Source organism: Streptacidiphilus pinicola, assembly GCF_003258295.1.
GTDB lineage: Bacteria > Actinomycetota > Actinomycetes > Streptomycetales > Streptomycetaceae > Streptacidiphilus > Streptacidiphilus pinicola.
Genome location: NZ_QKYN01000012.1, coordinates 1 through 43,115, shown reverse-complemented (window position 1 = coordinate 43,115; position 43,115 = coordinate 1). Strand labels below are relative to the sequence as shown.

Below are 43,115 nucleotides of genomic sequence, written 5' to 3'. Positions count from 1 at the left end.
CCGGTGCTGAGGTTCCTGCGGATCACCGGCCCGACGTCGGTGCCGACAACCGAGCCCGCCGTCGCACCCGTGCGCGAGGTCCAGACCGTCTGAGCGGCACGCGTCGCCCACCCCCTTCCAGGTCCCAGGCGAAAGAAGGCAGTCAGCGATGAACCGTCCACCGTACTTCGGTTACCAACGGCACTCCGAGGAGAACGTCGTGCTCATCACCTACCGCTGCCGACGGGTCTGCAGCGTGCGCGGGGCGGACCAGGTCGCCGCGCTGCTGCGGGACCTCGCCGAGGGCGACCCGCAGCTGGTGCTCGCCCGCTGGTCCGGCCTGGCGCCGACCGCCGAGCACGGCCACGCGGCCTGAAGGGACGACGACCACCGTGACCACCACCCCGACCACCCCGACCACCCTGGTCTGCCTGCCGTTCGCCGGCGCCGGCGCCGGCTTCTTCCGCAAGTGGCGCACGCTCACGCCGCAGGGGCTGACCCTGCTGCCCGTGCAGCTCCCCGGACGTGAGGAGCGGTACTTCGAGACGCCGCACACCGACGTCGACACCGCCATGGACGACGCCCTGCCCTGGGTGCTCGACCAGCTCGACGCCCTCGGCGAGGCCGCCTCGCGGGTGGCGCTCTTCGGCCACAGCCTCGGCGCGGAGCTCTCCTACGAGCTGACCCGCCGGCTGACCGCCAAGGGGCGCCCCGTCGCCCGGCTGCTGGTCAGCGGTGCCCCCGGGCCGCGGCTGCGGCAGGTGGAGCGGGTCAGCCACCTCGACGACGAGGCCTTCCTGGAGGGCCTGCGCCGGGTGGCCGGCTACCGCCACCCGGCCATGGACCACCCCGAGCTGCTCCAGGTGATGATGCCGTTCCTGCGTGCCGACAACACCATGCACGAGGACTACCGCTCGGCCCACGACGTGCTGTTGGACGTGCCGGTCACTTCGTTGCGCGGCCGTGACGACCAGCTGGTCAGCGCCGCCGAGGCGGCCCAGTGGGCCGCCGAGACGACCGCGGGGTTCCGCTGCGTCGAGGTCGAGGGCAGCCACATGTACCTGACCGAGACGGAGCGCGCGGCCACCCTGCTGCGCACCGTCGTCGACGAACTCGAAGGAGGCGGGGAGCGATGACCGTCACCGAGGCGCCCGCGACCCGGGAGCCGGCCGGCCGGTGCCCGTTCGCCCCGGCCGGGCCCGACCTGGTCGATCCGCGGCTGTACAGCCACGGCGACGCGCCGCGGCTCTGGCGCGAGCTGCGCGAGCGCGACGGCCTGCACTGGCAGCAGGTGGACGCGGACCGCGGCTTCTGGTCCGTGGTGCACTACCGCGAGGCGGACCTGGTGCTGCGGGACACCGACACCTACACCTCCGAGCGCGGCACCCTGCTGGACCTGCTGGGCACCGACGACCCGGCCGGCGGCCAGCAGTTGGCCGTCACCGACCCGCCGCTGCACACCGCCCGGCAGGCCCGGCTCAAGCGCGCGCTGACCAGCAAGGCCGTGGCCAAGGAGCGGGAGCAGATCCGCGCGCTCGTGGTGGAGCTGCTGGAACCGCTGGGCGACGGCGGGGTCTTCGACTTCGCCAGCGCGATGATGGCGATGCCGATGTGGGTCACCGGCACGATGATGGCACTGCCGCGCACCGACTGGGAGTGGCTCACCCGGGCCACCACCATGTGCATCGCCGCCGACGACCCGGAGTTCCAGGAGCCCGGCGGCCGCGCCGCCACCTTGATGACGGCCCGTCTGGAGCTGTTCGGCTACTTCCAGGACCTGATAGCGCACCGCTCCGAGCACCTCGGCACGGACCTGCTGAGCGCCCTGCTGTCGACCCGTTTCGAGGGCCGCCTGATGTCGCCCGGCGAGGTCATCTCCAACTGCTACAGCCTGCTGCTGGGCGCCAATGTCACCACGCCCCACGCACCCACCTTCGTGCTGGCCGAGTTCGCCGGCTCCGAGGTGCTCGCCGACTGGGCGGCGCACCCGGAGCTGAACGAGTCCGGCTACGCCGAGGCGCTGCGCTGGGCCTCCCCGGTCAACCACGTGATGCGCTACGCCACCAGGGACACCGTCCTGCGCGGCACGCCCGTCGCGGCGGGCGACGCCGTGGTGGTCTGGCTCGGCGGGGCCAACCGGGACGGGTCGGTCTTCGCCGAGCCGGAGCGCTTCGACCTGCGCCGCCGCCCCAACAAGCACCTGGCCTTCGGCATCGGCCCGCACTACTGCGTGGGCCACAGCGTCGCCCGCACCACGCTGGGCGTGCTCTTCGACGAACTCTTCACCCGCTACCACGACTTCCGCCCGGCCGGCCGGCCGGAGCGGCTGATCTCCAACTTCGCCTCGGGCTACAAGCACGTCCCGATCACCGCACGTCGCCGTTCCCACTCACCCGCATCGCTGGAGGTTCGATCATGACGCAGCCCCTTCTGGCCGGCATCGCCACCGCCGACGACCGGATCGCCCTGGTCCGCTCGTTGTGGGCGGAGGTCCTCGAGACCGCCGACACCGAGTCGGTACCGCAGGACACCAACTTCTTCGACGCCGGCGGCGACTCGCTGCTGCTGGTGGCCCTGGTGGAGCGGATCCGCCAGGCCACCGGCGTGCCGGTGCGCACCATGGACGTGCTGCGGGCCGGCACGGTGCGCGGCCAGGCCGCGTTGCTGGAGGGATGAACCATGGCGGAAGACCGTATGGACTTCCCCACCGACCTTCAGGGCCAGGCCTCCTCGGGAGGCCCGGCCCTGAGGGCTTTGGTGGACCCGGACGCGCGGCTGCGGGCGGAGATCGCCACCCGCTGCGCCAAGCTCGGCGTCGGGCCCGACGCCCTGCTGCTCGCCGCGTACGCGGTGACGCTCACCCGCTGGACCGGGTGCCGGATCGTGCCGGTGCGCTGCGGCACGGGCACCCTCGACGTCGAGATCCAGGAGGAGCGCGGCACCGACGACCTGCTGGCCGCCACCGAACGCCTGCTGCGCGACCCGGCCGTTGAGGCTGCGGGCGACGCGGGCGAGGCCCGTGCCGCCTTCGGTCCGGACGCGGAGCCCGGGGACGGCGTCGAGGTCGCGCTGCGCGCCGACTGGCGCGGCACGGACCGCTCCGGCTCGCTGGCCTGCCGCGCGGGCGTCTGGACCGAGGCAGAGCTCACCGGATTCGCCGCCGACCTGCTCGCGGCCGCCGCCGAACTGGCCGGCGCCTCGGGGCCGGTGGAGGACGTCCGGGCCGTCTCCGCGGACCGGCGCGCACGGCTGGCCGCGGTCAACGACACCGGCCGGCACTTCCCCGACGCCCCGCTGGAGCAGCTGTTCCGGCAGGTCGCCGACCGGCTGCCGGACACCGTCGCGGTCCGCCACGGCGACACCGAACTGACCTACCGTCAACTGGAGCGGGCGGCGACGGCCCAGGCCCGCCTGCTGGCCGAGGCCGGGGTCCGGCCCGGCGACACCGTGCTGGTCGGACTGGACCGGTCCGTGGCGGAGGCGGTGGCCGTGCTGGGCATCGCCCTGGCCGGCGCCGCCTACGTCGGCGTCGATCTCGGCGCGCCGGCCGCGCACCTGGCCCGCATCGTCGCCAAGTGCCGTCCCACGGCCGTGCTGCACGGCCCGCGGGACGAGGCCCCGGCGGGCGTTCCGGCGGTTCCGGTATGGGTCCCGGGCTGGGAGGAGTGCGTCGAGGAGGTGCCCGCGCTGCCGTCCGGGGCGGGCGACCGCCTCGCCTACGTGGCCTTCACCTCCGGCTCCACCGGGGAGCCCAAGGGCGTCTGCGTGCCGCACCGCGGCGTGGTCCGGCTGGTCCACGGCGCCGACTACGTCCGGCTCGGGCCGGGCGACCGGGTGCTGCGGCTGTCGCCGCTGGCCTTCGACGCCTCCACGCTGGAGCTGTGGGGCGCGCTGCTCACCGGCGCGACCCTGGAGGTCTACGACGAGCCGCTGCCCTCCCCGACCGAGCTGGGCGACTTCCTCGTCGAACGCGGCGTCACCGTCGCCTGGTTCACCGCCGGACTGTTCCGGCTGCTCGCCGAGTTCGCGCCGCGCTCGCTCGCCGGGCTGCGGCAGGTGCTCTCCGGCGGCGACGTCGTCCCGCACCAGCACGTGGCCCGGCTGCTCGAGGAGCACCCGGGCCTGGTCGTCACCAACGGCTACGGACCCACCGAGAACACCACCTTCACCACCACCCACTCGGTCGCCGACCCGGCGGACGTGGACGGCCCGCTCCCCATCGGCGTGCCCGTGCCGGGTACCCGCGTGTACGTGCTCGACGACCGGTGCCGACTGCTGCCGCCCGGCGCCGTGGGCGAGTTGTACACCTCCGGCGACGGGCTGGCCACCGGCTACCTGGGCGATCCGGAGGAGACGGCGCGGCGGTTCGGCCGCTTCTCGCCGGACGTTCCGGAGCGGCTCTACCGGACCGGGGACCTGGTCCGGCTGGACGGGCGCGGCCGGCTGCGGTTCCTCGGCCGCGCGGACGACCAGGTGAAGCTGCGCGGCTACCGCGTCGAGCCGGCCGCCATCGCGGCGGTGCTCGCCCGGGTGCCGGGCGTGCAGGACGCGCTGGTCTTCGCCGTCGGCGCGGACAGCGCGAGCAAGCGTCTGGTCGCCGCGGTCGTCCCCGCGACGGAGGCGGGTGCCGACCCGGTGGCGCTGCGGCTCGCGCTGGAGCGGCAATTGCCGTCGTACATGGTGCCCGCGCTGTGGACGGTGGTGGAGAGCTTCCCGCTCACCCGCAACGGCAAGGTCGACCGCAAGGCGCTCGCCGCGACGGCGCGCGCCGCGCGCTGAACCACCAGAGGCCCCCGCACCGCTGCACGCGGTGCGGGGGCCTCCTGCGGTGCGCCGACAGGGTCGGGGCACGCCGAAGGGGCGGCCGCTCGTGTGACGAGCGGCCGCCCCTTCCGGTGCGACTGATGCCGGGTCAGGCCTTCTTCGAGAGCAGGACACCGAACTGCAGGCCGGTGGAGTCGGCGCGCGGGTCGGGGTTGGCGGAGGCCTCGACGGTCAGGCCGAGGCGCTCGAAGAGCTCCTCCCACCAGCCGCGGGTCTGCAGCCGCTGCTCGGTGATGTGGTGGATCAGGAAGTACGGGTTGTAGAAGGTCTGGGCCAGGCCGTGGCTGCCCATGACCGGGGAGAGCGGCTGGTGGTCCATCTCGACGACCAGCCAACGGGCCTCGGGGTAGCGCTCGAAGGTCTGCTTGAGCAGGTTCTCGACGAACTCCTCGCCCTCCTGCTGCAGCACCTCCTGGAGCACGAACGCGGTCATGAAGCAGATGCCGCGGCCGTTCTCCGGCAGGTCGAGGGTGAGCGCGTCGGCGGCGCCGCCCTGGACCAGGTCGACCCGGCCCTCGAGGCCGAGCTCGGCGCGGCGGCGCTCGCCGAGCACCACGGAGCCCTCGTTCGGCTCGAGACCGAGACCGCGCAGGTCGGGCTGGGCCACCAGCAGGTCCATCAGGAAGCTGCCGTCGCCGCAGCCGAGGTCGACGATGGTCTCCGGACGGTTCACCGCGGCCGGGTCGAGGATCTGCTCGACCAGCGGCAGCGCGTCGTGCGCGCCGATGCCGCAGCTGCCCTCGCCGACCTTGGTGGTGTTGCGGGTGGCGTAGCGGGTGCCATCCGCGAGGATGTCGCCGAGCTGGTCCATGGAGGGCGCGTAGCCGCCGACCATCATCTCGTACCAGGGGGCGAACGGGAGCACCTCCAGCGCCTTGCCGCTGATGGTCCAGCCGCCGTCCTCGAACACCGCGTAGCCCTCGTTGCGCAGGTAGCGCAGGAGGCCGCCGGTGCGGTAGGCGTCGAGGCCGAGCTGCTCGGCCAGCGTCTCCGCGGTGGCGCCCGGCTCCTTCTTCAGGGCCTCGAACAGGCCGACGTGCATCGCGTGATGCAGGGCCTGGGCCAGGAAGAAGAAGCGGACGGGCTGGGTGTTGTCGATCAGACGGCGCTCGAGGTCGTCGGTGAGAATGGCCATGACGGATTCACCTCTCGGGTGTGGGATACGTGCGGATTGCCGTGCGTGGTCGGGATGGCGGTGCATGGTGCGGGTGCTGTCTCAGGCGGCCGCGCGCTCGGCGTGCGAGCGGGCGAGCCGGTCCAGGCTGTGGCCGAGGCGGTCGTGGTCCTCGGGGGTGCCGACGCTGATGCGGAGCCAGCCGGCCAGGCCGACGCCGGAGCAGTCGCGGACCCTGACCCCGTCCTCGGCGAGCACCGCGGCGAGCGCCGCGTGCACGGAGGCGTCCGGGCGGGCCAGGACGAAGTTGGTCTCCGACTCGCGGACCTCGGCGAACAGGCCGCTGCCACGCAGCAGCCCGCACAGCTCGGCGCGGCCCTCGCGGACGTAGTGCGCCAGCCGGGTCATGAACGCGGGCTCCTCCAGCAGGCCGGCCGCCGCGTGCAGGCTGACCGCGTCGATCGGCATGAAGCGGCGCAGCGGCTCCAGTCGGGCGATCACGCGCGCCTCGGCGACCAGGCAGCCCAGGCGGATCCCGGCCAGGCCGGCGGCCTTGGAGAAGCTGCGGTAGACCAGCAGTCCGGGCTGCGGTCCGCCGGTGCGGGCGAGGATGCCCGGCTGGGAGGAGAACTCCTGGTAGGTCTCGTCGACGAAGACGTACCCCGCGGTCTCCCGCAGCGTGTCGATCCACGCGGGTGACAACAGGTTGCCGGTGGGGTTGCCGGGCTGGGCCAGGTAGACGATGTCGTCGGAGCCGAGACCCGCCGGTACCCCGACGCGCGGCTGCCAGTCGGCGTCGAGCGGGATCGGGTGGAAGGCCTTGCCGTTGGCGGCGGCGCGGTCCGGGTAGCCGTCGAAGCCGGGCACCAGGCCGAAGGCCCGGTCGGCCAGCGAGAGGGTCATGTCGATGGCCTCGTCCACGCCGGCCATCAGCAGCACCTGGTCGGTGGCGACGCCGTGGTGGGCGGCGGCGAGGGCGGTCACCTCCTCCAGCAGGCCGCGCGGGTAGCGGTGCAGGCGGTCCGCCGCGTCCACGACGCGCTTGACGGCCAGCGGCGGCGGGCCGATCGGGCTCTCGTTCCAGTCGAGCAGGGCATCACCGTCAGCGGACGGATGGGCTGCGACCACGTTCTGCCTCCTTGGTTCGTCGTGGACGGGCTTCGTGCGCCTCGGCGATTCTGCTGTCGCGTCACCCCCTGCTCCCAGGCAACGAACAGGCAACTCGGCCGCGGCGCCCGGCGGTACGGGCTGCCGGTCGGTCGGCGGACCGGCAGGTCAGCGGACCGGCAGGGCGGCGTCGGCGGGCACGGCGGAGTGCAGCGCGGCGACCAGCGCGTCCTGGACGGCCTCCCGGTTGGCCGGGTCGAGCAGGTAGAAGTGGGCGCCCGGCAGGACCACCACCCGGCAGTCGCCGGTGGTGCGCCGCTCCCAGGCGGAGAGCTCGGCCGCCGGCACGTACGGGTCGTCGGCGCCGCCGAGGGCGAGCACCGGCAGGTGCAGCGGGGCGTCCTCGATCACGGTGGACACCTCCTCGTCGAGGGCGATGTCGCTACGGAAGAGCTCGATCAGCCGGGCCCGCCAGAAGGGGTCCTCCAGCAGCTTGGGCGCGGTGTTGCCGACGGAGCCGAAGAAGCCGACGATCGCCTCGTCGTCCAGGCCGCGCAGCGACTCCAGGGCGAGGCCGCCGGGCTTGCGGGCGCTGGTGACCACGCCATGGCACAGCTCCGGCGCGGCGAGCGCGCAGGCCAGGGCCAGGCTGGCGCCCATGCTGTGGCCGAACAGCCAGGTCGGCAGCGGTTCACGGGCAGCCAGCTCGCGGGTGACGGCGGCGACGATCTCGTCGTGGCCGGTGACCGGCGGCTCGGAGAAACGGCGCTCCCGGCCGGGGAGGGAGACTCCCAGCACCTCGATCTCGGGCGGCAGTCCGGCCACCAGCGGCCGCAGCGACGCGGCCCCGGCGGCGGCGTACGGGAGGACGAGCAGCCGCGCCTCTGCGGGCGGCGCGTCCCCCCGCTGCTTGCGCATCGGGAAGAGCCACTGCGGGGCGGGATCGGTCGTCACGGGTCACTGCCTCTCGGTCGGCGGTTCTTGGGGCGGCGGCAGCGGCGTGCGGAAGCCGATGGTCACGACCTCCACGGCCGCGGTGCCGCGCCGCGCCAGGCTGTCCAGCAGCCGGCGGGCCTGTCCGGCCCCGTAGACCAGGAGGCTGTTGCCGTGCAGCCGCCGCTGCTCCAGCTGACGGCGGGTCACCTGCAGCAGCGGGGAGTCGTGGGCGGTCACGGTCACGTCGGTGACGTCGGCACCGGCCAGCCAGTCGCGCACGGTCTCGGCGGCGTCGACCCGGTCCGCGGGCACCTCGACGATGCCGAGGATGTGCGCGCCGCCACCGGGACGCAGCACCCGGGGGGCCATGGCGACCGCGGCGTGCAGCAGCCACTCCATGGTGGACTGGCCGAACTCGCCGTCGCCCTCCTCGTCGTCGATCCTGGGCAGGGTGGGGGCGTTGAAGACCAGGTGGTCGAAGCGCCGGTCGGGGGTGAGCGTGTGGTCGGCGAAGTCGCCGGCGGTGAAGGCCACCTCGTCGCGGCGGTTCAGGACGGCGTTGGCCGTGGCGTAGGCGACGCAGCGCGGGTTGAGGTCGAGTCCGGCGCTGCGGTCGGTCCCGGCGCCGGTGTTGAGGGCCAGGAAACCGGTGCCGCAGCCGACGTCGAGCACGGAGCCGCGCAGCGCCTGGAGCGTGTCGAGCACCAGCAGGCTGGACGCGTGCGGCGGCATCACCAGGTCACGCTCGGTCGCGGCCACCAGTTGCTGCGGGGCGGGGCTGTGGAAGAGCCGGTCGGCGAGGAACCAGCGGCCCTGCCAGGGGGTCAGCGAGACCCGGCCGCGGGCGAGCTCGCCCGCGTCGTCGAGCAGCTCCAGTTCCCGTAGCAGGTCCAGCAGTTCGGGTCGCAGGGCGCCGCCCAGCCAGTCGGCGGGGAGGCTGCGGTTGAGCACGAAGAGCGAGGTGAGCAGCGCCACCTCGGCGTGCGGCCCCTCGGGGCGGGAACGGTCCGCGAAGAAGGCGTACCGCGCCGAGTTGCTCAGCAGCAGGTCGGGCGCGGGGGCCGCGACGGCACGGGCGGCGCCGTGCTCGTCGAAGCCCACCTCGCGGAGCAGTGCGCCCAGCGCGCGCAGCGCGGGCGCGGACGCGGGGGCGGCGAGCCCGGCGGGGTCGAAGGTGCGTTCCAGGACGGCCACCGGGCGTCCTCCCTCTCGTGTGTGTCGTCGTGCGTGTCTTCGTGTGTGTCGTAGCCGGTCAGGACTCGCCGGAGCTGTTGCGGACGATCAGGGCGGCGACCGCCTCGACCGAGCTGCCCTCGAAGAAGTCCTCGGGCGGGAGCACGTCCTCGCCGAAGAGCTCCTCCGCGCCGGCCAGGAAGCGCGCGGCGGCGAGCGAGGTTCCGCCGACGGAGAAGAAGTCCGTCGCCGGACCCGCCACGGTCAGTCCGAGGGCGCGCCAGCTGTCGGCCACCCACTGCTCCATCTCCTGCTGGGTCGCCGGACGGCTCCCCGTCGTCTGCACGGTCATGCGGACCTCCGAATCTCACGGACCGGGAACTCGTAGCCGTTCACGGTCTGCTGGACGAACGTGTTGTGGTGGAAGGTGTCCTCGCCGGAGGTGAGGACGGCCCCGTAGCGGGCGAGGCTGACGGTCGAGCCGAACTCGTTCAGCTCGGTGAGCCCCGGGTAGACCCGGGCGGCGGTGGGCAGGTAGCGCACCGAGTAGCCCAGGCGGGCCTGGTCCTGGCTGGTGTTGGGGTGCGAGGCGTGCATCAGCGTGGACCAGAAGATGATGAACTGACCCTGCTTCATGACCGCGGAGATGGCCTTGGACTCGTCCGGGGCCCAGTTCGGGTCCTTCTGCAGCTGGCGGTAGTCGTAGCCGAAGAAGCCGCGGTTGGTGCCCTGCTTCTCCAGGTTGTTGATGACGTCGGGGTCGTAGCTCAGGCCCTTGGTCTCGTCGTAGTTCATCTCCTTGTGGGTGCCGGGGATGAACTGCAGCGCCCCGGTCTCGACGCTGGCCTCGGTGAACGCGGTCCAGACGGTGATGGTGCCGCGGCGGTCGGAGTCGGCCGGCCACTGGATCTGCGGCGTGTGCTCGTCGGTGAGGCTGGAGAAGTCCTCGGCCTGGTGCCAGTCGGTGCCCTCGTCGCCGGGGTACTTGGCCAGGAACTCGGAGCGCCAGCACAGGGTGTCCGGGCCGAGGAGGGAGGAGACGCGGTCGACGATCTCCGGGCGGGTGACGTGGGAGGCCAGGAAGTCGATGTCGAAGTGGCGGTCGTAGTTGGAGATCGCCGAGGCCTGCTTCTCGTCGCTGTAGATCGACTTCTTGGTGCTGATCAGCTTGGGGCGCAGCGCCCGCAGGTGCTGCTCCATCTCGGCCGGGTCGTACAGGTCGAACGGGCCGATGTAGCCGTCGCGCTCGAACTGGGCGATCTGCTCGGGGCTGAGCGAGAACTCGTTGCTGGACATGTGCTTCCTCTCTGCGGGTCGGGTCGGGTCTGTCGGTTCGGTTCAGGTCGGTCAGGCGGCGGTGCGCCGGGCGTCGGCCCGGAGCTTGGCGGCGAGGTCCTCGATGGCGCTGCAGGCGTACAGGTCGCCCACGGTGACCTCGTGGTCGGGCAGGGCCTCGGTGAGGATCGAGTGGACGCGGATCAGCAGCAGCGAGTCGCCGCCCACGTCGAAGAACCAGTCGGCCGGGGTGAAGTCGCGGTGGCCGAGGACCTCGGCCCAGGCGTCCGCGATCGCGGCCTCCAGTCCGTCGCCGGCCTGCCCGGGTACGGGCTGCTGCGGGGCGGGCTGCGGCGGTGCGGCGACCGGCGCGGGGACGGGCTCCGGTTCGGCGGCGAGCAGGCGCAGTCGCTGGTGGTCGAGCTTCCCGTTCGCGGTGACCGGGAACTGCTCGACCTCCACCCACAGGCCGGGCACGGCGTGGCCGGGCAACCGCCCGGCGGCGTGGGCGCGCAGGGTGTCCAGCAGGCCGGGACGGGCGCCGACGACGGCGGCGAGCAGCTGGTGGTCGCCGTTGCCGAGCGGCACCACCACCACGGCGGCGTCGCGGACCTCGGGATGGGCTCGGAGCACCGCGGTCACCTGGTCCGGCTCGACGCGGAAGCCGCGGATCTTGACCTGGCGGTCGCGGCGCCCGAGGAACCTCAGGTTGCCCTCGGCGTCCCAGCGCACCAGGTCTCCGGTGCGGTAGAGCCTGCAGCCGGCGGCCGCGCCGCCGAACTCCCCGAAGACGAGCGCGGTCTCGTCGGGTGCCCGGGTGTAGCCGGCCGCGAGTCCCGCGCCGTAGGCGTAGAGCTCGCCGACGCCGCCGGGTGGCACCGGGCGTCCCGCGTGGTCGAGCACCACGACGCCGGTGCCCTGGATCGGGCGGCCGATCGGCAGCGCGGAGGCGGTGGCGCCGACCGGGTCGTCGACGTGGTGCACCGTGGTGAACGTGGTGTTCTCGGTGGGTCCGTAGCCGTTGCTGACGCGCAGCCCGGGGCAGGTCCGCAGCACGGCGGCGACCTGCGCGGGCGGGACCACGTCGCCGCCGGTCAGCAGCTGGCGCACCGAGCGGAAGGCCTCCGGGCGGAAGTCGGCCACCAGGCGGAACAGCCCGGCCGAGAGCCACAGCCCGGTCACCCCGCGCTGCTCCAGGCACTTGGCCAGCGCCGAGGCGGTGACGTGGCGTCCGGTGAAGACCTCGACGGTGCCACCGGCCAGCAGTGGGGCGAAGATCTCCAGGGTGGAGGCGTCGAAGGCGAGCGGGGCCAGGCGCAGGAAGCGGTCGGTCGCCCCGGGCCGCAGGAAGCGCGGCTCACGGGCCAGCCGGACCACACCGCGGCAGGGGATCATGGCGCCCTTGGGCGCGCCGGTGGTGCCGGAGGTGAAGGCCAGGTAGGCGATCCGGTCCGGATCGGCCGGGGCCGGCTCGGGGACCGCACCGACCGGCCCGCCGGCGGCCCGCACGTCGAGCAGGGTCCGTCCGGCCGCGGCGGGGCCCAGTGCCGCCAGGCTGTCGGCGTCGCCGAGCACCACCGTGGCCTGCGCGCCGGTAAGGACGGCGGCGGTGGCCGCCGAGGGGTTGTCCGGGTCCAGGCCCACGTAGGCGGCGCCGATCCGCAGCACCGCGGCGATGGCGACGATCTCCGCGGCCGAGCGGCGCACCGCGAGGCCCACCCGGTCGCCCGCGCCGATCCCGGCGGCGGAGAGCCGGGCGGACAGGACGGCGGCCGCCTCCAGCAGCTGCCGGTACGTCAGCGTCTGGTCCGCGCCGTCGCCCTCGCGCACGGCGGGCGCGTCGGGGGTGCGGGCCGCGGCCTGCTCGATCAGCTGCCACAGGCCCGCCTCGGCGTCGGCCTCGGGGCCGTGCTCCAGCGCGTCCAGACGACGGCGCTGACGGGGCGTCACCGTGGTGACGGCGGCCAGCGGCCCGTCCGGTGCGGCGGCCATCTCGACGAGCGCCTGCTCGAAGGAGGCGGCCAGGTCGGCGGCCTCCCCGGCGGTCAGCACCGAGGTGGCGTACTCGAGTTCCAGTCCGGGGCGCTCGTCCCAGACCAGGGCGTGCAGCATCGCGTCGTAGGCGGTGCCGCCGGTGTGACCGACGTGCAGGTCGAAGGTGACCTCGCCGGCGGGCAGGCCGGTCGGTACCAGTTCGCTGTGGGCGCCGAAGGCGATCTGCGCCAGCGGGTTGCGGGCCCGGTCGCCGCCGCGGGTCAGCGCGGTCGCCAGGTCCTCGAACGGCACCCGTCCGTACCGCAGGGACGCCTGGAGCGACTTCGCGGTGGCCCGCACGTAGTCGGCGACGGTCCCCTCCTCCGGCACGGAGCAGGCGACGGGGCCGAGTCCGGTGGCGCCGCCGACCACGCGCATCGCGGCCCGGGAGTGGCGTCCCACGGTGGGGATGCCGACCAGCAGCCGGTCCCGGCCGGTGCGCCGGGCCACGGCCAGCACCCAGGCACCCATCAGCACCGCGTTGCGGCTCACCCCCAGGGAGGCGGCCAGCCGGACGCAGCCCTCGCGGGCGGCGTCGGTCAGCGTGAACGGCAGCCGGACGCCGGCGCAGTCGCGGACCGCGGGCCGGTCCAGGTCGGAGGGCAGTTCGAGGACGGTGGGCCAGTCGGCGAGCATCGCGGCGCGTTCCACGGTCAGGGCGGCGACGGCGTCGCTGCGTTCGGCCTCGGCCAGCAGCTCCATCCCCGGCACCTCGTCGGTGTCGGTGGCGCCCGCGTATCCGGCGGCGACGTCCTCGAAGATCAGGCCGATGCTCCAGCCGTCCAGCACGACGTGGTGGCCGAGCAGGGTGAGCACGGCGCGCCCGGGACCGGCGAGGCTCAGCACGAAGCGGACCGGCGGCGCCTCGTAGGGGCGCAGCACCGCGGGGGCGGTCGGGGTCAGCAGCCGGTGCACCACGCGCACCGGGTCGGCGTCCGCCGGCAGCGTGGGCAGCTCCTGCTCGACGACCGTCGGCCGCCACTCCGTCAGCACCCGGCTGCCCAGCTCGCCGGTCGCGGCGTCGCGGGTGAACACGGTGCGCAGGGCGGCGTGCCGCCGCGTGACGCGGTCCAGCGCGGCGTGGAGCCGGTCGCGGTCCAGCGGTCCGGTGATCAGGGCGCTGACCATCACGTGGAACGGCGAGGCCTGTCCGGCCAGCGGTCCCTCGGCGGAGAGGATCCCCTCCTGGGCGCGGGTGACGTTCACTTCGGGCTTCCTCCGGTCGTCGTTGTCGAGGGGGCGGTCAGGCGGCGCGGTCGGCGCGCAGCTCGGCGGCGAAGGCCGACAGCTGGGCCTTGTCGCGGGTGAACCTGACCGGGAGGCGGCTGAACCCCGCCAGGAAGTTCGAGTGGAACCTGGCGGGTTCGCCCACCACCTCGATCTCGCTGGTGAACCGCCGCAGCGCCTCCAGCAGTGCGGTGATCTCCACCCGCGCCAGGTGCGCGCCGAGGCAGAAGTGCGGGCCGTAGCCGAAGGCGACGTGCCGGTTGGGGGTGCGGGCCAGGTCGAAGCGGTCGGGGTCGGCGAAGACGGTCTCGTCGCGGTTGGCCGCGGAGTGCCAGACGGTGACGATGTCCCCGGCCCGGATCAGCCGGCCGTGCAACTCCGCGTCCACCAGGGCCCGGCGGCCGAAGTGCATGGCGGGTGTCGCCCAGCGCAGCGCCTCCTCGCAGGCGGTGTCCAGGCCGACGGCGCCCTCGCGCAGCAGGCGCCACTGCTCGCGCTCACCGGCGAGCGTGTGCACCACGTCGTTCATGGTGAGCCGGCTGGTCTCGTCGCCGCCCAGGATCAGGCTGTAGCAGTTGAGCACGATCTCGTCCCGGCTGAGCGGGACGCCGTTGATCCGGGCGTTGGCCAGGACGCTGATCACGTCGTCGGCCTCGTGGCCGCGGCGCTCCTCCATGAGGTCCGCGAAGTACAGCAGGATGTCGCTGCGGGCGCTCCAGCCGTCCTCCTCGCTCTGGCCCGCGGTGTGCGAGCTGAGCGCGCGCTGGGCCCGGTCGACCAGGAACGGCCGGTCCGACTCGGGCACCCCGAGCAGGTCGGAGATGGTGGTCATCGGAATGTGCTCGGAGACCTCGGCGGCGAAGTCGCACTCGCTCAGCAGCACCGCGCGGGCAACCCGGCGCAGCGTGTTGTGCCGCACCCGCTCGGCGATCGGCGCCAGCACCCGCGGGGAGAACGACTTGAGCAGCAGGTTGCGCACCTCGCGGTGGCGCGCGCCGTCGGTGACGGCGCACATCTTGCCGCCGGCCGCGTCGCCGCCCGCGAGCAGCGTCACCAGGACGTTGCCCTGCTCGGAGGTGAACCGGGCCTCGTCCCGGTAGACGGCCATCAGGTCCGCGTGCCGGCTGATCACCCAGAAACCCGGGCGGTCCGGCGCGGCCGGGTGCCAGTGCACCGGGTCCTCCTGGCGCAGTCGACGCCAGTACGCCCCGAGGTCGCCCCTCGTGAACGTCTCCGGGTCGGCCAGGTCGACACCGAGGTCCAGCACCTGGGCAACCATCCCTCTCACCTCCGCTTGGCGGCGCTCCCCTGCTGTGAGCGATGAGGAGATTCCAGCCCGCCCGACGGTCCGTCACCAGGCAGTGGCACCGGCAAGAACGATGCCGCCGCAACGACCGGCACCCGGCCGGGTCGTGCCTGGTCCGGGGCTCCGGTGGGACCCCAGGGTGGTGGGCGCAACCGCACGCACCCGTGTCAGGAGGATCCCGTGACCGAATCAGTGAGCGACACAGCGAGCGAGGGGGTCGCGGAACCGGCCCCGGGGTCGCTGTGGCACAACGGCGACTACCTGGGCTGGTGGGCCGGCAACACCCTCTCGGCGCTGGGCACGAGCGTGTCCACGATCGCCTTTCCGCTGCTCGTGCTCGCGAGCACCGGCTCGGTGGGCAAGGCCGGCCTGATCGGCTCCGCCAACCTGCTGGGCGTCGTGGCGACGGCCCTGTGGGGCGGCGCGCTGGCCGACCGGGTGTCCCGGCGCGCGATCCTGACGGTGGGTCCGCTGGCCCAGGCGGCGGCGCTGGCCGTGGTGGCGGTGCTCGCCCGCGGGCACCACCCCGCGCTGCCGCCGCTGGTGGCGGCCTCGCTGCTGAGCGGCCTGCTCTCGGGCGTCGTGCTGGGCGCGAGCACGCCGGCACTGGCCCGGATCGTCCCCAAGGAGCAGCTGGCCACCGCCAACGGCCAGGCCATGAGCCGGGACATGCTGGCGCAGCTGCTGGGCGCGCCGCTGGGCGGGGTGCTGTTCGGCCTGGCCCGCTGGGTGCCGTTCGGCGCCGACGCGCTCTCCTTCGTCTTCGCCGCGCTGGGCGCACTGAACATCCGCCGCCCGCTGGGTCCGGACCGGGACGCGGACGCGCCGCGCACCTCGCTGCTCCAGGACGTCGGGGCGGGCCTGCGCTTCGTGCGCCGGCAGCCGTTCCTGCGCTTCGTCGTGGTGATGGCCTCGGTGCTCAACATGGTGGCCCAGGCCTTCATGCTGCTGCTGATCGCGCTGGTCGGACACCGGGGCGGCGGCGCCACCGCGGTCGGCCTGGTCAGTGCGACGACGGTGGCCGGCGGCTTCGTCGGCTCGCTGGTCGCCCCGGCGATCGTGCGCCGGTTCCGGCCGCGGACGCTGCTGTGCGCCGCGGTGTCGGTGTTCACCGTCGGCCTGGCCGTCACCGCCCTGGTGCCGCAGGTGTGGGAGATCGCCGTGGTGGTCTGCCTGACCCAGGTGGCCACGGTGCCGGTCAACGTCGTGCTGATGACCTACGTGATGCGGCTGGTGCCGGACCGGCTGCTGGGCCGCGTCGCCGCGGTGAACCGCTTCGGCGCCTACGCGCTCGAGTGGTGCGGCCCGCTGCTGGCCGGCCTGTTCGTGGCCCTGTTCGGGGTGCCGGGCGGGATGCTGGCGCTGCTGGTCGTGATGGTGCCGATGACGGTGGCGCTGATGGTCGCGCCCGCCCTCGGGGTCCTCGCCACGCCCGCGGAGGAGCTCGTCGAGCTCACCGAGGAGCCGGCCGCGCCGGTCGTGTCGGTGGTGCCGGTCGCCGTGTGACCACGCGACACGGGAACGGCCCCGGCCCCGGACCGGTGTCCGAGGGGCCGGGGCCGTTCCCGTGTCGGGCTCAGGCGGTCGCGAGCGTCGCGGGGTCGTCCAGGAAGGCGCGCACGTGCCGGAGCATCCGGTACCGGTAGCGGCCGCCCCGGTCGACCTGGAGCAGCGAGGTCTCCGCGAGGTCCGCGAGCAGTCCGACGGCCTCCAGTTCGGAGAACTCGTCCGGGTCGACCTCCAGCTCGCCGACCCGGAAACCGGCCTCGCCGCCGTCGCGGGCCAGCCGCGTCAACAGCCGTTCGTGGCGCGGGCCGAGCAGCGCGAGGCTCCAGCGCAGGCTGGCCTCGGGGGTGCGCTGGTGCGGCAGCGTCCGCACGTCGCCGGACCCGAGCAGGCGCACGGCCTGACCGTCCGTCAGCAGTGACTCCAGCGGCACCATGCGCAGGCGGTGCGCGGCGAACTCGATCAGGCGCGGCAGCCCGTCCAGCAGGCCGACGAGCGTGGTGAGCCGCTCCCCCTCCGCGGACAGGTCCAGATCCGGGCAGCAGCTCCGCAGCCGGTCCAGCAGCAGCTCGACCGCGACCGGCGGCGCCAGCGGCGCCAGCTCGCACAGCACCGCGCCGGCCAGTTCCGGCGCGCGCCGGGCGGTCATCAGCACGTGCATCCCGGGGAAGCGGCCCAGCAGCCGGTCCACCAGCCGCGCGCCGGCCTGCGGCAGGTGCTCGGCGTTGTCGAGGACCATGAGCATCCGGTGGCGGCCGCCGGCCGCCGTCTCCTCCCCCAGTCGGTCGGCCACGGCCTGCTCGGCGAGCTCCAGGACCGCGTCCTGGTCGAGGTCGCGCTCGCCCGGAACGGTGCCGAGCTCGACGACGGCGACACCGTCCGGGAGCTGGGTGGCCACGGCCTCCGCGACGGCCAGCGCGATACGCGACTTGCCCACACCGCCGGGGCCGGTGATCACGACGAGCTGCTGCTCCAGCACCAGCCGTCCCAGCAGCTCGACGTCGTGATCGCGGCCGACCAGGGACGAGCGCGGCGGGCGGCTGCCGCGCCAGGCGCCGGGCTCGGGCCCGACCAGCTTGAGCCACTCCGCGGCCATGCCCACCGGCATGCCCAGATCGTCCATGGGAGCGGAACGCAGCTTCTCCTTCAGTCCGGGATCCAGCACGTCCAGGAGCATGTCCACCGAGCTGCGGCGCGGCCTTTGGATCAGACCGCGCTCGAAGTTCCGGATGGTCCTGACGCTGATTCCGGAGCGCTCGGAGAGCTCCTCCTGCGTCATGCCGCTCTGGAGTCGCAGCCGCAGCAACAGGTTCTCGTTCATTCGTTCACCTCCATTGCGACAGGTGACACCGCGCAACGCGGCGCTCAGCCAGGTTGACCGACAAGGGGAGTGTGGGTTCCCGGGTTCCCGTTCCGCTCCCGTTGATGTACCGCGTGACAGGTACAAGGCCTATGATTCGGGGGCTGGTCAGGGGAGGATTCGGCATTCGGGCGGGGGCGCACATGGGCATGGGTGGCATATCCGACATAGCTGCTGACAGATCGGCGGTACCGTCGGCGCCTCCTGCACTGCGCTTCAACATTCTCGGTCCGCTGGAGGCCTGGGCGGGCGACCGGCGCATCGAACTCGGCGGCCCGATCCCGCGCCGTATTCTCGCCGTCCTGCTGTTGGAACCGGGGCGATTGCTGACGGTGCCCCGGCTGGTCGACTCGGCCTGGCCGGACGAGCCGCCCGCGACGGCGTCGCACCAGGTCCGCAAGGCGATCGCCGACCTGCGGCGGCGGATCCCCGGCGGCAACCGGGTGCTGGTCACCGACGGGCCCGGCTACGCGATCGCGGCCGACACCCCACTGGACGCCACCGAGTTCGACACGAGAACCCGCCAGGCAAGAAGCCTGATCCAGCAGGGCCGCGGCGAGGAGGCCGCGGCCCTGCTCGGCTCCGCGATGGCACTGCGGCGCGGACCGGTGCTCTTCGGCATCGGGGGCGGCGGCGTGATCGAGGCCGCCGCCCGTGCCATGGAGGAACGTCATCTCGCGGTCGTGGAGCAGTACTTCGAGCTCCAGTTGGCGGCCGGCGAGTCCGCCGAGCTGATCGGGGAGCTGCGGGAGTACACCGGGCGCCACCCGCTCCAGGAGAACCTGCGCGGCCAGTTGATGCTGGCGCTGTTCCGCTCCGGCCGCCGCGCCGAGGCGCTGGCCGAGTACGGGCGGCTGCGGGAGGAGCTGGCCGAGGAGCTCGGCATCGACCCGGACCCGCATGTGGCCAAGCTGTACGAGAGGATCCTGGTCGAGAGCCCGGAGCTGGACGCCCCCGTCCCGGCCGGACCGAAGCCAGCCGTCGCGCCGGGCCCCGTGGGGCCGACGCGTCCCGATACCGACCCGGCGTCCGCCCGCGGTCCCGGCTCGCTTCCCGATCCGGTCCCGGCGCCGCGGACGACCGCGACCGCGTCCGGCGAGGACCCGACGGATCCGAAGGCCGCGGGATCGCCCCGCACGCTCCCCTTCGACCTCGCCGACTTCGTGGGCCGCGACAGGGAGTTGCGTCACCTGCTGGCCGCGGCGCAGCCGGACGAGCAGCGCACCCGGATCGTCGCGATCGACGGGATGGGCGGCACCGGCAAGACCTCGCTCGCGGTGCGCGCCGCCTATCTGCTCGCCGACCAGTACCCGGACGGTCAGCTCTACCTCGACCTGCGCGGCTTCTCCCCGGACGAGCGGCCGGTCAACATCGGCACCGCGCTGGAGGTGCTGCTGCGCGCGCTCGGCGTGACCCAGGACCGGATCCCGGACGACGTGGTCGGCCAGACCCTGCTGTGGCAGTCCGTGCTGGCCGGCCGCCGGGTCCTGCTGCTGCTCGACAACGCGGGCACCGACGCCGCCCTGGTGAGCCGGCTGCTGCCGACCACCCCCGGCTGCCTGGTCCTGATCACCAGCCGGGCGCGGCTGGTGGAGCTGGACAGCGCCGAGTGGATCTCCATCGATGTGCTGGCACCCTCGGAGAGCGTCCGCCTGGTCGCCCAACTCCTGGGCCCGCAGCGGATCGAGGCCGAGCCGGAGGCCGCCAGGGAACTGACCCACCTGTGCGGCTACCTGCCGCTGGCGCTGCGCATCGCGACGGCCCGGCTGCGCAACCGGCGCGCCTGGACGCTCGAGTACCTCGTCGAGCGGCTGCGCGACGAGAACCGCAAGCTCGACGAGCTCAACTCCGGCGAACGCGGCGTGGCGACGACCCTGCGGCTGTCCTACCAGGTGCTGCCCGAGTCGTGCCGCCGTGCCTTCCGCACCCTGTCACTGCACCCGGGCCGGGAGTTCGACGCCTACTCGGCGGCGGCGGTGCTGGCCGAGGACGTGCGCGACACCGAGGACCAGCTGGAGCACCTGCTCGACGCGCACCTGCTGCAGCAGCCGGAGGTCGGCCGGTACTCGTACCACGACCTGGTGCGCAGCTTCGCGCGCGGCCTGTGCGAGGAGATGGCCGCCGAGGAGCGGGCGGCCGCCGCCAAACGGCTGCTGGAGTACTACCTCACCGCCAGCGAGACCGCCTGCGAGGTGCTCTACCCCGGCCGCAGCCGCCGGCCGACCGGCCTGGACCTGCCGCCGCTGCGACAGCCGGCGCTGTTCCGCGCCGAGGGCGCGCAGACCTGGTTCGCCAAGGAGCACATGACGCTCGCCATCGTCGTCGACCGCGCGGTGACGGACGGGTACCACCGGCACGCCGTCTGCCTGAGCCGCAACGTCGCCTTCTACCTCAACGCCCAGGGGAACCTGGACGAGTTCGCGGCGCTCACCCGGACGGCCGTGCAGGCCGCACGGCATCTGGGCGACGCGGGACTGCTGAGCGTCAGCCTCGCCAACCTGGGTGTCGCCTGCTGGCAGCTCGGCCGCTACGACGAGGGCATCGAGGTCGCCTCCGAGAGCCTGGCGCTCGCCCGCCGGGTCGACGACCGGCACACCGAGGCCCACAGCCAGGGCACGCTGGGTCTGTACAAGAGTCTGCTGGGGCAGTTCGCCGAGGCGCTGGAACACCTGCAGGCGGCGGTGGCGCTGGAACGCGAGCTGGAGAGCCCCCGTGCGGAGGCGGACACGCTGACCGCGCTGAGCACGCTGTACGAGCAGTGGGGCCGTTACGAGGAGGCCGCGGAGGCGGCGATGCGCGCGGTCGCCCTGGTCGGCGGTCTGGACCGGCACGAGAACGCGCTGGTCGCGCAGACGGATCTGGCGCTCGCCCGGCTCGGTCTGGGGGACCTGGTCGGGGCCGAACAGTGTCTGGCCGAGGCGCGTGAGCTGTGTGCGCACCGGAACGAACCGGGGCTGATGGCACTGGCGATGGCCCTGTCGGCCGAGGTCGCCCACTGCTCGGGGGACCGGGAGCTGGCCGACGGTTTCGCGGCCCGGGCGCGGGAGCAGGTGGAGCAGAGCCTGTCGCCGCTGCGTCAGGCCAAGACGTTCAACGTCCTGGGGCGGCTGCTGCACTGTCAGGGGGAGTACGCGGAGGCACTGCGTCTGCACAGTCAGGCCTACGAGGTGGCCGCGACGGTGAGCTTCCGGATCGAGGAGGCCTACGCGCTGGCCGGCATGGCCGCGGCCGCCGACGGGCTGGGCGACGAGGGCGCCCGGCGGATCCACGCCGCCGCCGCCGAGGAGGTCTTCGGGTTGCTGGGTGTGCCGGCCGAACGCCGCCGCCGGCCCGCGGACCGGGTCACGCCGTCGGCCCCGAGGTGACGGTGCCCGTCGGGCTCTTGCCGTCGGCCAGGGTCGTCGCGGCCGCGGTGGGGCCGGTGCCCGTCGGGCTCTTGCCGTCGGCGCGCTGCACGTGGGCCGTCCCGCGGTGACCGGTGTGGCCGTCGGCCTCGGCGCCGCTGACCACGCCCGCCCCGAGCCCGATGGCGAGGGCGGCGACGACGAGACCGGAGAGGCTGACCAGCGTGCGCTGCATGATGACTCCTGGGGAGTTGGAGGCCGTTTCTTTCGACGGGTCCTACGTTCCCCGAGCCGGTTCCCGAACGGTTACCGTCACGTTCCCGGAACGGACGGTAACCGCGGGAAGCCGGCGGAGCCGCTGGTCACAGGCTCCGGGTGCGACAGCTGACGATGCTCGTTCCCGCGTCCGACATCACCACCTCGGTGAGCGCCGGGCCGCGTTCGTGCCCGAGGAGGTCGAGGTGACCGCGGACCGCGGTCCTCACCTCCGCCAGCACGGACTCGCTCAGGCTGGTGGCGTCGGCCACCCCTCCCTCGGCCAACTCGTTGATCCTGACGACCTCGTGCATGCCACCGTGGGTCGTCGTCTCGACGCTGAACACCGTTCTCCCTCCTCCTGTGCGAAGGTCGCTGCGATGACGGCGCGTTGCCCTGCGCTCATCCGACCCCGGCCGCGACCGCGGGCCGCGGCAGCAGGTCCTGGACGTGGCGGAGCAGCGCAGCCGGATCCGTGTGCGGAAAGGCGTGGCCGCCGGGCAGCGTGGTGACGCGGAAGTCCCCGCCGGCGCAGCGTTCCCACAACGGGACGTAGGCGGGCGGGGTGATGGCGTCGTCGGCGCCCGCGAACACGTGCAGCGGGCTGCGCAGCCGCGTCGGGTCGGGCTCCAGGTACTGCTCGGCGTAGCGCAGGTCGGTGCGGACGGCCCGCAGGATCTCGGCGACGAAGCTGGGATAGCTGAGGATCTCCTGCGGCAGACCGCCGTTGGCGGCGATCCAGTCCAGCAGCCGGTCCTCGTCCACGTCCGACATGGTCCGCAGCGAGGGCGTCTGCGGTGCGCGCGCGCCCGAGATCAGCACGGCCAGCGGCTCCCGCAGGCCCTGCGCCTCGACCCGGCGGGCCACCTCGTAGGCCAGCAGGCCGCCGAGGCTGTGCCCGAACAGGACGTAGGGCATGGTGAGTTCGGGCCGAAGACCCTGGAAGACCGCCTCGGCCAGGGCGGTCACGTCCTCCGGGTGCGGCTCCCGTTCGCGGGTGCCACGGCCCGGCAGTTCGACCGGGGCGAGCTCCACCCCCTCGGGCACGTGCCGGCGCCAGCCGGAGAACGCGCCCGCGCCGGCCCCCGCCTGCGGCACGCAGATCAGGCGCACCGTGGGCTCACCCACGGCGTAGCGCCCGGTGATCCACGGGTTGCTCGGTTTCATTACCACCTTCCACCCCTTTCTCCGCCGACGATCCTCCGCCTGCGGAGCACCGGCTCACCAGGTGCTCTTTCGGCAACTTGGGGGAATGTGCCCGGCAGTCATCGGGATTGGGTGGAGCGGGGCGGAAATGACCGGCAGAACGGGAGCAACGGGGCTGTCAGTAGCCCTGCTTGCCGTAGGCGACGGTCTCGAAGGAGCCGTAGCGGTCGTTGGCGTAGCGGACGCCCGCGATGATGTTGTCGACCGGGTTGAAGATGTCCTTGTGGCCCGGCAGGGAGTACTGGGCGAAGGTCGGCTTGATCGTCTGGATCAGGCCGAAGGTACCGCCGTAGAGGGCCTGGTTGCCGTCCCAGTGGTTCTCGGCGTGCGGGTTGCCGGAGGACTCGGTCAGGGCGCGGGCGTGGATGGAGGCCGCGGAGGGCACCTTGTCGCCGTGGGCGCCGAGGATGTCACGGGCCTCGGCGATCCAGCCGTCGAGGTTGTTCGGGTAGGTCTTCGCCGCCGGCTTCGCCGGGGCGGGCTTCGCGGGCGCCGGCTTCGCGGCCGGGGCGGCGGGCTTGGCGGGCGCGGGCTTGGCCGCGGCCGGAGCCGCCTTGGCCAGCTGCTCGGCCACCTTCGCGGCGTCCTGGCCGGAGGCGGGCGCGGCCGGAGCCGGCGTCGCCTTGGCCAGCTGCTCAGCCACCTTCACGGCACCCTGGCCCGAGGCGGCAGGGGCCGGCGTCGTCTTGGCCAGCTTCTCGGCCAGCTGCACGGCGTGCTGGGTCGGTATTCGGTCGGCCACGGCGGTCGTCTTCGTGGCTGCTTCGGCGGGCGTCGCGTGCTGGCCGACGAGAACGGCGGAAGCAGCGACGCAGGACGCCATCAGGACGCCCGTGGTCAGGCGGGCAGGGGTACGGGTCAGGCCGAGACGCATGTCACTCCAGAGGTCGTGGGCGGCAGGAAGCTCCCGCCCGCGAACAGGGCGGGCGGGCAGCAGGGAGCCGCTCGGGGTACTGGCTGGCTGTTCTCGACACGCCCGGCGCACACACGCGCTGCGGGCTCTTCCGGTCGAGCGTGTTCGCGGGGCTGATCCGCCGGGCTCACCGGTCCTGGACCGGGCCCTCTCACGGCGCTGGGTTGCTGCCGCGTTCCGCTGAACGATTTCCACGTTCACACGACCGTCGCCGCAGGAGCAAGGAACTTTGGTCCCAAGTGGTTCAAACCACACAAAGCATGAGCAATCCGCTCATCAGGCTTGGAACCGCAGGAATACGCCCACATCGGCTCTGTTGAGCCGCGGGGACCACCCGCCCCCGCGACCCGGGGGCGGCTGCGGGGGCGGGGACGCGGTGAGCCCCGTCACGCCCGGGACGGACGCCTCAGGGTGAGCGGAACCAGGACCGCGAGCAGCAGCAGCGGACCGGCGACGAAGACGCCGCGGGCACCGGCCGGGGCGGCGAGCAGCAGGCCGCCCAGGGCCGAGCCGGCGGCGGAGCCGAGGTTGATCGCGGTGTTCACCCAGGCCCCGCCCTCGGTGCGGGAACCGGCCGGGACCACCTCCTCGACCAGCAGGTACGCGGTGATCAGCACGCAGTCGGTGGCCGCGCCGACCAGCAGGAAGCCGACCGCGGCGCCCGCCGGGGAGAAGCAGAGCGCCGCCAGCACCAGGCCGGCCGCGCCCAGCGCGGTCGACCAGACCAGGCGGTGCCGGGCCGGCCGCCGCCAGGAACGCCGGCCGTAGGCGAGTCCGCCCAGCACCCCGCCGACGGAGACCAGGGCGTCCAGCGCTCCGGCGACTCCTCCGCCCCAGGCCGCGACGGCGGCCAGCGCCGTCAGGGCGCCCGCCGTCCCGACCGAGAACACCGCGAGCAGCACGGACGAGAACGCGGCCGAGCGCAGCGGCACCCGGGACGTGGCGGAGGGCGCGGCGGGGGACGGGCAGCCGCCCTCGGCGCGCGGGACGGGCAGGCCGCGGAAGACGGCGGCCAGGGCGAGGAAGCCGAGCGCGAACCAGGCCGCGCACAGCCCGAGCACGACCGGTGCGGCCAGGACCGTCAGGCTTGCCCCGGCCAACGCCGGGCCGAGCGCGAAGACGGTCGACTCCAGCACCGCGTCCAGGCTGAGCGTCGCCTGGCGCTCCGCGTCGGTGCGGGCGAGCCCGCCGAGACGGACCCGGACCAGGGGCCCGACCGGCGGCGCGAGCAGGCCCGCCACCGGGGCGAGCACGGCGGTGACCGGTCCGGCGCGCAGGCCCGCCAGCAGGGCGAGTGCGCCGAGCAGCCCGGCGAATCCGGCCGCCAGCCAGGGCAGCGCGGCGGGCCGGCGTTCCACCAGCCGGGCGCGGGCGGGCCCCAGCACCGCGCCGACCAGCGAGTACGCGCCGACCGCGAGACCGGCGACGGCGTAGGAACCGCCGGCCGCGCGCAGCGCGAGCAGCAGCGGCAGCAGGTGGAGGCCGTAGGGAAGCCGGGCGAGCGCACCGGCGGCGAACAGACCGCGGGCATGCGGCAGGGCGAGGACGGCGCGCGGCGACACGCCGCCCCGGGCAGGGCGGGACATGGGAACTCTCCAGGAAGAAAGGCGCACGAAGGGACGGAGCGGGGGCGCGACGCGTCAACTGACGCGGCGTCGGCGCTCGGTCTAGTGCGGCCCGGAGAGATGCATGGCAGCAGGCTAACGGATGGTGCATGGTGAAGCCATGCGGTGGTTGGAGGCGCCCGGTGACTGGCTGGGCCGGCTGCTGTTCCAGCGCGCGCTGGCGGGCGTCTACCTGGTCGGCTTCCTGGCCGCCGCGCGGCAGGGACGGGCGCTGCTGGGCACCCGCGGGCTGACGCCGATCCCCCGGTTCCTGGCCCACCGGCGGTTCCGGGAGGCCCCGTCACTGTTCCACTGGCGCTACTCCGACCGCCTCTTCGCCGCCGTCGCGTGGACAGGCTGCGCGCTCGCGGCCGCGCTGGTCTCGGGGGCGGCGGACGCGGTGCCGCTGGGCGCGGCGATGGCGCTGTGGGCGCTGCTCTGGGCGCTGTACCTGTCGATCGTCAACGTCGGGCAGACCTGGTACTCCTTCGGCTGGGAGTCGCTGCTGCTGGAGACCGGCGCGCTGGCGGTGTTCCTGGGCAACGGGCAGGTCGCGCCGCCGGTCACGACGCTGGTACTGATCCGCTGGATCCTGTTCCGGGTCGAGGTCGGCGCGGGACTGATCAAGCTGCGCGGGGACCGCTGCTGGCGCGAGCTGACCTGCCTGTACTACCACCACGAGACCCAGCCGATGCCGGGCCCGCTGAGCTGGTGGTTCCACCGGCTGCCGCGTCCGCTGCACCGGGTCGAGGCCGGGGCCAACCACATGGTCCAGCTGGGCGCGCCCGTCGCGCTGTTCCTGCCGCAGCCGGGGGCGACGGTCGCGGCCGGGCTGATCGTGGTCACCCAGCTGTGGCTGGTCCTGTCCGGCAACTTCGCCTGGCTGAACTGGCTGACCGTCACCCTGGCGCTGAGCGCGGTCAGCAGTGGCACCCGGCACGCCTATCCGGCCACGCCGCTCTGGTTCCAGGCGGCGGCGCTCGCGTACGCGGCGCTGGTGCTGGCGCTCAGCTACCGCCCGGCGCGCAACCTGCTCTCCTCGCGGCAGCTGATGAACGCCTCCTTCGACAGCCTGCACCTGGTCAACACCTACGGCGCGTTCGGCAGCGTGACCCGGCTGCGGCACGAGGTGGAGTTGGAGGGCAGCGCGGACGGGCACACCTGGCTGGCCTACGGCTTCAAGGGCAAGCCGGGCGACCCGCGGCGGCGCCCGCGCCAGTTCGCCCCGTACCACCTGCGGCTGGACTGGCTGATGTGGTTCGCCGCGCTCAACCCCGGTTACGCGCGCGGGTGGTTGACGCCGCTGTTGCGCAAGCTGCTGGCCGGCGACCCGGACACGCTGCGGCTGCTGCGCCGCGACGGCAACCCGTTCCCGGACGCGCCGCCCGCGTTCGTGCGGGCGACGCTGTACCGCTACCGCTTCACCACCCGTGCCGAGCACCGGGCGACGGGGGCGTGGTGGCACCGGGAAGTGGTCGGCGGCTACCACCGCACGCTGTCGCGCTGAGCGTCGCGGGCGGCGCCGCCGCGCTCAGCCGAGCGGCCACTGGATCTCGGTCACCCACTCCTCCTGCGGGCCGCAGGAGTTCAGGTAGAGCTCGCGGCCGAGGCGGTCGGCGGTGTGGCCGGAGGACTCGATCCAGCGGGCCAGGGTCTGCACCGTGCCGAGCACCCGGTCCATCGAGCCGTGGTGGACGATCGTGGCCGCCCGGTCGACGGCCGGGAGCTCCACGACCTCGAGGCCGGGGACCGTGCCGGGCGCGACGGAGACGGAGATCCCGGCGTGGACGACGATCCCCTCACCGAGCGCCCCGTCGCCCTCGGGCTCGTACCAGGCGATGTCGGGTCCGGCCACCGCCACCCCGAGCGTGCCGAGGCGGGCGTGCAGCTCCTGGTAGAGCGGGCCGATGACAGGACCGATGTGGCGCGGGTCGAAGCTCTCGGCCAGGCCGGTGGCGACGGCGACCCGGGCGGCGGGCAGGGACTTGAGAACGACTTCGGCGGCGGGCATGGACCCCTCGCTTTCGATGGTCCGGAGCCTCGTCTCGACCTGGGCCAGGCGCGCCGTCGCGGCGGCGACCGTCTCGGCCAGCTCGGCCCGCCGCAGCCGCAGCATGCCGCGCAGCTCCTCCGGCCCGACCTTCGCGTCCAGGACCTCGCCGACCTGCTGCAGGCTGAAGCCGAGGTCCTTGAGCGCGATGATGCGGTTGAGCCGGGACAACTGGGCGGCCTCGTAGGACCGGTAGCCGGTCCACGGGTCCACGTGGGCGGGGCGCAGCAGGCCGAGCGCGTCGTAGTGCCGCAGCATGCGGACCGACACCTGGCCCAGGCGGGCGAAGTCTCCGATGGTGAACATGACCCCTCCAGTGACGGGTCTCCCACTGTGTCAGGGTCAAGCGGCCGCGGCATCGCCACCAACTGTTAGGACTCTTGACAGTTATATGGTCCAGACCAATCATTGGCAGAGCTCCGACACGACACTGCACCACTCCACCCCACGGGAGTCCTGCATGAGATCAGTCCGTGCCCTGCTCACCGCCGCCCTGCTGGGCGCCGGTCTGGCCGCCGTCGCCGCCCCCACGGCACACGCCGCCAACACCCCCGTGCCCGCGCACGTGTTCTCGCCCTACTTCGAGGCGTACAGCTCCGACGACCCGGCGACGCTCTCGTCCCAGTCCGGCGCGAAGTACCTGAGCATGGCCTTCGTCCAGGCGGCGAGCGCAGGCTCGTGCACCGCGTACTGGAACGGCTCGACCAGCCAGCCGATCGCCTCCTCGACCTTCGGCAGCTCGATCGCCTCGATCCAGGCGGCCGGCGGCGACGTCGTCCCGTCCTTCGGCGGCTACAGCGCCGACCACGGCGGCACCGAGATCGCCGACAGCTGCACGAACGTCAACTCCATCGCCCAGGCCTACGAGAACGTCATCACCACCTACGGCGTCACCCGGATCGACCTGGACACCGAGGACAACTCGCTGACCAACAGCGCCGGCATCGACCGCCGCAACAAGGCGATCGCGCAGGTGGAGTCCTGGGCGGCGAGCAACGGCCGCACCGTCCAGTTCTCCTACACCCTGCCGACCACCACCGGCGGTCTGGCCTCCAGCGGGCTCGCCGTGCTGCAGAACGCGGTGCAGAACAACGCCCGCGTCGACGTGGTCAACATCATGACCTTCGACTACTACGACGGCGCCACCCACGAGATGGGCACCGACGCGGAGAACGCGGCCACCGGCCTGGAGGGCCAACTCGCCCAGCTCTACCCGTCCAAGAGCGCCGCGCAGCTGTGGAACATGGTCGGCGTCACGATGATGCCGGGCATCGACGACTACGGCGCCGCAGAGACCACCACCGTGGCCGACGCGAAGAACGTGGAGAGCTGGGCTGCCGGCAAGGGCCTGGCCGAGCTCTCCTTCTGGGCGCTGGAGCGCGACAACGGCGGCTGCCCCGGCACCGGCGGCTCCGACACCTGCTCCGGCATCAGCCAGAACACCTGGGACTTCAGCCACGCCATGGAGCCGTTCACCAGCGGCGGCGGGCAGACCCAGAACGACTTCTCGCTGAGCGTCAGCCCCTCCTCCGCCTCGGTCGCACCGGGCGCCTCGGCCACGGCCTCGGTCGCCACGGCGGTCACCTCCGGCAGCGCGCAGAGCGTCAGCCTGAGCGCGAGCGGCGCGCCGTCCGGCGTCAGCGTCTCGCTCAGCCCGACCTCGGTCACCGCGGGCGGCTCCAGCACGCTCACCGCGACCGTGGGCTCCTCCGTCGCGGCCGGCAGCTACCCGATCACCGTCACCGGCACCGCCGCCTCCGGCAGCCACAGCGCCACCTACACGCTGACCGTCACCGGCTCCGGCGGCGGAGGCGGGAGCGGCAGCCTCGTCAACGGCGGCTTCGAGAGCGGCAGCCTGAGCCCGTGGACCTGCCAGAGCGGCAGCGCGGTCGTCTCCTCCCCGGTCCACAGCGGCAGCCACGCGCTCGCGGTGGTGCCGAGCTCCTCGACCACGGGCGAGTGCGACCAGGCCGTGACGCTGCAGCCGAACCACAGCTACACGCTCCAGGCCTGGGTCCAGGGCCCGTACGCGTACATCGGCGTGAGCGGCGGCGCGAGCGCCAGCACCTGGTCCTCCGGCAGCGCCTGGAACCAGCTGACGGTCTCGTTCACCACCGGCAGCAGCGGCGCGGTCACCGTGTACGTGCACGGCTGGTACGGGCAGGGGAACGTCTACGCGGACGACTTCAACCTGGCCTGATCCCGCTGCGGGGGTCCTAGTTCAGGACCGGGACGTCGATCCTGACCATCCCCGCGATGCCGAACTGCAGCATCACCGGGACGGTGCCGCCCACCTTCAGGGCGGCACCGTTCGTCAGCACGATCTTCGGGCCGTCGGCGGCGCCGAAGGAGGCGGTCGTGCCGGAGGCGATCAGCACGCCCGCGGTCGACTTCGCGTTGTTCGCGGTGCCGTCCAGGGTGGCCACCTTGCCCTCGACCGCGGCCAGCGCCAGGTGCTCGGTCACCGGGCCGGCGTTGTCGACGCCCATCTGCAGCTGCGCGCCGCCCGTCGTGCCGAGCCGGACCGCCGCCTGGGTGATCCTCAGGTCCACGTTGCGCCCCTGTACCGAGAAGTCGGTGCCCTCCGGGCCGACCGAGGACGAGGACTGCGCCGTACCCGGCAGTTCCCGCTGCACCCCGCCGCTGGAGCAGCCGGACAGCGCGAGCGCGGCGGACAGAGCCAGGACGGGAAGCGCGATCGCGGCGCGGGAACGGTGACGCATAGCAGCATTATCGCCACCGCCCGGCACCCCCTCGCGCCCGGGGTAGGGGCCGGCCGACAGGAGCGGGTCGTACGCGTCCGGACGGGCGACTCGGCGTGGCGTAGACCGGGCGGGCCGGAATGGCGGCGCACAGTGAAGCTGTGAACACGAAGGGCGACCGGGGCGCGAGCATCGGTCCGGCGCCCCCGACCACAGCAAGGAGCAAGCATGCGCATGCCCTCTCGGCTGGCAGCCGCCGGCGTTCTCGCGGCCGGCCTGGTTCTCTCCGCCTGCGGTGTGGCGAGTGCGGACGCCACCGCCAACGGCGTGGCTGAGAACTCGCCCGGATTCCTGTCCGGCAACCTGATCCAGGTGCCGATCGACGCCGACCTGAACGTCTGCGGCAACACGGTCAACGTCGTCGGTCTGGGCAACCCGGCCTTCGGCAACCACTGCGCCAACGGCGAGGAGGTCGGCGAGGGCCACACCGTCGTCTGGCACCACTGGTGGTTCCACCACGACGACGACATGGCGACCGACCAGGACCACGACCAGGACTGCGATTGATACCGACCCACCGCACCGGGGCGACCACACGTCCTGACGCGCCGTCACCCCCCATAATACGCATCGGCCCTGCTCCCGAGCATGGAGCAGGGCCGATCCGTGTGCGGCGGCGGGGCCGCGAGGGGGGCTGCGTCAGCCGATGTTGGCGGCGTGGTTGCCGAAGGCCGGGTTCAGCACACCGATGACGTTCGCGGAGTTGCCGACCACGTTGACCGGGATGTGGATGGGCAGCTGCAGCTCGTTGCCGCTGATCGCGCCCGGGGAGTTCGAGGCGTCGCCGCAGGCGTGGGAGCTGGCGAAGGCGGCACCGGCACCGGCCGCGACGACGGCACCGGCGGCGGCGGAGGCGACCAGGGCGCCCTTCAGAACGTTCGTCATGACTCTCAATTCCTCACACGGATGGACCACGTCACCGTGTCGACGGGCAACGGGACCCGCGGTACCGAAACACCGCAGGCACCACGCCCAACGAGGGCAGTTCCCAGCCGTCACCGGCCATTTTCGACATTCACCCGGACGACGGATCCGGCCGAACACTTCGGCCATTCGGGTGGAGCTGGAGTCCACCCATGTCCTGGTGGCCGAAAGGTCGTTGGAGAGTCCGGATGCAGGCGCCTGACCGCCCATCCCGAGAACTTCGTTCCACGAGAGGGGACACTTCCCATGCTCAACACCAAGCGCGGCCTCATGGTCACCGTCGCTGCGGCCGGCCTGCTGGCCGCCGGTGGTGGCGTCGCGGCCGCCAGCAGCGACGCTCACGGCGTCGCCGCCAACTCCCCGGGCTTCCTGTCCGGCAACCTGATCCAGGTTCCGGTCCACGTCCCGGTCAACGTCTGCGGCAACACGGTCAACGTGATCGCCCTGCTGAACCCGGCGTTCGGCAACCACTGCGAGAACGAGGGCTGACCCTCCGCCCTCGCAGTGTGGGGCCCGGCCGCGAGCAGCGGCCGGGCCCTTCCTCGATCGGCTGTCCGAGTGGTCGTTCGATCGACCTCGTATCCCGGCGGCCCCGCGCTCGTTTCGTCCTGTGTGCCCTCCGTTCCGGACGGGCACGCAGGCAATCACACAAACCTGAAGGATTCTCAGATGAGCAAGGTCCTCAAGGCCGCCGCGCTCGGCGCCGCCGCTGCCGTCCTCTCCCTGACCGGCGCGGGCATCGCCTCCGCCGACGCCACGGCCAACGGCGTCGCCGCCAACTCCCCCGGCTTCCTGTCCGGCAACCTGATCCAGGTCCCGGTCCACATCCCGATCAACCTGTGCGGCAACTCCGTCAACGTCATCGGGCTGCTGAACCCGGCGTTCGGCAACCACTGCGTCAACAAGTAGGACACGTCGGCTCGTCCACAGCCTGGCGTTCCAGCGTTCGAGATTGGAGATCCACCGTGCGCAAGCTCAAGACCGTCGGCACCGTCTCCGTCGCCTCCGTGGGCCTGTTGCTGGGCGCGGCCGGGGCCGCCTCGGCCGACTCCACGGCCGACGGCGTCGCCGCCAACTCCCCCGGCTTCCTGTCGGGCAACCTGCTCCAGGTCCCGGTCCACGTGCCGATCAACCTGTGCGGCAACTCCGTCAACGTGATCGGCGCGCTGAACCCGGCGTTCGGCAACAGCTGCGAGAACGCGCCCTGCTGACGCCCTGCTGACCCTCACCCAGCAAGGCGGGTCCGCCGCGTCCCCCGCACCTCGTCTGTGCGGGGGCCGCGGTGCGCCCACGACCGGATCAGGAGACCCCCATGCAGAAAACCCCCACGAAAGCGGCAGCTGCCCTCGGCACCCTCGTTCTCTCCGTGGCCGGCCTGATGGCCGCCTCCCCCGCCCAGGCGGCCACGACCTCCGCGACGAACAGCGGAGCACAGCCCAAGGCCTCGCTGCAGCCGCTCGCGGTCAGCCCCGCCCTCGCCGGACTGACCGGCGCCGTGCCCGACGTGGTGCGCCCCGCCAAGGACTTCCGCCTCGACCCGCTGGCCAACTCCGCGGCCGACCCGCTCAACAACGGCGTGGCCCTCAAGCCCGACCAGGGCGGGCCGGTCTCGACACAGCCGGTCACCTCCGGGCTGAGCAACGGCGGCGGCCTCGGCAGCCTGCCGCTGGTGGGCGGCGCGGCCGGCCTGCTCCCCGGCTGACGCGCTTCCTGACTGACGTGCTCCCTTAACTGAGCGGCGCGCCGCACAGACGTCCGCCGGTCCTGCCTCGAACTCCTCCTTCGGCAGGACCGGCGGATTCTTGCTGTGCGCGTCCCCGGTGGTGCGCGGACTATCCGCGCGCGGCGTTCAGGGCGCTCTGGGCGCTGGCGACGACGTCCTCGACCGGCTTGGCCAGGTTGCCGTCGGGCGTCCGCTGGTTCAGCGAGAGCTGGCCGCCGGGCGCGCTCTGCAGCTGCGGCGGGGTGATCTCCGGCTGCAGGCGGGTGAGGTCCAGCTGCGGGAACGGGAGATCGCTCGTCGGCGGCTCGTAGGGCAGCGAGCGACCCTGGTAGGTGACCGGGTGGCCGACGCCGAGCGCCGCGCTGACCGCCTTGAGCGGCGCGGCCGGGACGGCCAGGCGGGCACCGCCGTCGTGGACGCTGCCGTCAGCGGAGGGCATGGGGGCGGTCAGCCCCAGCTCCGGCGTCCGGTCGGCGGAGTTGACGGCGGGCAGCAGCGGGTCCGGGATCAGCGACTGCTGGCCCCGGCCCTGCACCGGCGGCTGGAGCGGCATGGCCGGCACGCTGCCGGCGAGACCGCTGTCGGAGTGCTGCCCGGTCACGTGCTGCACCAGCGTGCCGAGCGGGACGGCGAAGGGCACGTCCATCCGGCCGACGCTCTGTTCCAACGCCTCCTGCTGCTGCGGCGAGAGCGGCTCCGCCTGGGCGCTGGTCGCGCTCACCGCGGCCAGGACCGGCGCCGCGCAGGCCGCCAGGGCGGCGGCCGTTCCGCGGAGGGACTTTTTCATCGTGACGCTCCTGAAGCTCTGGACCGAGACATTGGCATGGGTTGAGGGCGATTCAACAGCCTTTGCCGCTCGGAATTTCCGAAGAAACACCCGTATGGCGCAGCGCGAGCTCACATTTCCCTCCAGCGCCCACGGAATTCCTCCTTGTGAGTGAGTTCTCGCTCGGCACGCTGATTACCGGATTCCCTCGTTCGGAGTCGCAACCCCGAGTCCTCTCGGCTCGTTGGTTTGTGTGCCAGCACGACATGTTGATTGGTGTTCAGAAAGGCACTTCAGCGCATGCTCAAGAAGTCTCTGGCCGGTGTCGGCCTCACGGTTGCCGCGATCGCGGGCAGCATCTCTCCTGCCATGGCCGTCGGCGACTCGGACGGGCTCGCCAACTCTCTCCAGGGCGCGGGCGGTACGAACATGACCGGGACTTGGGGTGACGACAGCCCCAACTTCCACTTCCTGGACAACCCGAACATCTGCGTGCCGGAGATCCACAACATCGGCGTCGGCGTGCTCGGCGTGGCCGTTCCGGTCGAGGTGCCGGCCCTGAGCGGCCAGAGCAAGCAGTACTGCTCCGTCGGCGAGACCGTCCAGGGCTCGGGCGACCACGGCATCTCCCACGTGATCGGCTAGCCGAACCCCTCCCCGCGTGGGCCCGTCCGGGCCCACGCCTCCCCCAGCACACAGTCAGTGAAAGGAACTTCTCCCATGTACAAGAAGGCCCTCGGCGCGATGAGCCTGGCCGCGACCGCACTCGCCATGGCGGCTGTCCCCGCCTCGGCCATCAGCGACAGCGACGGCCAGGCGACCGGCATTCAGGGCAACGGCGGCACCAACATGACCGCCACGCACGGCAACGACAGCCCGAACTTCCACACCCTGGACAACCCGAACATCTGCGTGCCCGAGGTTCACAACATCGCGGTCGCGGTCATCGGCGTGGCGGTCCCGGTCGAGGTCCCGGTCCTCAGCCAGCAGCTCAAGCAGTACTGCAACGTCGGCGAGACCACCCAGGGCACCGGCGACGGCGGCGTCTCCCACCTGATCGGCTGAGCCGAGGCAACACCGGCACCACCCTGACCCTCAAAGTTCGACGCGTGAGGCCCCGGGAGTCTTCGACTCCCGGGGCCTCACGTGATTGTCAGTCCTGGCGGAGCCACCCGGCGACCTCGGTGCCCCAGTACGTCAGGATCTGCTCGGCGCCGGCCCGGCGGATCGAGGTGAGGGTCTCCATGATCATGCGGTCCCGGTCGACCCAGCCGTTGGCCGCGGCGGCCTCGACCATCGCGTACTCGCCGGACACCTGGTAGGCGGCGACCGGCACCGGGCTGTGGTCGGCGATCTCGCGCACCACGTCCAGGTAGGCCATGGCGGGCTTGACCATCACCAGGTCGGCGCCCTCGGCGACGTCCAGCTCCAGCTCGCGCAGCGACTCCCGGGCGTTGGCCGGGTCCTGCTGGTAGGCCTTGCGGTCCCCCTTGAGGGAGGAGCCGACGGCCTCACGGAACGGGCCGAAGAACGCCGACGCGTACTTGGCCGTGTAGGCCAGGATCGACACGTCCTGGTGCCCCGCCTCGTCCAGCGCCTGCCGCACGACCGCGACCTGACCGTCCATCATCCCGGACGGCCCGACCATGTGGACGCCCGCGTCCGCCTGCACCCGGGCCATCTCGGCGTAGCGCAGCAGCGTCGCGTCGTTGTCCACGCTGCCGTCCGCGGCGAGGACGCCGCAGTGACCGTGGTCGGTGTACTCGTCCAGGCACAGGTCCGACATGACCACGACCTGGTCCCCGACCTCCGCGACGACGTCGCGGATGGCCTGCTGCAGGATCCCGTCGGGGTTGGTGCCCTCGGAACCGATCGCGTCCTGCACGGCGGGGACACCGAACAGCATGATGCCGCCGACCCCGGCGGCAGCCGCCTCGTTGGCGGCCTTCTTCAGGGTGTCCCGCGTGTGCTGGACCACGCCGGGCATGGACGTGATGGGCTTCGGGGCGTCGATCCCCTCCCGCACGAACATCGGCATGATCAGCTCGGCGGGGTGGAGCCGGGTCTCCGCGACCAGCCGACGCACGGCGGGGGTGGCACGGAGTCGCCGAGGACGGATGTACGGACTCTCGATACCCATGACTACGTGCTCCTTCTGCGATTCCTCGGGTGGCAACACCATCCGCACGCCGGCGGTTCCTCGCGCAGTTCCTCGCGCCCCTGAAGGCTATCGGGCCTTGCGACGTGACCCGGGTCGCCGCTCACTCGGACGGTACACCGGCTCGCCGGCCTCCAGCGCAGCGTCCCTGCGGGCCGCGCCGAACTCGGCGAGGGCCTCGGCGAGGGCGTGGACGGAGGGGGCCGGGGCGAGGACGTCGACGCGGAGGCCGTGCTCCTCGGCCGTCTTGGCCGTCGCCGGACCGATGCAGGCGATGACGGTGACGTTGTGCGGCTTGCCCGCGATGCCCACCAGGTTCCGGACCGTGGACGACGAGGTGAAGATCACCGCGTCGAAGCCGCCGCCCTTGATCGCCTCGCGGGTCTCCGCCGGCGGCGGCGCCGCGCGCACCGTGCGGTACGCGGTGACGTCGTCGACCTCCCAGCCGAGCTCGACCAGACCGGCGACCAGCGTCTCGGTCGCGATGTCGGCGCGCGGCAGCAGCACCCGGTCGATCGGGTCGAAGACCGGGTCGTAAGGCGGCCAGTCCTCCAGCAGTCCGGCGGCGCTCTGCTCGCCGCTCGGGACCAGGTCCGGCTTCACGCCGAAGTCGACCAGGGCCTGGGCCGTGGTCTCGCCCACCGCCGCGACCTTGATGCCCGCGAAGGCACGGGCGTCCAGCCCGTACTCCTCGAACTTCTCGCGCACCGCCTTGACCGCGTTGACCGAGGTGAACGCGATCCACTCGTAACGGCCGGTCACCAGGCCCTTGATCGCGCGTTCCATCTGCTGCGGGGTGCGCGGCGGCTCGACCGCGATCGTCGGGACCTCGCTCGGGACCGCGCCGTAGCCGCGCAGCTGCTCGCTGAGCGCGCCGGCCTGGTCCTTGGTGCGCGGCACCAGGACGTTCCAGCCGAACAGCGGCTTGGTCTCGAACCAGGAGAGCGACGACCGGTGCTCGACCTGCTCGCCGACGACCACTATCACGTTGCTCGCCGGGTTCACCGGCGCCGAGACCGGCGACGGCAGCACCTTGGCCGACTTCAGCTCGGCCGCGATCGTGCCGAGCGTGCCGCACCAGGTGCGTTGCCGCGTCGTCGTGCCCTCGAGGGTGACCGAGACGGGGGTCTCCGGCTTGCGGCCGTGGTTCACCAGCGCGGAGGCCGTCGACGGGACGGAGCCGAGGACGGTGCGGACCACCAGGGTGGACTCGCAGGCGCCGAGGTCGGCCCAGGCCGACTCCGGGAGCAGGCCGTTCGCGTCGACGAAGCGGACGTCCGCGCCCTGCGCGCCCGCGCGCAGCGGGACGCCGGCGTAGGCGGGGACACCGACGGACTGGGCGACGCCGGGCACGACCTGGAAGGGCACGTGCGCCTGGGCGCAGGCCAGCATCTCCTCGGCGGCACGGCCGTCCAGGCCCGGGTCGCCGTCCACGGTGCGCACGACGTGCTTGCCGCCGCGGACCGCGCCGAAGAAGCGGGAGACCGCGGCGCCGCCGTCACCGCCCAGCACGCCGCCCTCGTCGAGAACGAAGGCGTCACCGTCGTCGGCGGCCGGGTGCACCTCGACCTGCGCGGGGCAGTGCGCGCGCACGGCCGCGGCGGTCAGCGGGTCGGACACCAGCACGTCGGCCGAGGCGAGCACCTCCACGGCACGCAGCGTCAGCAGGCCGGGGTCGCCGGGACCGGCGCCGAGGAAGGTGACCTGGCCGACGGGGCGACGCGGGGTGTCGGGACTGGCGGTCGGGCTCACTTGGCTCGCTCCCCCATGAGACCGGCAGCGCCGGCGGCGAGCAGGCGCGCGGCGAGGCCGCGTCCCAGCTCGTCGGGGGCACCGTGGCCGGTGGCGGACATCTGCACGACGGTCTCACCGTCGACGGTGCCGACGACAGCCCGCAGTTCGAGCTCGTCGTCGGCGTTCCCAGGAACGCCGGCGGGGTTGGCCCCGGCCAGCGCGCCGACCGGCGCGGAGCAGCCGGCCTCGAGCGCGGCCAGCAGCGTGCGCTCGGCGGTGACGGCGGCCCGGGTGGCCGCGTCGTCGAGGGCGGCCAGGGCTGCCGCCAGCTCGGGTCGGCCCGCGGCGCACTCGATGGCGAGCGCGCCCTGGCCGGGGGCCGGGAGCATCACCGAGGTGTCGATGACCTCCGTGGCCTCGGCGAGGCGGCCGAGGCGGTTCAGACCGGCGGCGGCGAGGATGACGCCGTCGAGGCGGCCGTCGCGCACGTAACCGATGCGGGTGTCGACGTTGCCGCGGATCGGGACCGTCTCGATCGCCAGGCCCTCGGCGCGGGCCCAGGCGTGGAGCTGGGCCGTGCGGCGCGGAGAGCCGGTGCCTATGCGGGCCGGGTGCAGCGGGTCCGCCTTCTCCAGCAGCTCGGCCAACGTCAGTCCGTCGCGGGCGACGAGCGCGTCGCGCGGGTCCTCGCGCTCCGGGACCGCGGCCAGCACCAGGCCCTCGGGCGCGGCGGTGGGCAGGTCCTTGAGGGAGTGCACGGCGAAGTCGATGGTGCCGGCGAGCAGCGCGTCGCGCAGCGCGGAGACGAAGACCCCGGTGCCGCCGATCTGCGCGAGCGCCTCACGGGAGGTGTCGCCGTAGGTGGTGATCTCGACGAGCTCCACCTGGCGGCCGGTGGCGGCGACGACCGCCTCGGCGACCATGCCGGACTGGGCCATGGCCAACGCGCTGCGCCGGGTGCCCAGTCGAAGTGGTGGTGCTGGTTCTGGGGAGGGGGGCGAAGTCGTGCTCGTCTGACCCGTCATGAGATCATCCTGGTGGTGCTGACGGCCTCAACGGCCATGGGATCGAGGTCGAACAGTTCGCGCAGCGCCTCCGCGTAGGAGGCCCCGCCGGGCTCGCCGGCGAGCTGCTTGACGCGGACGGTCGGCTGGTGGAGCAGCTTGTCCACGACGCGGCGGACGGTCTGCTGGATCTCCGCGCGGGTGCGCGCGTCCAGCTCGGGGAGGCGTCCGTCGAGACGCTCCAGCTCGGCGTTGACCAGCTCGGTGGCCATCGCCCGCAGGGCGACCACGGTGGGCGTGATCGCCGCGGCGCGCTGGGCCGCGCCGAAGGCGTCGACCTCCTCAGCGACGATGCGGCGCACCGCGTCGACGTCGAGGGCGCCGGAGTCGGAGTGCTGGGCGGCGGTGGCGAGGGTCTCCAGGTCGACCAGGTGGACGCCGGGCAGGGTGTGCGCGGCCGGGTCGACGTCGCGGGGCATGGCCAGGTCGAGCACGGAGAGCGGGCCGGCGAAGGCGCTGCGCTTCTCGGCGGCCAGCGCGAGGTCCTCGGCGGTGAGCACGATGCCGGCCGCCCCGGTACAGGAGATGACCACGTCCGCCTCGGCCAGCGCGCCGGCGACCTGGTCGAAGGGGACGGCCCGGCCGCCGAGCTGCTCGGCGAGGCGTTCCGCCTTCTTCTGCGTGCGGTTGGCGATCACCAGTTCGGCGACGCCCTCGCGGGCGAGGGTGGCCGCGGCCAGCGAGCTCATCGAGCCGGCGCCGACGACGAGCGCGCGGCGCTCGGCCACCGGCCCGGCCACGGCGGCGATCTGCTGCAGGCCGAAGGTGACCAGGGTCTGCCCGGCCTTGTCGATCGCGGTCTCGCTGTGGGCGCGCTTGCCGACCCGCAGGGCCTGCTGGAACAGCTCGTTGAGCCCGCGCGCGGCGGTGTGCTGGTCCTGCGCCAGATGCAGCGCGTCGCGCAGCTGGCCGAGGATCTGGCCCTCGCCGACGACCATCGAGTCCAGGCCGCAGGCCACCGAGAAGAGGTGGTGCACGGCGCGGTCCTCGTAGTGCACGTAGAGGTGCGCGGTGAGCTCCTCCATGCTGACGCCGGAGTGCTCGGCGAGCAGCGTGGACAGCTCGGCGACGCCCGCGTGGAACTTGTCCACGTCGGCGTAGAGCTCGATGCGGTTGCAGGTGTTCAGCAGCGCGGCCTCGGCCACCGGCGTCGCCGCGGCGGCGGCGTGCAGCAGCCGCGACGGCTGATGTCCCGTCAGCGCGGCGCGCTCCAGCAGGCCGACCGGCGCGCTGCGGTGGCTCAGTCCCACGACCAGCAGGCTCATCCCGCGGCCTCCTCGTATCCGTGGCCCTGCTCGGGTCCCCGTCCGGAGACTACTGCGGCCGCAGGGGCGGAAGGGACCTCCCCGTCCTCGTCGGCGAGGTCGTCGCCGGCCTTGCGCTGCTCGTGGAAGGCGAGGATCTGCAGCTCGATGGAGAGGTCCACCTTGCGGACGTCTACCCCGTCCGGCACGTTCAGCACGGTCGGCGCGAAGTTGAGGATGCTGGTGACGCCCGCGGCGACCAGCCGGTCGCAGACCTGCTGGGCGGCGCCGGGCGGGGTGGTGATCACGCCGATGGAGACCCGCTCGTCGCGGACGATCTCCTCCATCTCGTCGGTGTGGCGCACCGGGAGGCCGGCGACGACGTTGCCGGTGATGGCCGGGTCGGCGTCGAGCAGGGCGGCGACCCGGAAGCCGCGGGAGGCGAAGCCGCCGTAGTTGGCGAGGGCGTGGCCCAGGTTTCCGATACCGACGATGACCACGGGCCAGTCCTGGGTCAGGCCCAGCTCGCGGGAGATCTGGTAGACGAGGTACTCCACGTCGTAGCCGACGCCGCGGGTCCCGTAGGAGCCGAGGTAGGAGAAGTCCTTGCGCAGCTTGGCGGAGTTGACCCCGGCGGCGGCCGCGAGCTCCTCGGAGGAGACGGTGGGCACCGAGCGCTCGGACAGGGCGGTGAGCGCGCGCAGGTACAGCGGCAGCCGGGCGACCGTCGCATCGGGAATACCCCGGCCCCGGCTGCGGCGGGTGCCGCCGGCGGGGTTGGGGTTGTGCTGAGTGGATCGGCCAGTTGCCACGGTGCTCCTGAGGGTGAAGCTGGGCTGCGAACGCCAGGCTATGTCTTTGTGAACGCGTGCACAAAGATGGTGTCCGTTTTGTCCACCAGGAGTGATGCGCATCACGCCCATTCCCCCCGGGTCGCGGGAACCACCGCTGGAACGACGTACGGTACGGCGCACGGTACGGCGTACGCATCGAAGAGCAGGGCAGTGGAACGATTCTGCGTGCGCAGCACCTCCGCCCGGCGGCGCAGTTTCGGCCAGAGGGCGCGCTGCGCCTGCTCGACCGTGGCGCGCACCGGCTCGACGCCCCCGGCGGGAGTGGCGAGACACCGGCGCAGCAGCCGCGCGGTGGCGCGGGCGTCGCCGAGGGCGGTGTGCGCGGGGAAGTCGGGCAGTCCGAAGGCGGCGGTGCAGGCGCCGAGCGAGCGGCCGGCGAGCCGCCCGCCGAGGACACGCTCGGTGAGCGCCATGGTGCACAGCGTCGGCACATCCGGCACGGCCACCCCGATCCGCGCGAACTCCCGGGCCAGGAAGCCCAGGTCGCAGGCGACGTGGTGGCCGACCAGGACCCGGCCGCGCAGCAGCTCCGCCAGGTGCGGGGCGATCTCACGGAAGACCGGGGCGCCCAGCACGTGATCCTGCGTGATGCGGTGCACCGAGGTCGGCCCGACCGGGCCGCCGGGATCGATCAGGGTGCTGAACTCGCCCTCGACGCGCAGCAGCGGATAGTCGAGCAGCACCACGCCGACCTCGACCATGCGGTGGCGCCAGGGGCTGCGCCCGCTCGCCTCCACGTCCACGACGGCGAACCCGCGAGCGGGTGGCGGCGTGGCGGGGGGCTGCACGGGGGGCTCCTTCTCGATCGTCCCCCCACGGCACAAAACCCCTTGATGGTAAGCGCACTAACAGCGGATGGCTAAGCCATTACAACGGGGTGAATCGGACATATCTTCCCGCAGCCACCCCGTTGGAGGCGTAATCGTTATGCGCGAACCGCTCGTGTTCAGGCGCCCAGCGCCTTGCGCAGCCGCACCGGGTCGACCTTCCAGAAGTCGTGCTGCTTACCGTCGATGAGCGTGACGGGAATCTGCTCCCAGTACTGCCGGAACAGCTCCTTGTCCTCGTTGATGTTCAGCTCCTCGACCGCGAAGCCCAGCTCCTCGGCGAGCTCGGAGACGACCGCGCGAGCGTCGTCGCACAGGTGGCAGTCGGGCTTGCCGATCAGTGTCACCACGTGGTCGGCGGGCTGCTTTGCGCTACGGCGCGGAAGAAGTGGTGCCATGCCGCCATTGTGGACCGGTCGGGCCGCCATGAGTTAACTCCCCCTCCACGCTGCCGATACGAGTTTCCGGTCGGTATCTGGCTATGCTCGCGGCATGGCCAGGCAGCGGAACACCACGCGGCTCGCGGGCGAAGCCTCCGCGGAGGCGGCCGCCACGCAGGACCGACCGACGGAAGACACCTCGGTCGACCCTGCGGCAGGCGCGTTCTTCGACTGCGACAACACGATCATGCAGGGCGCCGCGATCTTCTACCTGGGCCGCGGCCTCTACAAGCGCAAGTTCTTCTCCACCCGCGAGCTGGCCCGCTTCGCCTGGCAGCAGGCCTACTTCCGGCTGCACGGCGCCGAGAACGCCGGGCACATGGCCGACGCCAAGGAGAGCGCCCTCTCCATCGTCCAGGGCCACCGCGCCGCGGACCTGGAGGCGATCTGCGAGGACGTCTTCGACGAGTTCATGGCCGAGAAGATCTGGCCCGGCACCCGCGCGCTGGTGCAGATGCACCTGGAGGCCGGCCAGCGGGTCTGGCTGGTGACGGCCGCCCCGCAGGAGGCGGCCCGGGTCATCGCCGCCCGGCTCGGCATGACCGGCGCGCTCGGCACCGTCGCCGAGACCATCGACGGCGTCTACACCGGCCGTCTGGTCGGCGAGCCGCTGCACGGCCCGGCCAAGGCCGAGGCGGTCAAGGCGCTCGCCGCCCGCGAGGACCTGGACCTGGCCCGCTGCGCGGCCTACAGCGACTCCGCCAACGACATCCCGATGCTCTCGCTGGTCGGCTACCCCTACGTCATCAACCCCGACTCCGAACTGCGCCGCCACGCCCGGCGCAACGGCTGGCGGGTGCGTGACTTCCGCACCGGCCGCAAGGCGGCCAAGGTCGGCATCCCCGCCGCCGCCGGACTGGGCGCCGCCGCGGGCGGCACCGCCGCGGCCGTCGCGATCTACCGCAACCGCCACCGCTGACCCCGCCGCCGACCCCGGCAGCAGCGCTTTTTCCGGGCTGAGCGCCCGGCATGCCAACTGACCGCTTCTGACCGGTCCTTGCTCGCGCGTATGCGCGGGATTCTGCGCGCGCACGCTCGGGAAGCCCCCGGAATCCGGTCAGCCCCGGCCCGACGCGGGTCAACTCCGACCAGACGTCCGCCAACTGATCGGGGGACAGCCGGTCACATTCTGCCACGCAGCGGTAACAGATGTGACTGAAGCGGTGAATTTGGCAACTGGGTGTAGCTGTTGTTGCACGAAGCGTTATCCTCGTGCAGCGGTCCCCACCCTGAACGCCACAGTCCTGCCTCTGGGAGTCCCGTGTACCCACACGTCCGTGACGACGACGGCCTGACCCTGCTGCGCAGCCTGGTGCGTCGGGAGCAGTTGCTCCCGGTGCCCCTCCTCGCCGTCGCGGGCGGGCCAGTCGTCGTCACGGACGTGTGGGTACACGGGACTCCCAGAG

At 73.1% G+C, this 43,115-nt stretch carries 42 protein-coding genes; 17 read left to right on the top strand and 25 right to left on the bottom strand.

Going from position 1 to position 43,115, the window contains the following annotated elements:
• The first annotated feature begins 148 nt into the window (after positions 1–148).
• The 5 genes from DN069_RS03160 to DN069_RS03140 are packed head-to-tail and all read left to right on the top strand — an operon-like array spanning position 149 to position 4,758.
• The gene (locus tag DN069_RS03160; protein ID WP_111499246.1) at positions 149–355 is read left to right on the top strand and encodes a hypothetical protein; all 207 of its coding nucleotides are present in this window, start codon (positions 149–151) and stop codon (positions 353–355) included.
• Positions 356–371: 16 nt separating this feature from the next.
• Complete coding sequence (locus tag DN069_RS03155; RefSeq protein WP_111499245.1) at positions 372–1,115, top strand: thioesterase II family protein; 744 nt, start codon at positions 372–374, stop codon at positions 1,113–1,115.
• Positions 1,112–2,398, top strand: a complete 1,287-nt coding sequence (locus DN069_RS03150) for a cytochrome P450 (RefSeq protein ID WP_111499244.1) — start codon at positions 1,112–1,114, stop codon at positions 2,396–2,398. Before DN069_RS03155 ends, DN069_RS03150 begins: the two co-directional genes overlap by 4 nt.
• Positions 2,395–2,655, top strand: a complete 261-nt coding sequence (locus tag DN069_RS03145) for an acyl carrier protein (protein ID WP_111499243.1) — start codon at positions 2,395–2,397, stop codon at positions 2,653–2,655. Before DN069_RS03150 ends, DN069_RS03145 begins: the two co-directional genes overlap by 4 nt.
• A 3-nt stretch (positions 2,656–2,658) precedes the next feature.
• A complete protein-coding gene (locus DN069_RS03140) occupies positions 2,659–4,758 on the top strand; it encodes an amino acid adenylation domain-containing protein (RefSeq protein WP_111499242.1) in 2,100 nt (699 codons plus the stop codon).
• Positions 4,759–4,891: 133 nt separating this feature from the next.
• On the opposite strand, the gene DN069_RS03135 is transcribed toward DN069_RS03140, so the two are convergent.
• The 8 genes from DN069_RS03135 to DN069_RS03100 all read right to left on the bottom strand — a co-directional run bounded on the left by DN069_RS03135 (position 4,892) and on the right by DN069_RS03100 (position 14,948).
• Entirely contained in the window at positions 4,892–5,938 is a 1,047-nt protein-coding gene (locus DN069_RS03135) for a 2-ketoarginine methyltransferase (RefSeq protein ID WP_111499241.1), read from the bottom strand.
• 81 nt (positions 5,939–6,019) lie between these two features.
• Positions 6,020–7,045 (bottom strand): pyridoxal phosphate-dependent aminotransferase, encoded by a 1,026-nt coding sequence (locus tag DN069_RS03130; RefSeq protein ID WP_165845351.1) that lies wholly within the window; start codon positions 7,043–7,045, stop codon positions 6,020–6,022.
• A 147-nt stretch (positions 7,046–7,192) separates the two neighbouring features.
• Positions 7,193–7,978: a thioesterase II family protein gene (locus tag DN069_RS03125; protein WP_111499239.1), complete on the bottom strand. Its 786-nt coding sequence runs from the start codon at positions 7,976–7,978 to the stop codon at positions 7,193–7,195.
• 3 nt (positions 7,979–7,981) lie between these two features.
• The gene (locus tag DN069_RS03120) at positions 7,982–9,154 is read right to left on the bottom strand and encodes a methyltransferase (protein ID WP_111499238.1); all 1,173 of its coding nucleotides are present in this window, start codon (positions 9,152–9,154) and stop codon (positions 7,982–7,984) included.
• A 58-nt stretch (positions 9,155–9,212) separates the two neighbouring features.
• Positions 9,213–9,485: a phosphopantetheine-binding protein gene (locus tag DN069_RS03115; protein ID WP_111499237.1), complete on the bottom strand. Its 273-nt coding sequence runs from the start codon at positions 9,483–9,485 to the stop codon at positions 9,213–9,215.
• A complete protein-coding gene (locus DN069_RS03110; protein ID WP_111499236.1) occupies positions 9,482–10,429 on the bottom strand; it encodes a chlorinating enzyme in 948 nt (315 codons plus the stop codon). Before DN069_RS03110 ends, DN069_RS03115 begins: the two co-directional genes overlap by 4 nt.
• 51 nt (positions 10,430–10,480) lie before the next feature.
• A complete protein-coding gene (locus tag DN069_RS03105) occupies positions 10,481–13,648 on the bottom strand; it encodes a non-ribosomal peptide synthetase (protein WP_111499235.1) in 3,168 nt (1,055 codons plus the stop codon).
• Positions 13,649–13,685: 37 nt separating this feature from the next.
• Positions 13,686–14,948: a cytochrome P450 gene (locus DN069_RS03100; protein ID WP_111499234.1), complete on the bottom strand. Its 1,263-nt coding sequence runs from the start codon at positions 14,946–14,948 to the stop codon at positions 13,686–13,688.
• A 207-nt stretch (positions 14,949–15,155) separates the two neighbouring features.
• Here DN069_RS03100 and DN069_RS03095 point away from each other — a divergent pair, with 207 nt between their 5' ends.
• Positions 15,156–16,481, top strand: a complete 1,326-nt coding sequence (locus DN069_RS03095) for an MFS transporter (protein WP_165845350.1) — start codon at positions 15,156–15,158, stop codon at positions 16,479–16,481.
• A gap of 70 nt (positions 16,482–16,551) precedes the next feature.
• Here the strand turns inward: DN069_RS03095 and DN069_RS03090 are convergent, their stop codons facing one another.
• Positions 16,552–17,802, bottom strand: coding sequence for a helix-turn-helix domain-containing protein (locus tag DN069_RS03090; RefSeq protein WP_111499232.1), 1,251 nt, complete (start codon positions 17,800–17,802; stop codon positions 16,552–16,554).
• Between the two features lie 188 nt (positions 17,803–17,990).
• On the opposite strand from DN069_RS03090, the gene DN069_RS03085 reads away from it, so the two are divergent.
• The gene (locus DN069_RS03085; protein WP_165845349.1) at positions 17,991–21,206 is read left to right on the top strand and encodes an AfsR/SARP family transcriptional regulator; all 3,216 of its coding nucleotides are present in this window, start codon (positions 17,991–17,993) and stop codon (positions 21,204–21,206) included.
• Here the strand turns inward: DN069_RS03085 and DN069_RS03080 are convergent.
• The 5 genes from DN069_RS03080 to DN069_RS03055 all read right to left on the bottom strand — a co-directional run bounded on the left by DN069_RS03080 (position 21,184) and on the right by DN069_RS03055 (position 25,145).
• Positions 21,184–21,420: a hypothetical protein gene (locus DN069_RS03080; protein WP_111499230.1), complete on the bottom strand. Its 237-nt coding sequence runs from the start codon at positions 21,418–21,420 to the stop codon at positions 21,184–21,186. The two genes, DN069_RS03085 and DN069_RS03080, sit on opposite strands and share 23 nt — an antisense overlap.
• A 127-nt stretch (positions 21,421–21,547) precedes the next feature.
• Positions 21,548–21,787 carry a hypothetical protein gene (locus tag DN069_RS03075; RefSeq protein ID WP_111499229.1) on the bottom strand — a complete coding sequence of 80 codons (240 nt, stop codon included), beginning with the start codon at positions 21,785–21,787 and terminating at the stop codon, positions 21,548–21,550.
• Positions 21,788–21,842: 55 nt separating this feature from the next.
• Positions 21,843–22,607 carry a thioesterase II family protein gene (locus DN069_RS03070; RefSeq protein WP_111499228.1) on the bottom strand — a complete coding sequence of 255 codons (765 nt, stop codon included), beginning with the start codon at positions 22,605–22,607 and terminating at the stop codon, positions 21,843–21,845.
• 157 nt (positions 22,608–22,764) lie between these two features.
• Complete coding sequence (locus DN069_RS39315) at positions 22,765–23,520, bottom strand: transglycosylase SLT domain-containing protein (protein WP_133259817.1); 756 nt, start codon at positions 23,518–23,520, stop codon at positions 22,765–22,767.
• A 425-nt stretch (positions 23,521–23,945) separates the two neighbouring features.
• Positions 23,946–25,145, bottom strand: a complete 1,200-nt coding sequence (locus DN069_RS03055) for an MFS transporter (protein ID WP_133259816.1) — start codon at positions 25,143–25,145, stop codon at positions 23,946–23,948.
• 139 nt (positions 25,146–25,284) lie between these two features.
• Between DN069_RS03055 and DN069_RS03050 the strand changes: the two genes are divergently transcribed.
• Positions 25,285–26,670 (top strand): lipase maturation factor family protein, encoded by a 1,386-nt coding sequence (locus DN069_RS03050; protein ID WP_111499224.1) that lies wholly within the window; start codon positions 25,285–25,287, stop codon positions 26,668–26,670.
• Positions 26,671–26,694: 24 nt separating this feature from the next.
• Here the strand turns inward: DN069_RS03050 and DN069_RS03045 are convergent, their stop codons facing one another.
• Positions 26,695–27,519 (bottom strand): MerR family transcriptional regulator, encoded by an 825-nt coding sequence (locus DN069_RS03045; protein ID WP_111499223.1) that lies wholly within the window; start codon positions 27,517–27,519, stop codon positions 26,695–26,697.
• A gap of 154 nt (positions 27,520–27,673) precedes the next feature.
• Between DN069_RS03045 and DN069_RS03040 the strand changes: the two genes are divergently transcribed.
• Complete coding sequence (locus DN069_RS03040) at positions 27,674–29,413, top strand: carbohydrate binding domain-containing protein (protein WP_111499222.1); 1,740 nt, start codon at positions 27,674–27,676, stop codon at positions 29,411–29,413.
• A 16-nt stretch (positions 29,414–29,429) separates the two neighbouring features.
• Here the strand turns inward: DN069_RS03040 and DN069_RS03035 are convergent, their stop codons facing one another.
• Complete coding sequence (locus DN069_RS03035; protein WP_111499221.1) at positions 29,430–29,936, bottom strand: hypothetical protein; 507 nt, start codon at positions 29,934–29,936, stop codon at positions 29,430–29,432.
• Positions 29,937–30,143: 207 nt separating this feature from the next.
• Here DN069_RS03035 and DN069_RS03030 point away from each other — a divergent pair, with 207 nt between their 5' ends.
• Complete coding sequence (locus tag DN069_RS03030; protein WP_243638863.1) at positions 30,144–30,482, top strand: chaplin; 339 nt, start codon at positions 30,144–30,146, stop codon at positions 30,480–30,482.
• A gap of 132 nt (positions 30,483–30,614) precedes the next feature.
• Here DN069_RS03030 and DN069_RS03025 read toward each other — a convergent pair whose 3' ends face one another.
• A complete protein-coding gene (locus DN069_RS03025; protein ID WP_111499220.1) occupies positions 30,615–30,860 on the bottom strand; it encodes a chaplin in 246 nt (81 codons plus the stop codon).
• A 285-nt stretch (positions 30,861–31,145) separates the two neighbouring features.
• Between DN069_RS03025 and DN069_RS03020 the strand changes: the two genes are divergently transcribed.
• The 4 genes from DN069_RS03020 to DN069_RS03005 all read left to right on the top strand — a co-directional run bounded on the left by DN069_RS03020 (position 31,146) and on the right by DN069_RS03005 (position 32,601).
• Positions 31,146–31,388 (top strand): chaplin, encoded by a 243-nt coding sequence (locus DN069_RS03020; RefSeq protein WP_111499219.1) that lies wholly within the window; start codon positions 31,146–31,148, stop codon positions 31,386–31,388.
• A gap of 180 nt (positions 31,389–31,568) precedes the next feature.
• Positions 31,569–31,808: a chaplin gene (locus DN069_RS03015; RefSeq protein WP_111499218.1), complete on the top strand. Its 240-nt coding sequence runs from the start codon at positions 31,569–31,571 to the stop codon at positions 31,806–31,808.
• Between the two features lie 56 nt (positions 31,809–31,864).
• Positions 31,865–32,110 (top strand): chaplin, encoded by a 246-nt coding sequence (locus DN069_RS03010; RefSeq protein ID WP_111499217.1) that lies wholly within the window; start codon positions 31,865–31,867, stop codon positions 32,108–32,110.
• Between the two features lie 101 nt (positions 32,111–32,211).
• Complete coding sequence (locus tag DN069_RS03005) at positions 32,212–32,601, top strand: hypothetical protein (protein ID WP_133259815.1); 390 nt, start codon at positions 32,212–32,214, stop codon at positions 32,599–32,601.
• 130 nt (positions 32,602–32,731) lie between these two features.
• On the opposite strand, the gene DN069_RS03000 is transcribed toward DN069_RS03005, so the two are convergent.
• Positions 32,732–33,409, bottom strand: coding sequence for a hypothetical protein (locus DN069_RS03000; protein WP_111499215.1), 678 nt, complete (start codon positions 33,407–33,409; stop codon positions 32,732–32,734).
• Positions 33,410–33,688: 279 nt separating this feature from the next.
• On the opposite strand from DN069_RS03000, the gene DN069_RS02995 reads away from it, so the two are divergent.
• Both DN069_RS02995 and DN069_RS02990 read left to right on the top strand, forming a co-directional pair.
• Entirely contained in the window at positions 33,689–34,033 is a 345-nt protein-coding gene (locus tag DN069_RS02995) for a rodlet layer protein (protein ID WP_111499214.1), read from the top strand.
• 75 nt (positions 34,034–34,108) lie between these two features.
• Positions 34,109–34,453, top strand: coding sequence for a rodlet layer protein (locus tag DN069_RS02990; protein WP_111499213.1), 345 nt, complete (start codon positions 34,109–34,111; stop codon positions 34,451–34,453).
• An 88-nt stretch (positions 34,454–34,541) separates the two neighbouring features.
• Here the strand turns inward: DN069_RS02990 and hemB are convergent, their stop codons facing one another.
• The 7 genes from hemB to DN069_RS02955 form a co-directional block, all read right to left on the bottom strand.
• Entirely contained in the window at positions 34,542–35,528 is a 987-nt protein-coding gene (gene hemB / locus DN069_RS02985) for a porphobilinogen synthase (RefSeq protein WP_111499212.1), read from the bottom strand.
• A gap of 87 nt (positions 35,529–35,615) precedes the next feature.
• Positions 35,616–37,298 (bottom strand): bifunctional uroporphyrinogen-III C-methyltransferase/uroporphyrinogen-III synthase, encoded by a 1,683-nt coding sequence (locus DN069_RS02980; protein WP_111499211.1) that lies wholly within the window; start codon positions 37,296–37,298, stop codon positions 35,616–35,618.
• Positions 37,295–38,305, bottom strand: coding sequence for a hydroxymethylbilane synthase (hemC, locus tag DN069_RS02975; protein ID WP_111499210.1), 1,011 nt, complete (start codon positions 38,303–38,305; stop codon positions 37,295–37,297). Before hemC ends, DN069_RS02980 begins: the two co-directional genes overlap by 4 nt.
• Positions 38,302–39,609 carry a glutamyl-tRNA reductase gene (locus DN069_RS02970; RefSeq protein ID WP_111499209.1) on the bottom strand — a complete coding sequence of 436 codons (1,308 nt, stop codon included), beginning with the start codon at positions 39,607–39,609 and terminating at the stop codon, positions 38,302–38,304. The genes hemC and DN069_RS02970 overlap by 4 nt, the downstream gene beginning before the upstream one ends.
• Positions 39,606–40,400: a redox-sensing transcriptional repressor Rex gene (locus DN069_RS02965; protein ID WP_111499208.1), complete on the bottom strand. Its 795-nt coding sequence runs from the start codon at positions 40,398–40,400 to the stop codon at positions 39,606–39,608. The genes DN069_RS02970 and DN069_RS02965 overlap by 4 nt, the downstream gene beginning before the upstream one ends.
• A 101-nt stretch (positions 40,401–40,501) precedes the next feature.
• On the bottom strand, positions 40,502–41,230 hold the full coding sequence (locus DN069_RS02960) for a 3'-5' exonuclease (protein ID WP_243638862.1): 729 nt from the start codon (positions 41,228–41,230) through the stop codon (positions 40,502–40,504).
• A 158-nt stretch (positions 41,231–41,388) separates the two neighbouring features.
• Positions 41,389–41,667: a glutaredoxin family protein gene (locus tag DN069_RS02955; protein ID WP_111499247.1), complete on the bottom strand. Its 279-nt coding sequence runs from the start codon at positions 41,665–41,667 to the stop codon at positions 41,389–41,391.
• 94 nt (positions 41,668–41,761) lie between these two features.
• Between DN069_RS02955 and DN069_RS02950 the strand changes: the two genes are divergently transcribed.
• On the top strand, positions 41,762–42,628 hold the full coding sequence (locus tag DN069_RS02950) for an HAD family hydrolase (protein ID WP_111499207.1): 867 nt from the start codon (positions 41,762–41,764) through the stop codon (positions 42,626–42,628).
• The last annotated feature ends 487 nt before the right edge of the window (positions 42,629–43,115 follow it).

What these genes read in the sequence shown, in the direction of transcription:
- DN069_RS03160 (WP_111499246.1), top strand. Translation starts at nt 149, where the DNA reads ATGAACCGTCCACCGTACTTCGGTTACCAACGGCACTCCGAGGAGAAC.
- DN069_RS03150 (WP_111499244.1), top strand. Translation starts at nt 1,112, where the DNA reads ATGACCGTCACCGAGGCGCCCGCGACCCGGGAGCCGGCCGGCCGGTGC.
- DN069_RS03145 (WP_111499243.1), top strand. Translation starts at nt 2,395, where the DNA reads ATGACGCAGCCCCTTCTGGCCGGCATCGCCACCGCCGACGACCGGATC.
- DN069_RS03140 (WP_111499242.1), top strand. Translation starts at nt 2,659, where the DNA reads ATGGCGGAAGACCGTATGGACTTCCCCACCGACCTTCAGGGCCAGGCC.
- DN069_RS03135 (WP_111499241.1), bottom strand. Translation starts at nt 5,938, where the DNA reads ATGGCCATTCTCACCGACGACCTCGAGCGCCGTCTGATCGACAACACC.
- DN069_RS03115 (WP_111499237.1), bottom strand. Translation starts at nt 9,485, where the DNA reads ATGACCGTGCAGACGACGGGGAGCCGTCCGGCGACCCAGCAGGAGATG.
- DN069_RS03110 (WP_111499236.1), bottom strand. Translation starts at nt 10,429, where the DNA reads ATGTCCAGCAACGAGTTCTCGCTCAGCCCCGAGCAGATCGCCCAGTTC.
- DN069_RS03100 (WP_111499234.1), bottom strand. Translation starts at nt 14,948, where the DNA reads ATGGTTGCCCAGGTGCTGGACCTCGGTGTCGACCTGGCCGACCCGGAG.
- DN069_RS03090 (WP_111499232.1), bottom strand. Translation starts at nt 17,802, where the DNA reads ATGAACGAGAACCTGTTGCTGCGGCTGCGACTCCAGAGCGGCATGACG.
- DN069_RS03085 (WP_165845349.1), top strand. Translation starts at nt 17,991, where the DNA reads ATGGGTGGCATATCCGACATAGCTGCTGACAGATCGGCGGTACCGTCG.
- DN069_RS03080 (WP_111499230.1), bottom strand. Translation starts at nt 21,420, where the DNA reads ATGCAGCGCACGCTGGTCAGCCTCTCCGGTCTCGTCGTCGCCGCCCTC.
- DN069_RS03070 (WP_111499228.1), bottom strand. Translation starts at nt 22,607, where the DNA reads ATGAAACCGAGCAACCCGTGGATCACCGGGCGCTACGCCGTGGGTGAG.
- DN069_RS39315 (WP_133259817.1), bottom strand. Translation starts at nt 23,520, where the DNA reads ATGCGTCTCGGCCTGACCCGTACCCCTGCCCGCCTGACCACGGGCGTC.
- DN069_RS03055 (WP_133259816.1), bottom strand. Translation starts at nt 25,145, where the DNA reads ATGTCCCGCCCTGCCCGGGGCGGCGTGTCGCCGCGCGCCGTCCTCGCC.
- DN069_RS03050 (WP_111499224.1), top strand. Translation starts at nt 25,285, where the DNA reads ATGCGGTGGTTGGAGGCGCCCGGTGACTGGCTGGGCCGGCTGCTGTTC.
- DN069_RS03045 (WP_111499223.1), bottom strand. Translation starts at nt 27,519, where the DNA reads ATGTTCACCATCGGAGACTTCGCCCGCCTGGGCCAGGTGTCGGTCCGC.
- DN069_RS03040 (WP_111499222.1), top strand. Translation starts at nt 27,674, where the DNA reads ATGAGATCAGTCCGTGCCCTGCTCACCGCCGCCCTGCTGGGCGCCGGT.
- DN069_RS03035 (WP_111499221.1), bottom strand. Translation starts at nt 29,936, where the DNA reads ATGCGTCACCGTTCCCGCGCCGCGATCGCGCTTCCCGTCCTGGCTCTG.
- DN069_RS03030 (WP_243638863.1), top strand. Translation starts at nt 30,144, where the DNA reads ATGCGCATGCCCTCTCGGCTGGCAGCCGCCGGCGTTCTCGCGGCCGGC.
- DN069_RS03025 (WP_111499220.1), bottom strand. Translation starts at nt 30,860, where the DNA reads ATGACGAACGTTCTGAAGGGCGCCCTGGTCGCCTCCGCCGCCGCCGGT.
- DN069_RS03020 (WP_111499219.1), top strand. Translation starts at nt 31,146, where the DNA reads ATGCTCAACACCAAGCGCGGCCTCATGGTCACCGTCGCTGCGGCCGGC.
- DN069_RS03015 (WP_111499218.1), top strand. Translation starts at nt 31,569, where the DNA reads ATGAGCAAGGTCCTCAAGGCCGCCGCGCTCGGCGCCGCCGCTGCCGTC.
- DN069_RS03005 (WP_133259815.1), top strand. Translation starts at nt 32,212, where the DNA reads ATGCAGAAAACCCCCACGAAAGCGGCAGCTGCCCTCGGCACCCTCGTT.
- DN069_RS03000 (WP_111499215.1), bottom strand. Translation starts at nt 33,409, where the DNA reads ATGAAAAAGTCCCTCCGCGGAACGGCCGCCGCCCTGGCGGCCTGCGCG.
- DN069_RS02995 (WP_111499214.1), top strand. Translation starts at nt 33,689, where the DNA reads ATGCTCAAGAAGTCTCTGGCCGGTGTCGGCCTCACGGTTGCCGCGATC.
- DN069_RS02990 (WP_111499213.1), top strand. Translation starts at nt 34,109, where the DNA reads ATGTACAAGAAGGCCCTCGGCGCGATGAGCCTGGCCGCGACCGCACTC.
- hemB (WP_111499212.1), bottom strand. Translation starts at nt 35,528, where the DNA reads ATGGGTATCGAGAGTCCGTACATCCGTCCTCGGCGACTCCGTGCCACC.
- hemC (WP_111499210.1), bottom strand. Translation starts at nt 38,305, where the DNA reads ATGACGGGTCAGACGAGCACGACTTCGCCCCCCTCCCCAGAACCAGCA.
- DN069_RS02970 (WP_111499209.1), bottom strand. Translation starts at nt 39,609, where the DNA reads ATGAGCCTGCTGGTCGTGGGACTGAGCCACCGCAGCGCGCCGGTCGGC.
- DN069_RS02955 (WP_111499247.1), bottom strand. Translation starts at nt 41,667, where the DNA reads ATGGCACCACTTCTTCCGCGCCGTAGCGCAAAGCAGCCCGCCGACCAC.
- DN069_RS02950 (WP_111499207.1), top strand. Translation starts at nt 41,762, where the DNA reads ATGGCCAGGCAGCGGAACACCACGCGGCTCGCGGGCGAAGCCTCCGCG.